Here is a 57,671-nt window from a genome sequence, read left to right as displayed (position 1 = left end):
CACGCTTAGCATGGCGCAAGTTTCCACAACCCAAATATAAAAATGAAGATTTAAATCAACAAAACCGAGCTGCAATTGTGCGTATTTATGCAGATGAAACCGGCAAAATCAGTCAAGCCACTATTCAAGAAAGTACAGGGCTGAAAAAATTAGATGATGCCTTATTACAAGCGGTTCGCACTGCTGAAATTCAACCGACCTATGTAGAAGATACTGCCGTACCGACCATTGGTTTTCAAAGCTTTAATTTAAGATTTCAGGATAACCAGCACGAAGATTGCCAGTTTGATTTTCAATCTAAACAATGGTTAGCACAGCAACAACAGCAAAAAGTTCAATTTAAGTATCGTAGTCAACCACAATTAAACTTAAGTGCGGAAGATTTAAAAAATCACTCACGTAAGTTAAAGTTTCAATTCAAAGTAAATAAGCATGGCGAAGTGAAACGTGTGAAATTGACACAAGGTTCGGGACAATACGCACTTGATCAACAAGTTTTAGCTGCAGTGAAAGCTGCTCAAGTAGATGTACCGCGTCAATTTTGGCTGTATAAAAAGTCAAAATTAAAAGATGAAATTTATTTTGATTTAAACACGTGTGATGCTCAAGAACAGTCATAAGTGTCTATAGATAATAGGGGTTTCTTGCTTAAACCCATGTATAAACAAAATAAATAAACAGATAACGCCCGATTTTGGCTAGACTCACCATCAACACAAAACGGGCAAAATGTTCTTTCATTAAACCTGCAATCAGCGTAATTGGATCACCAATAATCGGCACCCAACTGAGCAGTAAAGACCAAAACCCATATTTGGCGTAGGTGTGCTGTGCTTTTTCTAATTGTGTAGCCGAAACAGGAAACCACTTTTTATCTTTATAATGTTCGATCTTGAGTCCCAAATACCAGTTCACACAAGAACCTAAAATATTGCCTAGACTGGCAATGCTAATCAGCCAAATGGGTGCATAGCTGCCTTCATATAACAGCCCCAACAACACAGCTTCGGACTGTAAAGGCAATAAAGTTGCCGCACCACATGCAGATAAAAATAAACCAAACAGCGTCCAAAGCATAGACGATTTAAAGCCCTAAAGCCTGCTTGGTTTTACGATATTCCCAGTTCGCCCAAACAATACTAAGCAAAATAAGTGCCGCACGTGCCCATGCATAACGCTGAGTAACAGGCTCAATCGCAGCACGTAAAACCTGTTGATCTGTGCTATTTAAAGCCACAATCATATTCTGCACATGAAATGCTTCGATCACAAATAAGATCAAGCAAGACACAATGCCCAAAATAATGCTCCAATACACTTTGGCATTTTGCTCAACAATCTTGGTAAAGTTTAAAAAAAATTCTTGCATAGCTCATCCAATAAAAAAGCCACCTGAAAAAGTGAGGTATCAGGTGGCTGGCATCTTAGCATAAAAGTAGATTTAAACTTGAATCGCGAGTGCTTTCTGCACTGCAGGGCGCGCAGTCAGCCGTGTAATATAGTCTTGTACATACGGATAATCTTCCAGCGAAATATTTTGCCAGTCATGACGTAACGCCCACGGCAAAATAGCCATATCAGCAATTGAATATTCGCCCGCCACGTACTTTTGCCCCATCAACTGCTTATTTAACACGCCATACAAACGCTTGGATTCATTGATATAGCGTTCAATCGCATAAGGAATTTTCTCTGGTGCATAACGGCTAAAATGATGATTCTGTCCTAACATTGGACCAAAACCACCCATTTGCCACATGAGCCACTGCTCTACTTCAACACGCTCCTGTTCATCGGTAGGATAAAACATGCCAGTTTTGCGCCCTAGATATTGCAAAATTGCACCCGACTCAAACACAGAGATTGGCTCACCACGCGGACCGTTCTGATCGACAATTGCAGGAATTTTATTATTGGGCGAAATTTTTAAAAAATCTGGCTGAAATTGATCATCTTCTGAAATATTGATGGGGAAAATTTGATATTCCAAACCCATTTCTTCAAGTGCAATACTAATTTTATGACCGTTGGGGGTGCCCCAATAATAAAGATCAATCATGTTTTATCCTTCATTACTTTTTTTGCTTTTTGACCAGCATTCTTCTACTGCGGTTTTAGTTATAGCATGTTTTTAAGCGTTTGTTGCGTGTCGCTGCGTAGAGTTTTTTTATCGAATGGCATATCTCATAAACATGAAACATAGATGCTCACTTTCATCACGCAAAAAAAAGCACCGCCAAGGTGCAGTGCTTCTTTTGTTCAGGATGGGATTACTTTTTCTTTTTAGGACCAAGCAACATACCCATTTGACGACCTTCCATTTTTGGTGCTTGTTCAACTACACCATATTCAATTACATCTGCTTCAACTTTTTTCAATTGAGCCAAACCTAACTGTTGGTGAGCCATTTCACGACCACGGAAGCGTAAAGTGATTTTTACCTTGTTCCCTTCTTCAAGGAATTTGATAATTGCACGTAATTTTACGTTGTAATCACCAACATCAGTCGCAGGGCGGAGCTTGATTTCTTTCACCTGTACTTGATGTTGTTTTTTCTTCGCTTCTTTCTGCTTTTGCTTTAGATCAAACAAATGCTTGTTAAAGTCCATGATTTTGCACACCGGTGGTTCGGCATTTGCCACAATTTCCACCAAGTCAAGGTCAACGCTTTCTGCTGCGCGTAATGCATCAGCCAAGCTTACAATACCTTTTTGCTCACCATTTTCGTCTACAAGACGGACTTCTTTTGCACGAATTTCATCATTCAAAGCAGGACGGTTAGATTTTCCGCCCTGTTGATTACGGTCAGGCTGTTTAATCGCTGTTACTCCACAATATACCGGCCGCGTTCTGCGACGGCTGTTTTCACTAGGTCAATGAAAGCATCAATTGACATAGTACCCAAATTTGTTCCTGAGCGAGTACGGACGTTTACCGTTCCTTCTTCCACTTCACGGTCCCCAAGTACCAGTAAGTATGGAATACGCTCTAATGTACGCTCACGAATCTTAAAGCCGATTTTCTCATTTCTCAAGTCAGAAATAGCACGAATACCGTTTTCTTTAAGTTTTGCGACGACCTGTTCACTTGCAGCAGCTTGTGAATCTGTAATATTCATGACACAAGCTTGCACTGGCGCTAACCATGGTGGCATAAAGCCTGCATAGTGCTCAATAAGTATACCAATAAATCGTTCAAAGCTGCCAAGAATTGCGCGGTGCAACATTACAGGCTGATCACGATCATTGTCTTCAGTGACATAAGATGCCTCTAAACGCTCAGGCAAGTTAAAGTCACACTGAATTGTACCACATTGCCACACACGACCTAAGCAGTCTTTCAGTGAGAATTCAATTTTCGGGCCGTAGAACGCACCTTCACCCGGTTGTAACTCCCATTCCAGACCTGCAGCATCCAAGGCATCAGCCAAAGATTTTTCTGCCATATCCCAAAGTGCATCATCTCCCACACGTTTTTCAGGACGTGTAGACAGTTTCATTTGCACCTCTTCAAAACCGAAATCTTTATAAACATCTAAAGTCAGTTTGATGAAGTCTGCAACTTCTGGCCCAATTTGTTCTTTGGTACAGAAAATGTGGGCATCGTCTTGAGTAAAGCCACGTACGCGCATAATGCCGTGCAGTGAACCTGATGGCTCGTTACGGTGACATGAACCAAATTCTGCCAGACGAATTGGCAAATCACGATATGACTTTAGCCCTTGGTTAAAGACTTGTACGTGACATGGGCAGTTCATTGGTTTTACTGCATAGTTACGGTTTTCAGAATGGGTGGTAAACATATTGTCTGCGTAGTTGGCAGCATGTCCTGATTTTTCCCATAGCGTGAAATCGACCACTTGCGGGGTACGAATTTCTAGGTAACCGTTGTCTTGTTGTACTTTACGCATGTATTGCTCAAGTACTTGGTAAATCGTCCAACCATTTGGATGCCAGAACACCATGCCTGGTGCTTCTTCTTGCATATGGAACAAGTCCAAAGCTTTACCAATTTTACGGTGGTCACGCTTTTCTGCTTCTTCAATACGTTTGATATACGCTGCGAGCTGTTTTTTGTCCGCCCAAGCCGTACCATAAATACGTTGTAACTGTTCGTTTTTCGCATCACCGCGCCAATAAGCGCCTGAAATTTTGGTGAGTTTGAACGACTTTAAGAATTTAGTGTTTGGAACGTGTGGACCACGACACATATCCAAATAGTCTTGATGATAGTACAAGCCCATTTGGGTTTCGTTTGGCATGTCTGCAATCAAACGTAATTTATATTCTTCGCCACGCGCTGTGAATTCTGCAATTACTTCATCACGCGGGGTCATTTTTTTCACAACATCATAATCTTGGTCGATGAGCTTTTTCATACGCTCTTCGATTGCTGCCAAATCATCTAACGTAAATGGACGAGGCATCCAGATGTCATAGTAGAAACCTTCTTCAATGACAGGGCCAATCACCATTTTCGCTTCAGGAAAAAGCTGTTTTACCGCATGCCCCACCAAGTGCGCACATGAGTGACGGATAATCTCTACGCCTTCTTCATCTTTAGGCGTAATAATTTGTAGGGTTGCGTCTTCGGTAATTAAATCGCAGGCATCGACCAAACGATCATTCACACGTCCAGCAACTGTATTTTTGGCAAGACCCGGACCGATGCTTTGAGCAACTTCCATCACAGATACGGCTTGATCAAACTGTTTTTGATCGCCATTTGGCAAAGTGATAATAGGCATAGATAAAAATCCTTAAGGAGTGATGCCCCGTACCATGGAGCATATCACCGCGAGATTATGATTAAGGGAGACCCTCAAAAGATAAAAACGGTGTATAAATAAAAAGCGCCTTAAATTTTACACGGCTTGCGTACAGGTTTAAACCTTTGTGTACTAAAAAAGCCAAAGAATCGGCATTTCAGCTGTTTTTATTCCCTAAAGGTTGCCCACGGCGTGAATTGTCCATGTTGATAGGCATACACCGCTTCAAACTGTGGCAACACCGCCTCACTCTGTTGCGGGCGTAAAAATACATAATCATCTATTTGGATGCGATGCTGTTTGGGTACTTGAATCAACTCTTGATTGCTACTGCGTCCGTATAAAGCATGTGGATGACTGCTCTCAGGATAAACATAATCTGCCATCCAATAGCCACCATAAACAAAAACGGCTTGATTGGATTGTGGCAAATAGGACTGCAAACGATCTAAGCCTGGCACTTGTACCGCAGCCAATACCTTTAAAACAGGTGTTGCAATCCACAAAGCCGATTGCAAATCTGACAAGATTTTTAAATCAAAATCACTGGGTTTAAGCAACATCGAACCAAAAGCCAGATCATTACATTCACTGTGCTGACAATGCTGCATAAATGTCAGGCTACCACCACCGTTAAAACACAAGTCATCCTGCCACAACTTTGGAAAATGATGCTGAATCAGTTGTTTATAATTTCTATATTGCTGCTGTGAGTGTTGATAGGCTTTGGCTTGTGCATGAAATACATTTGGTAATTTCACCACATGCGCATCGTACCCCATCAAACCTGACAGTTTTAAATGTTGTGGATGCTGCTGAATCAATTCCAGCATTTGCATAAATCCAGCATGATCTTGCGCCCCACCACGATGCAAACCGATATCAATTTCAAGATTAATATTCAAACAAAGCTGGCGTTGTTGTGCCAAATGTAAATACTGTTGTAAACGTGCAGGTTGATCAACCAACCATTGTAAATGCAATTGGATATTCTCAGCAGACGCCATCACCTGCTGATAAAAAGCATCTACCGCACGTATTGGCATTGGCTTGCCAAACAGTACATCTGCTTGTGGAAAGTGCTGCATCACTTCATACAAATGTGGCAGATGAAACAACATAAAACGCTGCGTATTCAGACTTTGGCTTGCGTGTTGCAATATCTCCAAACACGCTAGCGATTTCACCACCAGTCGTGGTTGCAACCGTGCAGGCAAATGGGCTGCAACATAATCCAAGTTATGCTGAAAACGTGCCATATCCACAATCAGTTGCGGTGTTCCTGTACCCTGTTGCTGCAAACTGTGGGTGAGTTGCTGAAAATAATCACTTTGCATGTCACGCTCCCTAATTGAATGCTCTTATTTTGCGATTGCTTGAGTTGTTTATTGAACATCACGCTGCACTCAAACTTGGAATCGTGAAAATTTGTCTTAAATATGGATTAATCCATTTTTGCTGTGGATCAAGCTGCTCACGAAGTTGCATAAAATCATCCCATTTTGGATATAACTCACGTAATTGATCCGCTTGCATACTGTGCAATTTGCCCCAATGTGGACGTCCCTGATATTTTTGTAAAATCGGTTCAACCCATTTAAAAATATGTTGGCAATCTTGTTTATAAAATTGGTGGATTGAAATAGACACCGAATCCCGTCCATAAAAAGGACTCAGCCAAATATCATCGCCTTTGACATAGCGAAACTCGATTGGGAAAAACATGGCGACACGCTGTTGTTTCAAAACCGCCAATAATTCTTCTAAACACGCCAAACCTTGCTCGGCAGGCAATTGGTATTCCATTTCGTTAAATTTGGTATTGCGTGGCGTTGGGAAAATTTGACTCGACCAATCGACATGAGTACTCGGTTTGATAAACACGCCCAACAAAGATTGTAAATACGGATTTAACTGTGGAAAAACACGGGTTATTTCCGAACAAAAATTTAATAAACGGTCTTCTGATAACCAATATTGCGGACGAGGATCCGTCAATCCTCGGCTCTCATCTAAGGTTTTTAAAATCACCTGATCACTGTGTAAAAATGCCCAAAACTCAATATGGCGATGTTGATGCTTCCAACGGTCTATATATTGATAAATATCACTCAAGGCACATAAACGTAGCTGCTCTTTGAGTTTATAGCGCGAACGGTTTTGTAAAGTGATTTTGGTCATCACCCCAAAACTGCCCAGCGCGACCCGACCTGCCTGAAAAATTTCAGCATTGTGTTCAGGTGAACATTGCAACACCTCACCCTCTGCTGTGAGCAGTTCAAAATCAGTCACCAAAGCCGATAGACAAGGTAAATCCACACCTGTGCCATGTGTTCCTGTTGCAACCACACCTGCCAAACTCTGATGATCAATATCGCCCTGATTTTGCAGCGCCTGATGAATCGGAGCTAGACATTCACCCAGTTTGTACAGCCGAGTCCCTGCATGTAAGGTGCATTGCTGCTTTTGTGCATTAAATTGATGCACCCCCTGAATATGATCTAAATTCACCATCACATCATCGGTTGTGGCTAAGGGGCTAAAGGAATGCCCTGCTCCGACCATTCTAATTTTGTCGTGCTTTCGCACAATTTTTTTCAGTTCATCTACATTTTTCGGCTGTAAAAAGTCTGGATAGGCTGTTTGCTTTCCAGACCAGTTACTCCAACGCTGTTTCATAATCCTTCCTTTTTCTGCGTGGCATTTATTTTTATTGCAGTTTGTTTTGCGTTACTTTTTAAAGTACCGCATTAAAAAAATAGAGACACATGGATGAGATAAATGACCTCTCTATCCATATTGATTTAGATTAACCTCCTGACTAGTACATGATTTAGAATATGTTTCACATGGAACAATGTATAAAAAAACTACAATTCATTTAGCGCATTAGCTTTCAAACTGTCACGATATGTTCTTTTTTCTAATTCATCCAAAGGTACAGCGGGCGGTAATAACGATGCTGTATCGCGTTGTGGAATAGGCAAATTCAATTGCTCTGCGAAATATTGAAATTTAGTTTGCAACGCTGCCAAAGTCCACTGTCCATATAAAGTGTGACCACCTTCATAGGCTTGTTGTTGATATTCCTCGAAGGTGGTCACATAGCCCATATAATCATTGCAATATGAAGCCAACCATACTTTTTGAGTCGATTCCAATTCTTGTTGTACGGTTACTTTGAGCCGCTTAGCTGCAACAGTAGTAATTTCCCCAGGACAGCACAGCAAGGTTAAGTCGCCAATTTTAATTAATTGTAATGGCACTACATTCGGTACCAACAAGCTATGATCAATTGCGCCTACACTGGCCTGCTTGTTCATTTCTGCAATCAGTTTGTCTAAAAATTTAGGATAATGATTCAGTGGCTTGCCAAAAATGGTTTTAGAACCACATTCCAGCACAATATCTTTGGGGCCTTGTGAGGCATATAGCTGTTGATAATAGGTATAATCTGCGGCTTGAGGATTACTCAACTTTTTCTTTTTCACTCGCTGCGCTAACCATTGCATACCTTTAAAAATCGGTTGTGCCACACCTGCACCATCTACAGGTGTTCCTGCAAAAAATGCTGCACCATGACAGGCTGCACTGGTTTTTGCATCTGTTTGCCCCATCGCAAATTCAACTGGAATTTCAATATTGCTTAAATCGACATAATGGCACACAGCATCTAAAGCTCCCATTAACGGCGTACCTCTATGTGCCAAAGCTTTCAGTGCCAATTCACTTTGATAGCGACCATTTTGCTGTGTATATTCGTATTCTTTTTCATCGCGCATTGCAGCACGTACCTGTGACTGCTCAGGGCCATGATAATGTGGAGAAACATCACCCGCTGCGGCTTGGGCAAAAATTGCCACAGGATTTTTGACCCCACGTTGTTGCAGTGCACGCTCGGTACAAAGTGCGGCATAACCTTTGTTATCACCATCATGAGCGCTTAAACGACTGCTTAAACAGGTAGCATGCACCCCAAATAAAGAAAAAACTGCCTGTAAATTACCTTCGCGATAAAAACCAAGCAATTGCATATCACGATCTAAGGCCAAATGTGCCTGTTCCAGCGTTCTACGAGATACATCAGGATTACGGTTATACGCTGTTAAAGAGCGATTCCATGCCACTGGCGTTTCTTCTGCAAAACGACCATTGCTCATATAAATATCGGTTTTTTCTGGGTCGCCAAAGCTTTGAGCACACTGCCCACAATCGCATCGACCACTGCATTTAAATGTTCAGGCACAAAACCAGGTGTGGGCATATTGTACAACGCTTCATGTGCACAACCGCCAGGTGCAGAATGAGTATGCGTTGCCATCAATACCAAACGCTGCGGCTGAAAACGCTCCCCCAGTTTACGCTGTAAACGCTGTATCGCTAAATGACGCATGGCATAGGTCACACACCCCATATCCAGACAGCAAAAAATTAATAAGTCATTGTCTAAGGTTCGAATACAAATACTGCGGGCAAATAAAGCTGTTCGTTGTTCATAGGCACGATGTTTCCAGTTGCCATAACCAAACATGGCAAGCCCTTTTGGCTGAATATGAATTTCCTGTTTATCCCAACCCACCAAATACATTGCAATCGTATTCCTTTTCATCTATACAATCAGTCATGACGCTGATCAACGCCATTAAACAAAATTGCATCACGGCAAATAAGGGTCAAAGCGACAATGGTATGGGGGGATAATCGGACTTATGTCAGCAACTTCAAACTACTTGCTGCAGCACGTGCCGCCTGCCTTATTGTCAGGTCTGATTCATTACGCCAAAGAACAACAGATCCCCTATCAACCATGGTTTCAGGGAATTTCTCAAGATCTTGATCAAATCGTCCAAGGCAATGGTTTTGTTTCATTTCAAGATATTTGCAAAGTGGTGACACGCGCCCTGCAAGACACTCAATGTGCACATTTAGGCTTAGAAATTGGACGTGACAAGGGGCTGATTTCCATGGGCATGCTCGGTTTTGCCATGGTGTCCAGTCAAAATGTTGTAGAAGCCTTACAGACAGGACTGCAGTACCATCCCATTTCAGGCAGTGTGATGGATTTGGAGTACGATTTTTCCTCGACCTCTCCTACACTGGTGATGAAAGAGCGTTATCCCACGGGGAACTTACTGCGCTTTTTTTGCGATGAAGTCCTCTCCAGTATTGTTAGCTGCTTAGACGTCATGCTTGGCAATCATCAAGATTTGGTCGAAGTGCATTTTAGTTTTGCCCAACCCGACTATTTAGAGGCTTATCAGGTGCATTATCAATGTCCTCTGCACTTTTCATCATACATGAATGCTTTGGTGTTCCGACCAGAGATTTTAGGACGCCAAATTAAAACCTCTAGTGCCGCCAATTACAGCACCGCCCTGCGTGTCTGCCAACAAGCGTATCAGGATATGCAGGCGATTAATCAACAGCAATATGCACACGTGTTGAGTTATCTAATCGAACAGCATTTACCTCAGCACTTTGATATGCACCAAGCGGCACAACATTTTCAAATGAGCGAAAGACATTTACGCAGACAATTACTTGCCGAAGGCTGCAACTTCCAAAACCTGCGCCAACACGTTTTGGAAAATAAAGCCAAACAACTGCTACAACAGCCTTTGAGCATGACTGAAATTAGCCAACAACTTGGCTTTAGTGAATTACGCGAATTTCGACGTGCATTTAAGCGTTGGACAGGTCTCAGCCCATCACTCTATAAAAGCCAAATGACAGAATAAGTTAATATTTTCCAATAAGCTACTATTTTTATTGAATAAAAAATAGCTGCTAAATTTTACTTAAACTATTTTTTAAATGTACTTACAAGCGATTCAAAACAAAAACAACAGATTTTAGACTAAAGCATAACTGCAAAGCTGCCATAAAATCCCTATCTTTTTAAGTTGGATAAAATAACGACACATATTATGGAGAATAACAATGGTCAGCGCATACGATGAATTACCGCGTACCCCTGCGAACTTTGTCGCCTTGTCCCCGTTACGTTACTTAGAACGGGCAGCTTATATTTACCCGCACCAAAACGCGATTATTCACGGTTCACGTCAAATTACCTGGCGCGAAACTTATTTGCGCTGCTGCCAATTTGCACATCAACTTCAAAATTTAGGCATCAGCAAAAATGACACTGTTTCGGTGCTGCTTCCGAATGTTCCTGCCATGCTAGAAGCACACTTTGCTGTGCCAATGGCGGGTGCAGTGCTGAACACACTAAACACTCGTTTAGATGCCAAAACACTGGCGTTTATGCTCGATCATGCAGAATCCAAAGTGCTTTTGGTTGACCCAGAATTTGCGGCTTTGGCACAAGAAGCCTTAGCGATGGTCAATCATGAAATTTACGTGATTGATGTCAACGATGCAGAATATGAGCATGCTGCCAATGCCCTTAGCATCGGACAGATTGAATACGAAACTTGGCTGGCTGCAGGTGACCCAAATTTTGAATGGCATTTGCCACAAGATGAATGGGATGCAATTAGCCTGAACTATACGTCTGGCACGACAGGCAACCCGAAAGGCGTGGTCTATCATCATCGCGGTGCCTACATTAATGCAGCCAGTAATATTATTGCCTGCGGGATGACCCCACGTGCAACCTACCTATGGACACTGCCCCTATTCCACTGTAATGGCTGGTGCTTTGCATGGACGATGGCAGCCAACGGTGGCACCAATATCTGCTTACGTAAAGTCGACCCTGAACTGATTTTTAAATTAATCGCAGAGCACAAAGTCGATTATTTCTGCGGTGCGCCAATTGTCTTGTCAATGCTCATCAACACCCCAGAACAGAAAAAGACACAGTTTAATCACCGTGTCGAAGTGATGGTTGCGGGTGCTGCGCCGCCAGCAGCAATTATTGAGGGCATGCGCAATATTGGCATTAATGTGACTCACGTTTATGGCTTAACTGAAACCTATGGCCCATCTGCGTTGTGTGCTTCTCAAGCAGGATGGAGCGACCTATCCATTCAGGAACAGGCACAGTTACATTCGCGCCAAGGCGTGCCTTATCCGTTGCAAGATGGCATGAAGGTTTTAGACCCTGAAACCATGCAACCCGTACCAAAAGACGGCAAAACCATGGGCGAAATTATGTTCCGTGGCAATATCGTGATGAAAGGCTATTTGAAAAACCCAGAAGCTACCGCAGAAGCATTTGCAGGCGGCTGGTTCCATACGGGCGATTTAGCTGTCTGCCAACCTGATGGCTACGCCAAAATTACTGACCGTTCTAAAGATGTGATTATTTCAGGTGGTGAAAATATTTCTTCACTCGAGGTGGAAGAAGTGTTGTATCAGCATCCTGCAGTTTTGACCGCCGCAGTGGTGGCAAAACCAGATCCACGTTGGCAAGAAGTCCCGTGTGCCTTTATTGAACTAAAAGAAGGTAAACAGGTCAGCCCTGAAGAAATCATTGCCTATTGCAGTCAACATTTGGCGCGTTTTAAAGTGCCAAAGGAGGTGGTGATTACTGAAATTCCCAAAACGTCGACAGGTAAATTACAAAAATTTGTACTGCGTGAATGGGCCAAAGAGCGTTCAGTCGGTGAGTTCGGCTAAAATTTGAAAATCTCTATATTAAGACCAAATAAAAACGACTCGTCATGAGTCGTTTTTTTGTGCAATCATCAGCTCACGCTATCTATCTTCTTAGATAAGGTACGCTAATCTAGCTTTCTGACAATAAAGCCACTTGCTGCACATAGTTAAACAACTTGAGCTTAGATGCTTCAAGTTCTTCCGCAGACACTTCCTGTTTCATATCACGGTGGATACGCAACACATGCTGACGCAGCGTATGACGCTCAGCTGCTTTATAGGTTTTACTAAAATCATTAATCACAGGGTCGCCGTCTTTAATAATTCGCTCTACCCAACGCTGTAACTGTGCGGTTTTTTTCGCACCTTGCTGCGGCGTCAAATAAGACAAAATTACGCTTTCATCTTCATTACGCAACAATTTACCAATACGCTGACACTGACGACGACGTGCTTCATGTGAAGTAATACTTTGCAATTCCAGTAAAGCATCAATTAAACGCTCTTCTACTGGAAGTTTTTGAATTTGTTTAGTACTTAACTGCGCCAATTGTTCGCCAAGCGCGGCCATACGTTGTACGGCTTTTTTCTGTTCGGTTTTACTTGCACGCCCTTCTAAAGATTCAAAGTCATCTTCGGTAAAACGTTGCGGTCGACGTGCCACGATTAATCTGCCTCGTAAAATTTTGCTGCAAACAGTGCTTGAATATCAGATAAAGCTTTTTCTTCATCTGCACCATCAATCACCAAGCGTAAAGTAGTTCCCTTGCCTGCACCTAACATGAGCAAGGACATAATATTTTTGGCATCAACCAATTTGTCGCCTTTACCAATTTGGATTGACGAACGGAATTTGGTGGTCACTTCAATCAGTTTCCCAGATGCCCGTGCATGTAAACCTAGTTTATTAATTACGTCAACAGTTGTGTCAATCATGACCAGTGCTTCATTTCTCGGTGTAAGACTTGAATAGACCATTTTGCCTCAAGTGCTTTTTTTAGTCTATCAACGATATAGACAGAACGGTGTTGCCCACCCGTACAGCCAATTGAAATGGTAATGTAGTGTCGATGCCCTTCGGCAAAGGCTGGCAACCATTTTTCTAAAAACTGCTGAATGTCGTGAAACATTTCATGGGTTTGTGAACTTTGTTGCAAAAATTCCTGCACAGGGGCATCTAAGCCTGAATATTTCCTGAGCTCCAAATCCCAATGTGGATTAGGCAAATGGCGCACATCAAACACATAATCGGCATCTAAAGGAATTCCGTGCTTATAGCCAAAGGATTGTAAAATTACAATCAATTTGTCAGTTTGTCCAAGCTTAGACAACAATACGTGTTTTAGATCATGCACACTTTTGTCAGTGGTATCAATATGAACCGTAGAGCGGAACTGAATCGGCATCAACAAGTTTTTTTCTTCTTGAATACATTCATTCAAGCTTTTAAAACGACTAGAGAGTGGATGCGGACGGCGTGATGCGCTAAAACGGGCAATCAATTCCTGATCTTGCGTGGTCAGATAAATAATATCGACTGAACCATGCTTTTGCAGTTGCTCAAATACCAAATCAAACTCTTGCAAGTCGGCACGGGTGCTGCGTACATCTACCCCCAATGCCAACTGCTCCAAGTTATTTTCCTGATCCAGTTTATCCACAATTTCGGGGAGCAATGCCAAAGGTAAATTATCAATACAGTAATAACCCAAATCTTCCAACACTTGTAATGCCGAAGATTTTCCTGAACCCGATTGACCTGTCACGATCAAAATACGTTTCATGGCATGCAACCCTTCTATTGCCAGCTATGCAGAATGTTTGACCTGCAAATTATCAATTAAACGTGTATTGCCCAATTTTGCTGCAACGAACAACACCAGATCTTCACTAAATGCTTCAATTTTCTGCAATTCTGTTGTACGCGCCTCTACATAGTCCACAACAAAGCCTGCTGCTGTCAATGTTGCTTTAATATTCGCTAACACTTGTGACAAAGTTTCACCTTGCTGTAATGCTTGTGCAGCAGCCTTTAAACTTTGATAGATTGTCGGTGCAATTTGACGCTGTTCAGCGCTCAAATACCCATTGCGTGAACTAAGTGCCAAACCATCTGCTGCACGTACAATTGGCACACCAATCACTTCTAGCGGAATATTCAAGTCACGTACAAACTGACGAATGACTGCCAGTTGTTGATAGTCTTTTTCACCAAAGAAAGCATAGTTTGGCTGTACCATATTGAATAACTTGGTCACGACCACCGCAACACCATCAAAGTGTCCAAGACGCTGCAAGCCACACAAGTCTGCCGTAATCTCACTCACTGAAATATTGGTCAAACGTGGTTTGTTACCATACATTTGCTCAACTGAAGGCGCAAAAATAATGTCGCAACCGACCTCTGCCAACAATTGGCTGTCTTGGTCTAAAGTTCGCGGATAACTGTCAAAGTCTTCATTAGGGCCAAATTGAATTGGATTGACAAAAATACTGACCACCACCACATCACATATTTTTTTCGCTTCGCGCACCAAGGTCAAATGCCCTTCGTGCAAATTGCCCATGGTCGGAACAAAACCAATGGTTTTACGCGCAGCGCGTGCAGGCTGTAATGAAGCCGCTAAGCCTTGAATTGTGGTTTCAGTTTTCATATTACAACTCGACTTGGAAAGTTTGTTCACGTGCTGGGAAAGAACCATCTTGAACTGCAGCATGATAGGCTTTAAACGCATCCAAAATGGCAGTTTCACCCGCTTGTTCTTTCATGAAATTACGCACGAATTTTGCGACACGACCAAAAGTCAGCCCCAGCATGTCTTGTACCACTAGTACCTGACCGTCAGTGTCTGCACCTGCACCAATCCCAATCACTGGAATTTCAGGGAACAAGGCAGAAATTTCTTGACCTAGCTGTGCTGGCACACATTCTAGTAACAGAATCGCCGCGCCTGCTTCTACCACAGCTTTACAGTCAGCAATCAGTTTATCTGCAGCTTCGCGGGTACGTGCCTGTAATTTATAACCGCCAAATACATGCACCGATTGTGGCGTTAAACCTAAATGTACACAGACAGGAATACCATTACGGGTCAGTGTTGCAACGGTTTCGCTGAGCCATGCACCACCTTCCATTTTGACCATTTGTGCACCCGCTTGCATCACCTCTTTCGAGCTTTGCAATGCATCATTTAAGGTGGCATAACTCATAAATGGCAAGTCAGTCAAAATAAAAGCATGTTGATTACCACGACGCACCGCCGCAGTATGATAAGCCATATCCGCCACGCTGACAGGCAAGGTTGAGTCACGCCCCTGAATGGACATCCCCAAAGAATCGCCAATTAAAATCGTATCAATTTCAGCAATTTCCATTGCTTTCGCCATGCTTGCATCATAGCAAGTCAGGCAGGAGAATTTTCGACCTTCCGCTTTAAATTTTCTTAGGTCACTTAAACTAATCATGAAAATATTCCTCTATGGAAAAAGCATCACGCATGCTTAATTTAAAACTTTATAGCCCTGCCCAATTGCTGGCATCTACAACAGTTAAGCTCGGATGTTCAAGCAATGGCGAGTGTTTTAATAATTGTCCCTTAACGCTTAAGTTAGCATCCAAATCTAACAACGGGATGACGACAAAATCACGTTCTAACACCCCCACATGCGGTACAGTCAGACGTTCATTTTGAATGTTGGCATCAGCATAAATCAACAAGTCTAAATCTAGCGTACGCTCACCCCAATGACGTAAACGCACCCGACCCGACTCTTGTTCAAAACGCTGTAATTCATCTAACAATGCCAAGGCTTCAAGTTCGGTATCTAAACGTACCACAGCATTCAAATAATTAGGCTGATCTTGTGGCCCCATTGGTGGGCTTTGATACAGTTTAGAAGTCTGCACTTGCCCCAAAGTTGCCAGTTTTTGCACCGCTTCAGTCAAAATTTGACGCGAATCGCCCAAATTACTGCCTAAACCAATATAGGTGATGTTGCTCATTGTGTTGGCCCAAAAATCACTTGGCTTAAATCACGTTGCACACGTTTACGTTTTAAAATCGGATGATCTGCACCAATACCTGAACCGTTTGCTGTAGCAGTCAATTGCGCCCGATTTTCTTCATACTGTTTGGCTTTACGCGCACGTCGACTACGAGGCTCAGGCTCATTCACCAAGGGTTCAATCTGCATATCGGCAGCATGTGTTGCTGGTGCCACATCAACAGGTTCTTGCGCTGTTTTACGGCGGCTCTTGGCACGTAATCGGTTATATTGGGCAATCGCACGTTCTTTTTCATCGGTGCTCATAAGCTGGTAGGCATCCCACCACTGACCCATTCCTAAAGTCGAGCTATCGCCTGCTTTTTCACGCAGTAATAAAAAGTCAAAACCTGCACGGAAACGCGCATGCCCAGACAATGCTTCAATTTGCTGTGGTTTCGGTTGCAATAAACGGGTTTGCATTTCCCAAACTTCACGAATAAAAGTTTCAGCAAAACGAGGAATAATGGTACGTGTCGCCTGACGTTTCAGTACATCTAAACCTGCTTGGGCTCGCGCTTCGGCTGCCACCACACCTTTAGAAAGATAAAAGTCACAACGCTCTAAAAACGGTTGCCACAACAGCACCGCATAGAAAAATGCAGGGTTGATGGTTTTACCAATCGCAATCCGTTGATCGGTATTTTTTGCTGCACGTTCAATAAATGAGTTGATGTCTGGCTTGATGTCGGCAAATAACTGACGCCAAATACCAAACTCAATCAACATCGGCAGGACTTTATTTAAATGTCCCATCGTAAAGAGTTTTTGCGACTCATCATATAAACGGTGTGGCGATACATCACGCAATAACTGCGTCATTTCAGGCGTAAAAATTTTAAGAATTTTTGGATCAATATTGAAATTTAATTTGGCAGCAAAACGCAAAGTACGCAGCATACGCACTGGGTCTTCTTCAAAACGTAAAGTTGGATCGCCCAATAAACGCAAGTTTCTGTGCTTTATATCATCTACGGCATTGCAAAAATCTAACACGATGCCTTTGCGTGGCTGGTAATACAACGCATTGATTGAAAAGTCACGACGGGCAAAATCTTGCTCGATTGTGCCCCAGTTATTATCGCGCAGAATCATCCCCGCCGCAGAAGTCACAGCTTTTTTCGGTGGCGCACGGAAAGTGGCCACTTCAATTAGTTCACGCCCTGCATAGACATGCGCCAGCTCAAAACGTCGTCCAATAATTCGGCAACGTCGTCCGAAAACTTCTTTCACTTGTGAGGGTGTGGCATTGGTTACGGCATCAAAATCCTTCGGATTTAGCCCTAACATTAAGTCACGAACTCCACCACCGACGATATAAGCTTCATAGCCTGCTTTGGTTAAAGCATCTAGAACATCTAAAATGGAAGAAGGTAATTGAGCGGTAGATAAACCACATTTTGACGCGCGCAAAGTTTGCAAAAGACGCTGTCTCCTACGTCTGAACGTAAAACAGATAAGATGTCGCTAATCATATCTCTAACACAATCAAAGGGCAATTTGATTCACATGCTAATTTTGCAATGTGCAGTGCTAAAATTCTGCTTGCAGCTACAATGCCAACTTGTGTTTATTCTTGGCAAATAAGGCAGACCCAATCCCTTTGACTTGCTGAAGTTCTTCAATACTTTGGAATTTTCCATTTTGTTTTCGGTATTCCACAATCGCTTGTGCTTTTTTCATGCCCACCCCAGACAATTGCTGCAATTGTTCTAGTGAAGCGCTATTTAAACGCACTTGATTTGTATGCGCACTTTGCTGAGTAGGACGTGCTAAATAATGTTCTGCGCTTGATGATGTGGTTTGAGCCGCACTTAAACGCTGATCTTGCGCGGCTTGCTGCGCTTTCCATTTTAAATAGTTTTGATCATAGCTGTGCCCACCCACCTGCGCAGGCTTAGATTGCACATTTTGTGCTGTAGTCCATACACTGATACTGCATAACAGCAATGCAAGCCAGTACTGCCATCCGAAAGAAAAAAAGCGAAAAGAAACTTTTAATTGCTGCGATATATTCATGTTGCCGCAAAACCTGTCATTTTAATTGTTGTTTTGCCTGCTCCCAAAGTTGATCCATTTCTTCTAAAGTCATATCTTCTATTGTTTTTTGTTGTAATTCGGCCTGATCTTCAATGTAAGCAAAGCGTGTTCTAAATTTATGAATTGTGCCCAATAATGCCAACTCACTGGACACGCCAAGTTTACGCCCAACATTGATTAAAGAAAACAAACAATCCCCTAACTCATCCTGTATTTCATCGGATTGTTGCTGTTGAATCGCCTGTTGTAATTCTTGCAATTCTTCTTCTAACTTGCCATACGCATCTTGCACGGTATGAAAGTCAAAGCCCAATTGTGCCGCATGCTGCTGAATTTGCTGTGCCTGCACCAAAGCGGGTGCATGTTTCACCTCATCTAAACGTGACTTTGCTTTACCCTGTTTTTCTTGTTGTTTGATGGTTTTCCATAAGGCAGCGACATCTTCTGCGCTAAGCTGCGCAAACTGTTCTGCCTGAAACACATGTGGATGCCGACGAATTAATTTATCGCAAATGGCTTGTACCACATCTTGAAAATCAAATGCACCTTGCTCGCTATACATTTGTGCCTGAAACACCACTTGCAACAACAAATCACCCAGCTCATCACGTACATCATCTACCTTGCCTGAACGCACTGCCGCTTCAACTTCATAAGCTTCTTCAATCGCGTATTTAGTCAAACTTTCTGGGGTTTGTTTTTGATCCCACGGGCATTGTTGACGTAACTGTTGCATGATTGAAAGCAATTGCTGCATGGGTTGTTCCTTATTTCAATTTATTGCACGAATGCACCATTTTTTTGTTATGCTCAGATGGCAAGGACGATATGCACAACAAAAATAACATCAGGGAGCAAGTTCAAATGCACAGTATCTTGATTAGTGGCGCTGCACAAGGCATTGGTGCCGCAATCGCACAATTGTTTTATCAACAAGGTTACCGTGTCGGTATTTATGATATTCATCTCGCACAAGCACAGCAATTAGCAGAACAATTGGGTGAGCGTGCACATGCAGGTTTGCTTGATGTAGCAGACTATGCCAGTTGGCAAGCTGCGTTATCCGATTTTTGCCAATGGGCAGGTGAATTTAATATTTTGGTGAATAATGCAGGAATTCTCTACTCAGGCGCATTTGAAGACACACCCATAGAAGCGCATCATCGGACTATGGCAGTGAATGTGAATGGTGTATTAAACGGTTGTCATGCGGCTTTGCCTTATTTAAAACAAGCAAGTTTTGCACGGGTGATTAACCTGTCTTCGGCATCTGCGATTTATGGACAAGCCGATTTAATTTCTTATTCTGCTTCCAAATTTGCAGTACGTGGCATTACGGAAGGTTTAGATATAGAGTGGCAAAAATACGGCATTCGGGTCTTAGATGTCATGCCGCTATTTGTACAAACTGCAATGGTGAAAGATATGGATGCAGCCACCATTCAAAACATGGGCGTGCATTTATCGACAGAAGATGTCGCCCAGGTGGTGTATCAACAAGCGACGGTTAAAGATTCGATCCTGACCAATACGCATCGTGCGGTCGGTTTAAAAGCCAAAACCCTAATGCAGCTTTCGAGTATTAGCCCACAATGGTTAAATCGTCTGTCAAATAGCTTGTTGGCGAAGCGTCATTAATTCTACATCTATCATATTTAAATTAAGTCGCTCAAAAAAAATCCCGAATTCACATTCGGGATTTTTTATCAAACTCATCAAAGTTTAAGCCTTAACCTCGTTTAAACTTCTTCTCAGCTTTCTTAAACTTCTGCACATAACGACGACGACGTGCCGCTGTGCGTTCATCCACTTGTGACTTACGCCCTTCAAATGGGTTTTCAGAAGTTTTAAATTCAATTTTTACAGGTGTGCCTTCTAGCTTATACACTTTACGGAACACGTTTTCTAAATAGCGACGGTAATCTGCAGGAGTTTTATCGACCTTATTACCATGAATCACGATGGTTGGCGGGTTCTGTCCACCCATGTGTGCATAACGCATTTTAATAGCACGACCTTGCACTTTAGGTGGATGGTGTGCATCTGTTGCATCATTCAAGATTTGAGTCAGTTTCGCAGGTGACACTTTTAAGTGTGATGATTCATAAGCACGATGAATAGAAGGATATAAATCGCCCACGCCTGTACCATGCAAGGCAGAAATCAGGTGGATTTTTGCCCATGGAATAAAGTCAAAACGACGCTCAACATCTAACTTACATTGTTTGCGATCATATTCGGACATATTGTCCCATTTGTTAATCGCAATCACCATGGCACGCCCTGCTTCAAGTGCGTAACCAATTAAGTGCAAATCTTGCTCGACAATACCATCACGTGCATCGACCACAATCACCACCACGTGTGCATCTTTCATGGCTTGCAAGGTTTTCACAATCGAGAATTTCTCGATCATTTCATCGACCTTACCTTTACGACGCACACCTGCAGTATCAATCAAGGTGTATTTACGTTCGTTGCGCTCAAACGGAATATAGACTGAGTCACGTGTCGTACCTGGCTGATCGTATGCCACTACACGTTCTTCACCCAATAAACGGTTAACCAGTGTCGATTTACCCACGTTTGGACGTCCAATAATGGCTAAACGCAAACCTGTGTCTTGATCATGTGCATCTGGGTTTTCATCTTCAGGAACATCTGCCAAAACGTCTTCCAGCATTTGCTGAACGCCTCGACCATGGCTGGCAGCCACTTGCAATGGCTCGCCCATACCCAGTTTAAAGAACTCAACCAAAGCGGCTTCGGCATGTACGCCATCTACTTTGTTCGCCACCAAGAATACTTTTTTGCCCAAAGTACGCAATTCACGCGCAATTTGCTCATCCGATGCCAACAAGCCTGCACGTGCATCGACCACAAAAATGATCATATCGGCTTCATGGATGGCTGTTTTAGATTGTTCAGCCATGTAAGAGTCGATGCCACCTTCACTTTCGCCAATACCGCCAGTATCGACCACAATGAAAGATTTATTTTGATAGGTTGCATCACCATATTTGCGGTCACGTGTCAGACCTGCAAAGTCAGCAACAAGTGCATCACGGCTCTTGGTAATCTGGTTAAACAGCGTTGATTTTCCGACGTTCGGACGACCAATGAGCGCAATTACGGGTTTCATAGATTAACCTTTATTCAAGATCAGTCAGTTTCAATGGTCTGTACATCCGAAACTGTGGAAGAAAGAACAGAGTATGGATGTTGGGTTCAGCGTTGCGACCACGCAAACGACAGAGAGAACATCGACCACTCTATTAAATAAAAACACGGGGCATTGATGATTCAATTACCCCGCGTAAAAATACGGACAACTATTTTAGCATAAAAGTCAGAACAAAATTAGCGGTTCTGCCAAACGCTTAATGCGCCCTTTTGCGTTGCGACATAGAGTTGATTGTCAATTACACGCAATGAACGGACTTCGCCATTGGTTTTTGAACGTCCAACCAGTTGCCCTGAGCTTGGATCAATGAGGTGTAAAACACCATCTAAATCACCGACCACTAAATATTGTCCAAACAACACAGGATTAGATAAACGACGGTTGAGCAAACTGTCATTTTCCCAAAGTGCTTGTCCTGATGTGATTTCGTAAGCTGCAATTTTACCATCTGCAGTGCTGACAAATACACCATTCCCCGCAACTTCTGGACGTTTGGTACTGCTTGCATCTTCACTCCAAATCACTTGTTGTGAAGCCAAGTCCAATACGGTGACCTGACCTTGGTAGCTTGTGGTCACCAAGAATTGACCAGCAACCACTGGGTCGCCATCAATGTCATTTAAGCGTTGAATGTCTGAACGGCCTTCACTAATGGCAACGCGGCGCTGCATACGTGGTACGCCTGTAACAATATCCAGTGCATAGACATAGGCATTTGCAGAAGCAATCAGTACAGTACGTGAATCGAGCGCCACAGGTGCAGCCATACCACGCAAACTAAATTGCACGTTTGGCAAGTTGTAAGTCCACACCAACTGACCTGTTTCGGCATTGTGTGCATATACCGTGCCGTCATTACTTACAGTCACCACACGACCCGCCTGAATTAACGATGGCGCAAGAATTGCACCTGTTAACTGTGCAACCCACTTTTGCTCACCTGTTTGCTGATCTAAAGCAAACAATTGTCCTTTACTGTTTCCTGCAACCACAATGCCATCAGCAGCATTGACACCTGCAGTTAAGCCTTGCTTAGACACTTGTTTTTGCCAAAGACGTTGCTTGCCTTGATAGGCTGCCATCTCACCTTTAGGATCAACAGTATAAATTACCCCGTTTTCGGCATCTAATTGCAGGCGTAGTGGATCGGCTGATGTAGTCGATGCAACGCTTTGTGAAAATACAGGAACTAGACTTTGTGCTTGCTCAAGTTTTGGCAGTGGATTTGGCTTAACTTCTGCAACTTTAATTTTATTGGTAGAACACCCCACTAAAGCGAGGGTTAAAACGGTCAGTGCAAACGGTATTTTATACTTTCTATTCATTAGCTCTCATCCACTTGTGTTTCTAATACTGGGCGTTCAATTTCAGGATCATCCACCAAAACACCAACACTTTCGAGTTTTATTTGTAAAATTTGACGTTCTTGTTTACGTTCCACCAAAGTATCCCATGCACTTTGATACGCTTTTTGGGCATTTTCACGGTCATTTTTCGCGACATAAACATCGCCACGCGCTTCATCTGCAGTCGCTTTAAATGCAGGATCAGTCACCGCGGCCAAACTTTGAATAGCTTCATCGTATTTCTTTTGCGCCAACTGTGCATAAGCCAAACGCAACTTAACCAATTGCACTAAGCCTTGGTCTTTTACTTTAGAGTTTTCAACTTTCTTTAAGGCTTTTTCTGCGGCAGCAAAATCTTGCTGATCGTAAGCGAGTTTAGCCATTAAGAATTGAGTTTGAATAGCTTGCGCAGAATCAGGGGCTTCTTTCACAATTTTATCGGCAGTTGCAGACAATTGACTGAAGGCATCTGGATTGCCTTCTGCTGTACGTGCATCATCCATCAGTTGTTGCACTTTAGCAGTATTCATTTGCTGCTCTGCCAAGGTTTTTTTCTGCCAATATTGCCATCCGAAAAAGGCAATCAACGCAATTAAAATCCCGCTAATCATGGCTGAACCATATTTTTTCGCAAACGATTTTAAACTATCAAGTTGTTCGTCATCACTCAATGCGCTCATTGGATTACCCTTTTCCTTATGTTATTTGGCTTATTGTGAAGAAAATTTTTCAATGATGAAAGGCACAATTTTGGTCACTGCAACAGTCGTTTGCTCAGCAGTTGCCAAGGTTTTCACTGCCAATTGCTGTGCTTCCGCTTCGCGCTCACCAAAAATCAAGGCATAGATTGCACCTGATTGATCGGCTTTTTTCATTTGGCTTTTCATTGAGCCTTGTGAACCAACTTTTAAGCGAATCTGGCTGCCCGCTTGTTCGAATTGGTCACGAATTTGCTCAGCTAAAACCAACGCCTTGCCTTGAGTTGTTGGATCTGCCAACAAGAATACTTCACAATCACGTACAGGCGTATTGTCTTCGACTTGCTCAAGCAACAACAATAAACGCTCAATGCCCATGGCGAAGCCCACAGCAGGTACGGACTGATCTGCCTTACCCTTCAACTGCCCAACCAAACCATCATAGCGCCCGCCTGCACAAACTGTGCCTTGCGAACCTAAATGCGTGGTTGTCCATTCAAAAACGGTTTTATTGTAATAATCTAAACCGCGTACCAGTTTTTGATTAATCACAAACTCAATGCCTGCATCGGTTAAATACTGCTGTAATTGAGCAAAGTGATTCAGCGTATCTTCACCCATAAAATCATGCAATTTTGGAGCATTTTCTAGGATGCTTTGCGTTTTAGCATCTTTCGAGTCCAAAATACGCAGTGGGTTAGTACTTAAACGACGCTGTGAATCTTCATCTAAATCGGCTTTGTGCGCTTCCAAAAACTCAACCAAAGCGGCACGATACGCTGCGCGCTCATCCGACTCACCCAGCGTATTCAACTCTAAGCGAACTTTATCGGCAACGCCCATACGTTTCCATAAACGCGCAGTCATTAAAATAAGTTCGGCATCCATATCTGGTGTTGCAACGCCAAAAGTTTCTACACCAAATTGGTGGAATTGACGATAACGACCTTTTTGCGGTTTTTCATAACGAAACATTGGGCCGATATACCACACGCGCGGTGTCGCACCACGTAGCAAATTGTGCTCTAACATGGCACGTACACAACCCGCAGTTCCTTCAGGACGCAAAGTCAAAGACTCAGGCGGATTACCCTTGTCTAAGAATGTGTACATTTCTTTTTCAACAATATCGGTCGCATCACCAATTGAACGCTTAAACAAATTGGTTTGCTCAACCATTGGCAAACGAATTTGTTGATAACCATAAGCATCCATTAAAGATGCTAAATGTTGCTCTAGACGTCTCCACGCAGGTGTTTGCGTTGGAAGAATGTCATTAAAACCTTTAATTGCAACAATTGAACTCATGACTTACTCAGAAAAATTTGTACGAATAATCTCTTTAGATTTAGCTTGTTCAAGCTCTGTAACACGCTGACGAACCATGCTTTCGATTTCATCAACGAGTTGATTGGTATCAATTAAATGGCTCTTTTCACCATTACGATAAACCAATGAACGCGGACTTGCGCCCACCACACCAATATCAGCTTCTTTAGCTTCGCCCGGGCCATTCACTTTACAACCAATGACCGATACATCCATTGGAGTACGAATATCTTCTAAACGCTCCTCCAATGCCTGCATTACAGAAATGACGTTAAATTCCTGACGTGAACAGCTTGGGCAGGCAATAAAGTTAATCCCGTTAGAGCGTAAACCTAAAGATTTTAGAATATCAAAACCGATTTTGACTTCATCTTCAGGTTCTGCCGCAAGCGAAATACGCATAGTATCGCCAATACCTTCCATGAGCAGACCGCCCAAGGCAATTGCAGATTTTACGGTGCCTGTACGGTAAATACCTGCTTCAGTTACGCCTAAATGTAATGGATTATCAATTTGTTGTGATAACAAACGATAAGCATCCATGGTTAAAAACACATTCGATGCTTTGACTGAAACTTTAAATTCCTGAAAATCTAAACGGTCTAAAATATCAATATGACGCATAGCAGATTCCAGCAATGCTGCACCTGTCGGCTCGCCATATTTTTTCTGAATATCTTTTTCCAGCGATCCTGCATTCACACCAATTCGCATAGAAATATCATGATGTTTGGCAGCAGCCACCACTTCACGAATCTTGGCTTCCGAACCAATATTACCCGGGTTAATCCGCAAACAGTCTGCACCCGCATCGGCAACTGCCAATGCAATTTTATAGTCAAAGTGAATGTCTGCCACCAACGGCACAGATACTTGCTTACGAATTTCGCCAAATGCAGCTGCGGCTTCCATGGTTGGTACAGAAACACGCATGATGTCTACGCCCGCATCTACACAACGCTGAATTTGCGCCACAGTTGCAGCAACATCACAGGTTTCCGTATTGGTCATACTTTGGATGCTGATGGGCGCATCACCACCCACATAGACAGAACCCACACGAATTTTACGGGTCGGACGGCGTTGAATTGGATTCACAATCATGATATCGCTCTACCTTGCTGCATTATCGAGATAAACGGAATTCTGCTTTTCCGTTCACAGTATATGGCGATAATGAAATCGACTCATTGTTCAAACTTAATGACACAGCAGTCGCATCATCTAAGCGAATTTGAAATGGGGCTTCGCCTTGTAAATTTAAAGTAGAGGCTTGACGTCCTGTCGCTAAAACATTGCCAGCAGAGTCAACAATATGCACTGAAGTTGGACGAGCAAATTGCAAATTCAGCTGATCGCCCGAAGCAAGTGCAGGCGTGCTGCCTGTCGCATTGTCAGAAATGATTTGCACATCGGATTGCAGTACTGCAATTTCAGGTTCTGCACCCTCTTGACCAGACGACATCCAGTTTTGAATTAGCGCGACCAATGCCCACAACAACAGCAATACCGCCACAATCACAGCGATACGTGTGAGCCACTTTTTATTGCGATCGCGGTTAGAGCCTGGCAGTTTTCCCATAATTTTGATGGGTGAATTGTTCAAGGCGTGATTTGGCAACAACCCTGTATCGTTGGCATAAATTTCATCAAAACGCTGAATAATGGCTGAAGCATCGACCTGTAAATATTTGGCATAGGTACGATAATAACCTTTAATAAAGGTCGCTTCAGGCAAAGCGGTATATTCGTCTTGCTCTAGCGCCATCAGCGTTTTTAATGGAATTTTCAAATCTTTTGAAACATCATCCAGTTCGCGTTTTTGATTGACGCGAATTTGACGAAGGTACTCACCTGGACGTTGAACATTTCCTAATGCATGGGGTACAGGCGTTGTCCCCTGTGTGGGTTGCGGTGAATTAGGATTTACTTCCATACGGCCTCAGTACTGTACTGTAATTGCAAATAACGTTGGTATTCTTGGCTATTGGGAAATAATGCACGCAGCTGGTTCACTAAAACCTGAGTTCCCAATTGATCGCCATTGGCACGTGCTAAACGAATCCCAATCCATAAGGCACGCGCACCCTGATTTTTTTGCCCCACAGCACGTACAAATTGTTCATACAATTGTCGCGCGGGTGCAAATTGTTGTCTTAAATATAAAATTTCCGACAACTCTAACATTGAAACATAAGAATCGCGATTGGCTTGCAAGGCTTGTTTGAATGACTTTTCGGCATTCTCTATATCGCCTAATTTCAAGTAAATACGACCTACATTTTCCAATGCTCTAAAGCGTTGATCATAACCCAGTGTTGCACCTGCAATACTGAGCTGCTCAATCGCATCATTATAGCGTTCTACTTGATATAAATACGTACCATAGTTGTTACGCGCTTGTGCATTTTTTGGGTCAGCGGCAATGGCACGCTTAAAATACGCATCGGCTTTTTCTAAATTCAGCTTGCTGCCTTCTTGTTGCAGCAACACGCCCATCATCATATTAGCGGTGGAATCACGTGAATCGCTTTCCAAAGCTTGATCAAGTGCGCGTTTGGCTGAGTCTAAATCGCCATTTTTTAAGTATTCTGCTGCCAACTGCGTACGTACTTGCACCGCTTTTTCAGGGTCTTTTTGCCCTAAGGTTGGAGCTGTGGTTTGACAAGCTGCAGCAAAAATTGCCGAAATACAAACAGTTGTAATTTGTGCGATTTTAAATACAGGCTTATTCAATGGACATCCCCTTTGCGTCTTCGTTCGATGCAAGTTAGTTATCTATACAAGTCATTATCCTTGCGAGCGTATGATTTCATTTTGCGCTGCAACTTTCTTTTTCCACTGTTCGGCACGGCGGGTGCGGTCTGCCACTTGTCCGACCAATTGCCCACACGCAGCATCAATATCATCACCACGTGTCTGACGAATCGTACACACAAAACCTGCATCAGACAAAGTTTTTTGGAAAGAAATAATTCGATTTCGGCTTGAACGTCCATACGGCGCGTGCGGAAATGGGTTAAATGGAATCAAATTAATCTTGCTTGGCAGGTTCTTGAGTAGCTTAATCATTTGCTGCGCATGTTCAGGATGGTCATTTACACCATCTAACATGACATATTCAATGGTCACGTGTTTACGCGCACTTTCGTTGCCATCTTTGCCAATATAACGCTGACAAGCTGCGATTAATTGTTCCAATGGATATTTTTTATTGATTGGAACAAGTTCATCACGCAGTTCGTTATTGGTGGCGTGCAAAGAAATTGCCAAAGCCACATCAATATCTTGTGCCAATTGGTCAATTTTAGGTACAACACCCGAAGTCGATAAAGTCACACGACGCTTAGACATGCCATAAGCAAAGTCATCTAGCATAATGCGCATGGCGTTCAAGACGGCATCGTAATTCAACAACGGTTCGCCCATACCCATCATCACCACGTTGGTCACAGAACGCTCACGTTCAATCACAGGCACATCTTCCATATAGGAATAGTTTGCCATCCACAACTGACCAATAATTTCGGCTTGGGTTAAGTCACGCTGAAAACCTTGTTTACCCGTAGAACAAAATGAACAGTCCAGTGCACAACCTACTTGCGATGAAATACACAGGGTTTTACGTGAGCCAGTTTTGTCTTCGGCAGGAATCAGAACGGTTTCGACCAATGAGCCTTCACCATCACCGACACGGAATACCCACTTACGAGTACCGTCTTTAGAATAATTTTTATGCACCACTTCAGGCGCTTTAATTTCACAAATCTTTTCCAGTTTTTCACGTAACTTGCCTGAAATATTGGTCATTTCGGCAAAATCTGTGACAAAAAACTGGTGAATCCATTTCATCACCTGCCCTGCACGGAATTTCTTCTCGCCTAAATCTTCAAAGAATTTTTCCATTTGTGGACGTGACATGCCAAGGAGATTCACTTTCTCTGCAGTCGCAGACTGTGCAGGAGCGGACGCAGATGCTTGCTGAACATCTGTCGCAGATGCAGCGAGGACTTCTGTACTCATGTGTGTATACCTAAACCATGTCTAAAGATGAAAGGAGAAGCTCAAGAGGTGAGCAAAGGTTTATTCAGAAAATAAAAATCGGAGAATAAAAAACCAGATAAGCATAATAACACTTATCTGGTTTGAATACTGCGTATTAACGAGTACGTGGGCAAACTTCAGTTTGAGCAAAGAAGTAGTTTACTTCACGCTCTGCAGATGCAACTGAGTCTGAACCGTGAGCAGCGTTTTCGTCGATGCTTACAGCGAAATCTGCACGGATTGTACCAGGTGCAGCTTCTTTAGGGTTTGTTGCACCTAAAATTTCACGGTGAGCAAGAACTGCGTTTTCACCTTCAAGAACTGAAACAACGACTGGACCAGAAGTCATGAACGCAACTAGGTCACCAAAGAAACCACGTTCTTTGTGCTCAGCGTAGAAGCCTTCAGCTTCAGCTTGAGAAAGGTGTTTCATTTTAGTCGCAACGATTTTAAGACCAGCTTTTTCGAAACGAGCAAAGATGTCACCGATGTGGTTTTTAGCAACTGCATCTGGTTTTACGATAGATAAAGTACGTTCAATAGCCATGATTGGCTCCTTAAGTCAATGTTGACGCGAAAATTTTGCCGCATTATACCGAATAATGGGCTATTTTCTGCTTTTGATGTGTAAAAAAATTGCTTTTTTCGATATGAAGCGCATTGTGCAGGACCTTGATCGGCAAATCAATCTTGCTTCACACCGCTAGATTAACGTGCTTCGTCAATCCACGCCATTTGAATGGCTTCTAAGATGCCTTCAGTCGATTTTTCGGGATCATCTTGAAACTCTGGCAAAGCACAGACCCAAGCGTGCAAATCGGTAAAACGAATCCATTGCGGATCGACATCGGGATGCGCCTCATATAACTCAATGGCAATGTCGATGCTGTCCGTCCAACGTAAACCCATGTGTATTCCCTATTCTAGTCAAGACAGCGACTACTTTAACAAATTTCGCATGGGCTGCCTGCCATTACTGCACTGAATTTTCGATTTGGTTTTATCCAGACTTATAAAACAATATTTACATAAGGTGCAGCCAAAATAATCGCACTCGCCACTGAACCGCCAATCATCGCCCCGACTGCCACATCACTCGGATAGTGCAAGCCTAAAATCATACGGGAAACGGCCACCAAAATCGTAAAGGGCAACATCAACATCAACAATACTGGCTGGATATAACCCAAAACCGTTGTGGTCATGACTGCATGCAAAGTGTGACCTGATGGGAAGCTAAAATGATCTAAGGGACGTTCACCCAAACGGATCACTTGGTGTACCTGATACGGACGTGGACGGACGGTTTTTTGTTTTAAATATTTATAAATACCTGTGCCGACAGATCCGCCTAACAACAGATAAATAATTTGTAAACTATAACCAATGCCCTGCATCATCCATGCACTTGCGAGCATGACATACCAGAACACACCATCGCCCAAACGGCTAATAACTTTAAAAAATTGTGCCACCCGCTGAGAGTGGGAAAAATGGTTAAGATACAAACAGCCTTTTAAGTCGAGATCCAGCATTCTTATTTTTGCATTTTTAAACTTCATCAGTTCTCTCCTCTTTGGCGTATAGCTAAGATGGCATGTGTAGCTCCTTCGCCACCAGATATAACGCCTGCTCAAATTGTTGGACTGGATACTGCCAGCCAATATTTAAAGTCGCTTTGCGGGCGTGTTCGCCCATCTGTCTAAGGGTTGTAAGATCGGGAAGTCGGTGGATATGACCGACCAAATCTTCTGGCTGACCGAGTGGACTCAACCAGCCTGTTTCATTCGGTTTTAGATGTAAACGTGCGCAAGCATAGTCATAAGCAATGACAGGCAAGCCACTGGCCATAGCTTCTAACACGACATTGCCAAAGGTTTCGACCTGACTGGCAAAAGCAAACACATCGGCACTGGCATAGGCTTGTGCAAGTGCTGTGCCACTTAAACTACCTGTAAAAATGATATCTCCCTGAGCGTTCATGGCTTCTAAACGTTCACGGTCTGGCCCATCTCCAACAATCACCAATTTCACAGGCTGTTCGGTATTTTTTGGCATACGCTGATAGGCATTAATAATAAGATTGACTTCTTTTTCAGGTGATAAACGCCCTACATACAACATCACCCGCGTATTTTCACTCGCACCCCAGCTTGCTCGCAGTTGGGTAGAACGAAAATCTGGTGAAAAATATTCAACATCGACACCACGCCCAACCACCACCAAAGGCCCTTGCACACCAAACTGACGCAATGATTTTTCAGTATGGCTACTTGGCACACACGTCAGCGAGGTATTGTTATGAAACCATTTTAGATAGTGCTGAATTGGCTTGAGTAAAAATGCCAAATCGAAAAAACGGCTAAAATCTTGAAATGCGGAGTGAAAACCACTTGATACTGGAATATTTTTTGATTTTGCAATATGTAAACTGGCAAGCCCTAAAGGGCCTTCAGTGACGATATGCACCACATCAGGTTGAAACTCATCTAAAGCCTGCGAAAGTTTAGACCACTGCGGCCAGCCAAATTGTAAATTATGATATTTAGGAATGGCTTGTGCTTTTACCAGACATTCTTGATACGGTTGGAATTGAGTGCAGGCTTGTTTTTGTTCAGGGCGAATCAATAAAATTTTGTGTCCAAGTTCCTGCAATCCTTTGCAAAGCTGCAACAGTGAACGTGCCACACCATTAATTTCAGGTGGCCAAGTTTCTGTTACAAGGGCAATTTTTAAACGTGGGCGGACAAGGTCTGAGAGTTCAGAGGTAGGCTGGCTGCTTTTTTGTTTTTGATCTTGTTTGAAATGAAATTTAAATGCATCGCTGTAACGCTCTAATTTACTGCTCTGCTTTGCCAATACATTGCTCATCGCCTTTTTGCTCAATTCTTATTTTATGCTTGCTAGCATAGAGCAGCTGCATTGCAGTAATATGATGCTTTGGTGACACATTTGTCATTTTTTTAACAACTCGATGATCGCCTATACCTAGTTTTGCACACATAGTTTTATGTATAAATTTAATGTAAATCGTTTGCTGTCATTCACCCTAAATAGATAAAAAAAGCAGATATTGGATACCTGCCTGCTGAATATCTTGTTTGCTGAATACCTGATCTGCTGCACATCGAAGCCCTCTAAAAAAGTAAATTAATATACAACTCATCGGTATAACGACCTGCTGGCGTTGTCAAACTCGGTTGTTCATCCAAGCGTACCGCGACACTGTATTTATGTCCTGTCGTAGAAACATGCCCTGCGATGGGCGTGTTCCACAGATTTGTTTTTGCTCCCATAATACTCATACTGGTGCGTAAACGGTGTGTGCCATTATTCACAAAACTGCTGCCATGTTTGTCACGTAAATTACGACTACTGAACTGAATGCTATAACCTCGATCACAGCGCACATTAAAACTGGTTGCAGTCTGGCTACGGTATTGTGAGCTCATTTGCAATAAAGATTCACTGACCGAACCAATGGTGCAAGCCTGTGCAGGAAAACAAATCCAGCATCCACACAGCACTAGACTTAATTTTTTTACCATCCCTAATTTTTTCATGTTCTCATCCTCAATCATCCTGCTGATATACTTACTGACAAATCAAATCTAACTGTCTGGTTTGTGGAACAGTGCCTGCTTTAATTTGAGGGACTTCAAGTGAACTATGGCAAACTTTTCCACCTTTGGTTTTAACCTTCAGCGTATAACTGCCTGCTTTCACACCATATAAATGCACTTTTCCATCGCTGCCCACAGGTACAAATTCGGTTGCATCATCACTTAAATACACTTCACTGCCCTGCACAAAGGTCTGCTGATCGGGCGTGAGTAAACGCAATATGATCAATCCTGTACGCTGAACAGGGAAATTCACTTTATAGCCGCGTTGATTCATACCAATCACTTTTTGGCTTGAATATTCAAAGCTGTCATACAAATCTAACTGGTCTTGATCAAAAGACACGTCGTAATTGACGTAAGGCACAATGTCGTGCACAAACACATAACCGTGTTGATTGGTTTTACCAACAGGTGTTAAGGCACGTTGTACTTCCACATTTGGAATATCACCAACATTCACCAAAGCAAAAGCATTGTCTACATATTTGGTCATGGCCCATTTACGGTCTAACCACACTACTGCACCCTGATAATTGGCTTGACTGTAGCTAAAGCGTTCACTTTCATCGTGGCTTAAATATAAATTACCCATCGGCATTTTCAGGGCGGTATAGGCATTTACCCCAATATCCCCTTCTGTTTGTTGGTGACGCACAGCAAGAGTGTAATCCACACCATTTTGCGTCAGGCTGCTCTGTGCATAACGCAACTGGGTTTGCTCATCAAAATTATGCGAAAGCTGCGCACTGCGGCGTTGGTCAAATTGATAATTCAGTGTTAAATATGCCCCGTCACTATCCTGCACTTTCAAATCTTTATAATAAGAAAACGACAGTGAAGTTTGACGCCCAAACATACGAGAAAAACCAACTGTAAGCATTTGGCTATCTGCAAAGCTATTATTTGCATTGGGATGATAACGGCGCTCTAGATAGTTCACATTTAAGGTATTAATGAAAGGAATATTGAAAATACTGACATAAGCTAAGTTGTCGTATTCCACTGTTTGTGTCATATCGCTATAACCCAAACCACGATATTCAGGACTGTAGTATTTATGACTTGCACCAAGTGCAACCCGACTTCCATTACGGCTTAACGAAGCGCCAAAGGTATAACCATCGCCCCAATCACTGTGGCTAGACGCAGCATGCGTATCTAACAAGGCATATTTGCTGAGAGATTGCGTCCATAGCAACCCGACATTCTGCACATCTTTGCTATAACTTAAATTGGTTCCTAAAGTCGTGCTGTCTGTAATTCCACGTCTGAAATAAAGGTTGCCAAAAAACTCCCGATAATCATCCGACACGTAGTCGTAGTCATAACGCAGCTTTCCTGCAGAAAAGTTGTATTCGTTCAGTCCTGGTTTGAGTAGTTGCGTGGTGACATAAACTGGAAAAGATTGCACGGTACGATTTCCCAATACATCTTCCACCACCACTTGCGCCTCGCCCGACTGCTGAATATTTGCACCCGTATTTAAGGTATAGTGCCCAGGCGTCACTTGTTGCTGATATAGATTGATGCCATTAATGTATAAATCGACGGTGGATGGCAGTACAGCACTGCCTCTTAAGGTGGGTACATTCCAATAAATAAAGTCTGGATAACTACTAAAATTTGAACCAAAAGACACACCACCAAATCTGAATGTATCTAATAAAGGATTGTAAACGCTGGTGTTATCACCCAAAGTTAAACGCTGATAACGTGATGGAAATTCAATTTCAAAACTGGTATTCAAACGCAGTAGCTTATCTTGATCCTGTTCTGCCTCTTTGCGATACATCATGCCATTTTTAAAAATCCAGTAATCTTTAAAAATACCAAGCTCCGCCAAACCATTTAATTCATTGTAATTATCATAACGTGCATACAGCACATCATAATTTAAAAAACCGCCCAACTCTGCTTTAGACGGAATCGCATGGGTTTGGCTCAATTGTGCATCTATAAAATAGCTGGCAGGTACAGTTAATTTAATCGCTTGCAGCGCAAAATCTTGCTCAGACTGAATTTCATTGGTGGTTACAGAACAGAACTGAGTTTGTGCGCTGTGTTTTTGTAAACGGTCTTGCTGTAAACCGAGTTGTTGCAAAACCTCGCATTCCATATAGCGTTGCCCATCCTGCTGCAACACTAGACTTTCAATGACACGATCTACGCCATTTAGCCAGACACTATTCAATGCCATTTCAGTATTGGCAGCATTGGCGGGTAATGGTATCCCCCACAGGACACATTGCAGCGCAAAAAACAGTCGAGTTCTATGCATGATTTAGCCCTTCATTTTTAACTCAATGGCTTGCTCACTTTTATCTGTTTCAAGTTTGAGTATGTAATTTTTCAAATCACTAAGTTTGATTTGCCCCATATCAAAGCTGTGTTTTTGTTGATTTAACAAATATTTCATTTCACGTGTGGTTGCAATGGGTTGTTTTTGTTGATTTAAAATGCTGATTGAAGAAATTTGCACATGCGATGCAGCATGATTTTCTATCTCTAAAAATAAGTGGTCGTTCTGGTAACGCGGGGTTGCAGTCACCTGAATGGCATCTTGCTTACCAACAAACAACGGTACAGAAATCGTAAATAAAAATTGTAAGGCGTCTTCTTCCACCACAGGGGCAATTTCTTTAAAAACAATACGCCAAGTTTTTTCTTGCGCCATTTCTTCCTTAGAAAGTGGTCGGCTAAAACCTACGCGTATCACTTGTTGTGCATTCGGTTGTAAAACAAAGTTTTTAGGATTAATTAAGATGTCTTGTTCTGGTTCTAGCACATCTTCACCCTGTGCATTTTGCGACCATTTATAGGCAGACATTTCAAAGCTTTTCGGTTCAGTAAGATCGGTGGCTTCCATGACTACTGTTGCACTGCGTTGTCGTGCTTTATCGCCCAAATACATTTGCGTAGGTGAAATGACCAAGTTTGCATAAACAGCTTCTACACATAAGCAACCTGCAACCAGCATATATTTCAATAATCGTTTCATACTTCCCCCAGCAATGTCTTATTTTGTATTTCTTTAGACTAAAAAGTTGACTCCACCCTGTCGGTAAAGCCAACTGATTTAGATTGAGTTCAAGCGAATTAGAATGACACTCGAATGTTGTATTTATCGGTGTAAGTACCCGCTGGTTTAGAAATACCTACGCCCTCACTTTTAACCAAGACATTGTAAGAATTCCAGCCATTGCTACCTGGCGCAATGTTGGTTTGCTGATCATTTAACTGAATCACAGACGATGAACCCGTAAGCTTGGTTTCAACTGTTAAGCCCACTGCATGGCTACCTGATTTGGCTGCAGATTTGGTTGTTTTGCCTCCACCAACACGGTTGTCGGTATCGACCAATAAGTTGTACTTTGCATTCGCCCCAACCATAAATTGACCAGAAGCTTCTGCACCATCTTTTAATGAGATACTTGGTGTTTTCACTTTCAGCTCACAGCGCTTAGGCACAATCACTTGAATTGGAATACTTCCTGTACATGGCCCTTCGTTACATACTGGGGTTGGCTTAGGGTCTGGTTTAGGATGATGATTACCACCCGCCATTGTTACCGTTGAAAAAGCTCCGAAAACCATCAAAGCAGCAGCAGTTTTAATAAATTTAGACATGTCACTTCTCCATAACTCTTATAAAAAACCATTTTTTAATCATTCACTCACTTGAGATATCGTTAGAATTATTGAAACTCAATCCTTAGCGAGCTTCTTCATTTTAGGTATTTCTCACAAAAAGCCATCTATACGCCCTAATTCACACAATATTAAATAAACCTTGGAATTCAGCTAATTAGGAGATTAAAGTACTGTTTTATATGACATCGCAAAAAACTAGGGAGCAGCCCACTCCCTAAAACTTGTGATACCAATTCTAGGGATACCCAAAAAATATATTTATTTACATTTAAACCAACACATTGTTTTTATTTAACTTTAACAACATTTTTATTTTAACTTTTGTTACATTTTAAGTAGGTTTATTTTTGAAAGAATGGTCAAAATTCAGTTTTTAGCCTAATTTTTACTACACTTTTCACGTATTTAATTCACTATCTCCTATCACATTCAACAGACTGAGCGTTTTTTAACATCAAATCTCACCAATTACAGGGATTGCCTCTCGCTATAAAAAAGCCATGTTTTGGGCGGCTGAATCTATCCAAAAGATCAAATTTGCACACCACCAACTCAACGAAGAAACAGTTGATCATTCATCTATATCTGTAACGTGAGAGATAAACCTCGCAAGATGTTTAGCTAACTCATAACGCAATAGCAGACAAAATAAAACCCCATTCAAACTATTGCCTGAACGGGGTCATCACACCTGAGTCAATCATGTTGACTCAGGTACACACGCGTGACTTATTTAACGTAAGTCAACCAATGTGCATATTTGTCATTCTTGCCTTGAACTGCGTCAAAGAAAGTTTTTTGAATTTCAGTAGTAATTGGGCCACGTGAACCACAGCCAATTACACGGTCATCGTATTCACGAATTGGGGTAACTTCTGCTGCTGTACCTGTAAAGAAGGCTTCATCGGCAATGTAGAATTCATCACGCGTAATACGGCGTTCAACTACCTCATATCCCAAGTCTTTAGCAATGGTGATCACCGTTTGACGCGTAATACCATCTAAAGCACCGCCTGCGATGTCTGGTGTATGTAAAACGCCATCTTTAATTAAGAATACGTTTTCGCCAGAACCTTGACATACATAACCTTGTGGATCCATCAACATCGCTTCGTCATAGCCTGCTTGCGCTACTTCTTGGTGTGCAAGAATAGACAAAGTGTAGTTACCAGAAGCTTTAGCTTTACACATGGTCACGTTTGGATGATGATGCGTAAACGATGAAGTTTTAACGCGAATACCTTTAGCCATCGCTTCTTCACCCAAGTATGCACCCCAACCCCAAGCCGCAACAGCAGCATGAATGGTGTTATTGGTTGCAGCAATACCCAGTTTTTCAGAACCAATCCAAATTAATGGACGTAAATAGCACGATGAAAGTTTGTTTTCACGTACCACATCAATTTGCGCCTGTTCTAAAGCTGCTTGATCAAATGGTACTTTCATTTGATAGATTTTTGCAGAGTTTAACAAACGCTTAGTATGGTCCTGAAGACGGAAAATCGCAGTTCCGTTTGGCGTTTCATAAGCGCGGACACCCTCAAACACACCCATACTGTAGTGTAAGGTATGTGTTAAGACGTGAATTTTTGCATCACGCCAGTCAACCAATTGTCCATCTTGCCAAATAAAACCATCACGATCAGCCAAATTCATGGCACACACTCCAAATGTTTATACAATAGTCATTTTAATCCAACGCAGACATTGCAGTCGGATCAATTAATCTTTGCCATAACTTGCAAACGACCTCACGGGTATCGTACCAGTCCGCAGTATTGACTTGCATGGATTGATTTGCAAGGGCTAAGCGGTGGCTTTCGGCTCGTTCACGGAGATAAGCTTGAATCAATGCTGTCGCATCGTCGCTGGATAAGCAACCTGTTCTTGCGGCATCTTCAAGGATTCTTACGTTGTCGGAATAATGGGCGAGATCAGGATTCGACCCACTCCAGGCTAATACCGCATACTGTGCCATAAATTCGATATCAACGATACCACCTGCATCCTGTTTTAAATGAAAAATTCCATCTTTTTTTTGCTCTTTAGATGAACCCAAATGATCTTTCATTTTTTGACGCATTTTCAGCACTTCACTGCGGACATAAGCTTCATCTCGCGGCTGGGTTAAAATCTGACAACGCAACACTTCAAACTTGTCACGTAAGCATTGCTCACCTGCAATACTGCGCGCACGCACCAAAGCCTGATGCTCCCACAGCCATGCGCTTTTCAGTTGATATTGCTCAAAGGCCCGTAAACTGGTCACCAATAAACCCGCATCTCCCGAAGGACGTAAACGGGTATCGACATCATAAACTCGACCATCTAAAGTTTGCGTGGTCATTAAAGATACAAATTTACGTGCCACCCGCATAGCAAATTCAAAGCCACTGATCGGTTTAATGCCATCAGTATCGGCTTGTTCATCCATGTTGTGAATAAAAACCACGTCTAAATCTGAGCCGTAACCAAGTTCGATGCCACCTACTTTGCCATAACCAATAATGGCAAAAGCGTTATGCTCCAAACCACAGCGCTGTCCTTCACTGTCTAGCGGATAACCATGTTTTTTGACAATCATTTGATAGGCCAGTTGCAGGGCTGCATTTGCAGTCACTTCGGCAATATCAGTTAACGCATCTGACACTTTCATTAAGTGGCTTTCTGCCAGTACATCGCTGGCCGCAACTGTTAATACGTTGGATTTTTTGAATAAACGTAGCACCCGCATGAGGTCTTCAACTTCATCCAGTTCAATGCGCAGCAATTGTTGGCGCAAAGAATCTTCCAAATCGCTGCGTTTTGGCAATTCAAAATCCATAGATAAAAATTCATCCAACAACACAGGATATTGCGTCAATTCTTCACAAATCCACGGGCTGACTGTGGCCATTTTTACCAAGCGTTGCAGTGCCCCCTTGCTTTCAATCAGCATGACCAAATACACGGTACGACGCAGAACAGATTCGACCAGTGGCATTAAACGCATCAATGCCATTTGTGGATTTTCTGACTGCAACACTGCTTCAATCAAGTGTGGCCAAAAGGTTTTTAAACGCTGTAAAGCTTTGGCGGTGAGTTTTTTAATGGCATGTCCATACCAGAACTCATGCACTAAATTTTTCGCTTGATCGTCTAGTACCGCATCGAGCTGTTTTTCTAGCTGACTGTAATTTTCCAGCAAAGAATCGGGTTCATTTTCTTTAATTAAATGCTCAAACTGATAAATGACTTTGACACGCTTTTCATTTAGGGTCTGCATAAAGCTGTCCCAATCGGCAAAGCCCAAAGTATCGCTAATGCGTGCGCGTAACTCAGGTTCAGTCGGTAAAGCTTGGCTTTGCTGATCATTCAAGGCTTGAATGGCATGTTCTACTCGACGCAGGAATAAATAGGCATCTTCCAAATCCAGTACGGCTTGTGGCTCTAGCAATTCAGCTTCGCCCAAATGGCGCAAACTCACCAAACACTGGCGGTCTTGTAATTCTAGTTTTGAACCACCGTAAATCAGCTGAAAAACCTGCACAATAAATTCAACTTCACGAATACCGCCCGCGCCCAATTTAATATTGTCTTCAATATTACGACGCTGCACTTCGCGCTCAATCATGGCTTTCATTTCGCGCATGGCTTCAAAGGCGGTGTAATCGACATATTTGCGGAATACGAAAGGTCGGGTCATTTCCAGCAGTTCATAACCTTCTTGCCCACCTGTGATAATACGTGCCTTAATCCAAGCATAGCGTTCCCATTCGCGTCCATGCTGGCTTAAATATTTTTCCAGTGCGACATGGCTAATCGCCAAAGCAGAACCATCGCCCCACGGGCGTAAACGCATATCGACGCGGAAAACAAAACCATCGGCGGTGATATGATCTAATAGATAGATCAGTTTTTGTCCCCATAAGATGCAGAATTGCTGCACTTCAATGCACTTACGTCCATTGGTTTCACCTTGTTCATCAAAGGCAAAAATCAAGTCGATGTCACTGGATAAATTCAATTCCTGCGCACCATGCTTGCCCATGGCGACCACAATCAGGTCTTGGACTTTGCCGTTATATCCCATCGGTTCGCCATGCTTGGCAACCAACGGAATCCGCGCAAAATCTTTGGCAACTTGCACACAAATATCGGCAAAGTCTGAAAGTTCCTGTGTCAACGTCACCACATCGGTGAGCTGGTTGGCATCTTGCCAAATCCAGCGAAACATTAAACGGGCGCGTAAAATCCGCAGAGTTTTCATCCACAAGGTTTCATCTTGAATGTCTTGTAAAGTGGAAATCACCAATTGATGAATATAGTCTGCGCTCAGCGGTTTTAGAAATTGGTCAATTGCATAATCCTGCTGTAACAGGCTTTCGTGATTTGCCAAGACTTGTTCTGCATATTGACTGGCATGTAACGTTTTTTGCAATTGTTCCGCATTCATTTTTAAGACCTAAAACCCAGTTTTATTTTGAAATATTGTCAACTCATCTATTTATAGCAGCAGATGCGCCAAAGAAGAAAATAAAATTACAGCAATCTGCAAAATACCTCTTGCTTAAAATGCAGCGATAAAAAAACCGAAGCCTAAACTTCGGTTTTATCTGCTTGATGCAATGCTTATTCAGCATCTAGCATTAATTCTGCGCTCATACCAACCGTGTTAAAACCTGCATCGACATACAGAATTTCACCAGTAATACCATTCGCCCATGGTGAGCAAAGGAATAATGCCGCATTACCAACATCTTCAATGGTCACGTTGCGTTTTAAAGGTGCAACTTTTTCATTGAGGTCTAACATTTTACGGAATGATTTAATGCCTGATGCGGCAAGCGTACGAATTGGGCCTGCAGAAATTGCATTCACGCGAATACCGTCAGCACCCAAGCTTGAAGCCAAGTAGCGTACACCTGCTTCTAAAGATGCTTTCGCCATACCCATGACGTTGTAGTTTGGCATCACACGCTCAGAACCTTGATAAGTCAAAGTCAATAAGCAACCTTGGCGTGCTTGTAATAATGGTTTTGCAGCACGTGCCATCGCAATAAAGCTATAAGCACTAATGTCATGCGCAACTTTAAAACCATCACGATCTGTAACATCGGTAAAGTCACCATCTAAAGTATGCGCAGGCGCAAAACCAATCGAGTGAACCAAACCATCCAAACCATCCCAGTGCTTTGCCAAGTCAGCAAAAGCTTGCTCAATTTCTGCATCTACGCCTACATCGCAAGGCAATACAATGCTTGAGCCAAATTGTGCAGCGAAGTCATCAACACGTTTTTTGAGTTTTTCATTCGGATAAGTAAATGCTAATTCTGCACCTTCACGATGCAATGCTTCTGCAATACCAAATGCGATAGATAATTTACTTGCAATACCAGCAATTAAAAAACGCTTACCCGCCAAAAGACCTTGTGCCATGTGAAACTCACCTTGATATATTTCGCAATATCATGCCAATTCTGAACGCATAGTGAAATTGCATAATGCGCCTTTTTTTGCCGTTTATGTAAAAACTCAATGGCGATTCAAGTGAGTGATAGATGACGTCACATGATAATCTGCAAGTGGTGACGTACAATCTTGGTTAAAAACTTGCCCTACCACTTGGCATAATGCTGTTCAAGCAAGCCGTATTCGTTTAACAAAATAATTTCGGTATCGTCTTGTTGAATAGTACCACTAATTTTAGCTTGCCATTGGCTGAACTGACTGCCGACTAGACGCAAATTCAGGTTTTCATAACGGCGCCAACCTGTGCTGACAGTTAAATTCAAACGATGATCCAGTGAGCGAATGCTCCACGAGCCATCATCCTCAGGTTGGAACAACACATCTGTTAAGGGATACAGCACGCCATTAATCCACAAACAGTTTTCGTTGCCAAAACTTTCATTCACACCAGAAGCCAGATTCAAGCCTACACGACGGTCTTCGGTATCCCAAAAGTTGCACGACAACCAAAACCATGCTGTTTCAGGGCGTAAAAAACCGCAGGTATCATCTAAAGAAGCAAAGGTGCGTTCATGGAATTGAATGGTTTGTCCTGTTTTATTAACAAAATAGCCTTCACAGCCGAGTGTGGTCAGTTTTTGGGTGTAAGTCCAACCATTAATACCTGTTGGGCTACACATACTTAGCGGGTCTGTGCCTGCACAAAATATCCGCGCACTGAGTTTAATTTCACCATATTTGGTCACGCGGATATAACGCACACCATTGGCATGTTGAATTTCAATTTGAAATGGCGATTTTTCAAAAAAACTTTGATTAAATAACGGTTGCTCATCTAAAACCGTATTACGCGATAAAAAATTAATCGCATTCCATTCCTGCACTTCGCCCGTCATGTGATTATAAATATAGACAAAACCGTGCCCTGCCCAAGCAATATCGGCAATCGCAAGCCCAATGGTATAGTGTTCGTGCTGAATACTACAAAATTTAAACTTTTTATATTTTAAGCGTTTACGCCAACCCGACAATACTTCACCATACGGTGATTTATATTGATAAGCCTGATAATCAATTTTTTTGGGAAGTTCACTAAAACGTCCATAATGCGGTTGTCCATTCGCCTGAATTAAATCCATTGAAGACATTCCCTATTGTCTAAAAACAATTCATCTTTGGTCGTATTATGCCTACAAATGCATGTACAAAAAACCCGCAGCTTATGATTTTGTTCAAAAAATTATAAAAGCATAGATTGTTTTACTATTTTAAGGCTTGAGCGTTCACTAAATATACAAAATATAAATTAATAGATATCTTCCCCTCAATATTCTGAAGGTATTTAAGCATCAGCATTCAAAGTCAGATAGGTATTTTCCCAACGATTGCCTGAAAATGAGCCTTCAACCAATTGCACATAGCGACCATGCACCTGATCTATCGCAATACAATCATCTACCTCTAAGACCCGATCGGTATGTTGTTTTTGCCAGTGCTGGGCAAAATAGGCTTTACCACGCTGTTTTGCCACCATTGGATTTTGCGCCACCACCAGTACATAACGATGTAACTCGCCAAACTCACGCGAATCATATCCACCTAAATTAATTAAATACAGTCGGTTTTCTGCCTGGTTCGGCTGCGCATCGGTAAATTTTAAATAGTAGGATTTACCTTCAAACTCAACACCATTAATTTGCGCCCATGCGTCAATATGCAAACCTTTCGGTTCTGCAAACCAAGCCTGCTTGAGTTGCGGATAGGTCTGTTCTAAAGAATCACCTACCGCAAGTACCACATCATGCACTTCGGTATTGGCTCGCGCATGACGCCCGCCTAACATCACGATAAATAAACTGGGCATATCCGACTCCTGCGCAAATATCCTAAGCTTGATGGCTTTTATAGTTGATGATTTTTAAGCATGATTGTTTAAAGTAGCGAGAATTTTTCAATCCTCCAAATAAAAAATCGTGCCGAATTGCTTCAGCACGATTGAATTGAAATGTAGCATACTTTATTTCAAGCAGTTTACGATTTACATATCCACCATTTCCACGCCATCAATGCGGGCAACAGTCATTAAGTCTTTATCGCCACGACCTGAAACAGTCGCAATAATGATTTGGTCTTTATCCATCGTTGGTGCAAGCTTGCTCACATAAGCCATAGCATGCGAGCTTTCTAAAGCAGGAATAATCCCTTCGATACGGGTTAAATCACGGAAACCTTGCAAGGCTTCTTGGTCATTGATTGGCACGTAATCGACACGGTGCATATCTTTCAGGAAGCTGTGCTCTGGCCCTACACCTGGATAATCCAGACCTGCAGAAATAGAGTGGGTTTCAATGATCTGACCTTGTGCATCAGACATTAAATAAGTACGGTTACCGTGTAATACGCCCACGTGTCCTGCATTCAATGGTGCAGAGTGTTTGCCTGTTTCAATGCCTAAACCTGCAGCTTCGACACCGTACATTTTCACTTCGGCATCGTTCAAGAATGGATAAAACAAGCCCATGGCATTAGAACCACCGCCTACACAAGCTACTAATGCATCAGGTAAACGACCTGCCTGCTCTTGAATTTGGCGACGCGCTTCACGACCAATAATCGACTGGAAATCACGCACCAATTGTGGATATGGGTGTGGGCCAGCGACCGTACCAATCACGTAATATGTAGAGTCAACATTGGTGACCCAGTCACGCATGGCTTCGTTCATGGCATCTTTTAAGGTTTTTGAGCCACTTTCTACAGGTACAACAGTTGCACCAAGTAAACGCATACGGTACACGTTCATGGCCTGACGCTTCACGTCTTCTGCACCCATGAACACCACACATTCCAAGCCTAAACGAGCGGCAATGGTCGCGGTTGCTACACCGTGTTGACCTGCACCTGTTTCGGCAATAATGCGTTTTTTTCCAGACAGTTTTGCCAACAGTGCCTGACCAATGGTGTTGTTCACTTTATGTGAGCCAGTATGGTTCAAATCTTCACGTTTTAAGTAAATTTGCGCACCACCCAACTCTTTTGACCATCGCTCAGCATAATACAAAGGACTAGGACGACCTACATAGTAGGCGAGATCGCGGTCGAATTCTGCCAAAAACTGCGGATCATCTTTCATGCGGAAATACAATTTTTCTAAATCTTGTAAAGCCGCCATCAGCGTTTCTGACACAAAACGTCCGCCATGGATACCAAAATGCCCTTTTGCATCTGGGAATTGGGTATAGTCAATCACTGGGTTATTGTGATTTGTACTTTGCTGATCCACGTTGGACTCCTTGCATGAAGTTTTCTATGAGTTGTTGGTCTTTAATACCTTTTGCAGACTCAACTCCGCCACTGACATCAACAGCATAGGCTTGAGTCGTCTGAATTGCATCTTCAATATTTTCAGGGTTTAAACCACCCGCCAATATTAAAGGAATATCGAGTTTGGGGAATTTTGACCAGTCAAAACTGTGTCCTGTTCCACCTTTCAGCTCAGGATGCCACGCATCTAATAATACTGCGCTTGCACCTGCTTGTTGATAGCTTTTTATCGCATCCAACACATTTAAATCGGGTTTGACCTGTATGGCTTTGTACCATCTGCGTCCGACTTGCTGAGCAATCTGCTGACATTGTAACGGTGTTTCATCACCATGAAATTGCAGAATGTCTAAAGACACTTGTTTTAGTACAGCGGCTATGTCATCTGCACTGGCATTTACAAACAAGCCAACTACTTGCACATAAGCGGGTATGTGTTGCACAAGATTTTCTGCTTCTGCAATGCTGACATTACGAGGACTCGGTGGATAAAACACCAAGCCAATCGCATCTGCACCCGCATGCACCACACTGTTTATATCTTGAATTCGCGTGATTCCGCAAATTTTGGCACGGGTACGCATCGTTTTGGACTCTAATCCTGATTTTCAATTTTCATTTTGCTGATCTTGCTGTGCGTGACTTTTAAATTGTCTGTTCACACTAACAAAATCAGATATTGGGGCGAATCATTGTAATGCAATTTTAAGGGGTTGAGTGAAGTTCAGGCGGATTATTCTGCATTTCCGTTGTTTAAATGGCATACAGACTTTATACTTCGCGCAAATGCAACGAGTTCTAGCTTTGAGCTTTAGGGAAGTTGGTGAAAGTCCAACACTGCCCCCGCAACGGTAACCATGAAACGTATATCAATTTAAATCTTATGATTTACACCACTGTATGAACAATATGGGAAGGTGGATATATAGCGAAGCAATCATAAATTAGAAGATGCTTGGCACATTGAAGTCCGGAGACCTGCTTGTTGTGCCCTTAACTCAATCATTCACGTGGGGTGAATGTATGGAGCAAAGTCATGTCTACTCTTTTTCAGCCTACTGCTTTAGTGGGCGCAATTGCGCTTGCAATGGGTTTTTCAACTTCAGTTTTTGCTGCAGAATCGCAAGATCAGCGTGTGGTGAATGCTGCTTTAGATACGCTTGTTGTTACTGCTTCACGTAGTGAACAAAATATTAAAGATGTGCCTGCACGGATTAATGTAATTGATCAAAATAGTATTGAGCGTAATCCTATTCTAAATTTGTCAGATGAAGTACAAAAAGACCCTAGTGTTTTTATGAAACAATATGGTGGCATGGGACAAACTACAGAAATTTCAATTCGTGGTACAAAATCCAACCATACCCTTGTTCTTAAAGATGGTGCCCGTTTAAATAGCCAAAACCACTTTAGTGCTCTTTTCCCGACATTTATCGATACCTCTGACCTAAAACAAATTGAAATTCTAAAGGGTCCAGCATCAGTACAATATGGTACTGATGCCATTGGTGGTGTTGTACAAATGATAACAACAACTCCAACCCAAAATTCTGGATTTATTACTGGTATTTATGCAGAAAATAAAACATATAAAACTATTATTGGTAGTGATCTTGTACAGGATAATTTTTATGCACAGATTAGAGGCCAACGTCTAGAAACGGATGGAACAAAAATTCTCGACTATCAAAATAAAAGCCAAAAAGCGAGTTATGATCAAAAAGGATACAGTGCAAAGGTCGGATACGATAATAAAGATAATATAAAAGCGAATATTGCTATTAGCCAAAATGAAGGAACGAACCAGTTCTATGATTGGGCAACTAGTCAAAATAAAGCTAAACGTTTTTTTGAAAATCGTTTAATCAACGTAAATACTGAATTTGATCTTCAAGACAACCTAACACTTTCTGCAAGACTTTCTAACTTTATAGATAATCAATATGTCTTAGACAGCGAACCTGGTCATTTTGACACAGAAAACAAAGAAGGGGATTTAAATCTTCGATGGTCATTAACACCGCAGCAAAGTATTTTATTAGGTAGCACTTATCTAAAGTCCAACTTTGAAAGCAAATCTATAAAAAATGAAAAACAGGATATAGATTCAGTTGGTTATTATTTACAACATCAACATAAATCTGAAAAATTAAATACACAAGTAGGCATTCGCACCGAAGATAATGAATTGTTTGGAACACATACTGTTGGACAAGGCGCTATTCGCTATCAAATTTTACCAGCCACAAGCATTTATGCAAATATTGGCTCTGCATTTAAAACGCCATCTTTGACAGAGTTATATTATTTTGTAGAGGGTTCTTATCCAACTTATGGTAATCCCAATTTAAAACCAGAAAAAAGTATGGCCTATGAAATTGGGGTAGATCAAAAAATAAATAACCAATTAACAGCATATTTTTCTACCTATCACACTCGCATTAAAAATCTTATTGTTACCAACTATCTTGGGCAAAACAAATCAAGCTTTGCCAATATAGAAAAATCTGAAGTCAATGGTGGTGAAATTGGCTTTAAATGGAAAGAGCAAGATATCTTCTTAACCACTGAATATGCCTATGCAGATTCAAAAAATAAGAAAACCAACAATAATATTGCATACCGACCAAAACAGACCTTTACTCTATCCACCGGTCTAGAAAATGCCTCTTATGGAGTGAGTGCTTCTGTAATTGCACGTTCAGACATTTATGCCGATCATGCAAACAAAGTTAAAGTACCTGGTTATGCTACAGTTGATTTAAATATGTACTGGAATATTAACCCGAATATTAAGGTTTTTAGCAATATTCAAAATATCGGAGATGTTGAATACAAAATTGCAGATAACTTTGGTGATGGTTGGTACATCAACGGCGGTCGCCTCGCTTCTGCTGGTGTAACTTTCCGCTACTAAAACCCGCATAACAACAAAAACTTTAAAACAGCGCAGTTTATGGATAATGTAATGACCGACATTATCCTTTTTTATTGCGCCAGCTTTTATTTCTTACGACCACACAAACGCAACTTTCATTTTCAGACAAGGAACGACCATGGGCCACCGTTTAAGCAAAATCTACACCCGCACAGGCGACTCAGGCACAACAGGACTGGGCGATGGCTCACGTGTCGCCAAAGACGACTTACGCATTCATGCACTGGGCGATGTAGATGAACTCAATGCCTGCATTGGCGTATTGCGCTCACAAATTACACATAGCAGCATTCAAGACAAAAACACTTGGGAGAAATCGCTTAGCCTGATTCAGCACTGGTTGTTCGATTTAGGCGGTGAAGTCTGTATCCCCAATTACCATCTCGTACAACCACTTGCGATTGAGTTCCTAGAACAAGACATTGACCGCATGAATGAAAGCCTGCCAATGCTCAAAGAGTTTATTTTGCCTGCAGGTACATTGGCGTGTAGTTATGCACATCAAGCTCGTGCCGTATGCCGTCGTGCAGAACGTAGTTTAATGACCGTACACAACCGTGATCAAAATATTCAGGCACCGTCTTTGCAATTACTGAACCGACTGTCTGACTGGCTATTTGTCGCATCTCGCAGCTTGCAACGTGCCGAAGGAGGCAGCGAAGTGTTATGGCAAAAGAACATCAATGACAGTATTGGTAACTGACATCACACTCTAGAATCGGAAACTAAAATAAAGCCCTGATTTTGCATCTAAAAAATCACGTCGGATGCTGCTTGAAATTTCACACCATCCGACCAAAATAAGAAATGTCATCTCTTTGTCACGTCGTACTTGCAAAATGAAAGCAAACTTTCAATTCATGGGCACATTATGCGCATAATTGGTCATCGTGGTGCGCGTGGCGAAGCGCCTGAAAACACGCTTGGTGGTTTTGAATACATTCAAAATATTGGCATTCGTGCGGTTGAGTTTGATGTGCGTCAACTCAAAGACAATGCCTTGGTGGTTATGCATGATGATCAATTCATCCGCACCACAGGACAAGACAAAGCGTTGTATGAATGTAGTCTGGAAGATTTAAACCATTATAACCATGCGGTGATGTGGTCGGACTGGAATAAAGTCGAAACCACCCCCCTACTCAATCAAACCATGACCATTATTCAAAATTTTGATCATATTGAAGTTGAAGTCAAAGCGGTCAACTCGCATGCCGATGCCGAAAAAATTACCCAAAGTTTAGAGCAACATTTACAGGGTTTTGAGCACAACGCCATCATCACCAGTTTTGATCCGAAAATCCATTGGGCCTTGCAACAACAAAAATCACGCTTCAAACGTGGTTTATTGGTTGAAGATGATCTGCAATATCAAGCCATTGATCAGGCTTTAGAATTAGGCTGTTGCCAAATTGGCTGGATGAATGAACTGGCAACCGATGCGCTCATTCAGGCCACACAACAGGCCAAACTGAATATCAGCGTTTGGACAGTCAACCAGATTGAACGCGCCAAACAGCTTAAAGATTTAGGGATTCAGGGTTTAATTACCGATTATCCTAAACTGATGATGCAACACTTGTAAGCGGTAACCTTAAGCATATTGATGAATAAATAAATGATTTATCGTGCTTGTTTGGCTACCGTATATCATATTTCCGTAAAATCTCGCAGATACCATTATATTCTGTTACCACCCAGTACAATACAACTGTACAATAATGCTGTGATCGTGAATACGCTCATGCTAATATGCGAAAAAATTAATCCCTAAAAAATTTAATACTATGATTTCAATCTATAGATCGGTCATAGCGTTATAACGGATTAAGCGTCCATTTATACCTCCCAAGGTTCTAGGAGTGCTGTTGGAGATGAATGCTCCCTTACCCAAAGCCCCAATCAACTGGATTGCCATCTTTGCACTGGTTTTCTTACCTATTGTTGCAGTGATCGCGATTCCTTGGTATGCCTATCACCATGATTTTAGCTTAGCCGCTTGGATCAGCATGTTTGTATTACTTGGCGTAAGTAGCTTGGGTATTACAGCAGGTTATCACCGTTTATGGGCACACCGTGCTTATGAAGCTACTCTTCCCTTGAAAATCATTTTAATGATTATGGGAACATTTGCCGTTCAGAACAGTATTTTGTTCTGGGGTTCAGGTCACCGCACCCATCACCGCCATGTTGATGATGTCGAAAAAGACCCATATTCAATTAATAATGGTTTTTGGTTTGCGCACATGGGCTGGATGCTACGTGACTACCCTGCCGCAGAGCCAAACTTTAAAAATGCGCCAGATTTGTTAAATGACAAACTGGTGATGTTCCAACACAAATACTATATTCCGCTCGTAATTGCAGTTCACGTTGGCATTTTGGTGCCAATTGGTTGGGCTGTGGGCGATATGTGGGGCGTGTTGTTATTGGGCGGTTTAATGCGTCTGATTTTAAGCCACCATGTTACCTTCTTTATTAACTCGCTGTGCCACATGTGGGGTTCGCGTCCTTATACTGACGAAAATACCGCGCGTGATAACTTCTGGTTAGCAATTGCCACTTGGGGCGAGGGTTATCATAACTATCACCACATTTTCCAGTATGATTATCGTAATGGCGTAAAATGGTGGCAATATGACCCAACTAAATGGTTAATTTGGTCATGCTCGAAGTTGGGCTTAGCGAAAAACTTACGCCGTATTCCAAGCTTTAATATTAAAAAAGCAGAATTGGCGATGCGTTTTAAATATGCAGAGCAAGACTTGGCGGTCTATGGACACAATGTAAATGATGACATTGGCCAAGTTAAAAGCCGTATTTCGCAAGAATATGATGCCTTTACCCAAACCCTGAACGATTGGGCAAAGTTAAAAGAGCAAGAAATTCAGGCGAAAAAAGCTTCTGTAGCAGAAAAAATTCACCAAATGGATGACAAATTGAAAGTTGAATTCCAGTTGGTTGAACAGCGTCTTTCACACCATCGTGAAACCTTGAACTTGCTGATGCGCAACCTGAAAAAGAATCCTGTATCTGAATAAACCTCTGTTCTGATGCACTGCGAAAGCCCTGACCTGTTCAGGGCTTTCTGCATTTTTAGACTACAGTTTTTAAAGTCTAAGTTTGCTATAGTGAAACTCACTTTGTGCCAAGCGCTTCATCATCATGCAATTTAATCCACGTTATCCGACCCTGCCCGCCCGTCTTTATCACATGCAGCAGCCTTTACCTTTAAAAGGTACAAAAGCAGGACACTTTAATGCAGCCTTGGCAAAAGAACTGCAATGGACAGCCGAAGAACAACAGCAATGGGTGGAAATTTGCAGTGGTCAAAAGACGTTTAAAGAATTTCCTGCTTTGGCAATGGTCTATGCAGGACATCAATTTGGTCAGTGGGCAGGTCAATTGGGAGATGGACGCGGTTTACTCATTGCGCAAGTTTTGGACACACATCAACGTACAATCGACCTGCATTTAAAAGGTGCGGGGGAAACGCCTTATTCACGTATGGGGGATGGACGTGCCGTGTTACGTTCAGTGATTCGTGAATATTTGGCAGGTCATGCTTTAAATGCGCTGGGTGTGCCATCAAGCAATGCTGTTGGATTTACCTCATCCACTCAAGGTGTACAACGTGAAAAATTAGAACTTGGTGCAATGCTATTACGCACATCAGACTGTCATATTCGTTTGGGACATTTTGAATGGATCAATCAGTATCAACCTGAATTACTGCCTGAATTTGTGCAAAAGTGTATTGAATGGCACTACCCAGAATGCTTGGCAACCGAACAGCCAATACTCGCTTTTGCTACGAAAGTCATTCAACGTACCGCTGTCATGATTGCAAAGTGGCAACTGGTCGGTTTTGCGCATGGCGTGATGAACACCGACAATTTAAATATCACAGGTTCAACACTCGATTTCGGTCCTTATGGCTTTATGGAGCGTTTTCGTCCTAACTGGATCAACAATCATTCGGACTATCAAGGACGTTATACGTACCAACAACAACCGAGCGTGGCACACTGGAATTTATGGGTCTGGTTAAATAATTTAATTCCGCTTGAGCAAAGCCCTGATCAAAAAGAACACTGGAAACAAGCACTGGCAGCATGCTTAGAACATTTTGAACCCACTTTTTTGGAGCATTATAAACTCGGTTTATGTGAAAAAATGGGACTGCCAAGCTTCCATAAAGACAGTTTTGACTGCGCAACCAACTTCTTACGTATTTTGCAAAGTGAGCAACTGGATTACACCCAGAGCTTTATCCGCCTACAAAATAAACAATATACTGAAATACTGGATGATTGTTTGGATCGTCGTCAGTGGGAAAGCTTTTTGGCGCAGTATTTACAAATTCGTGAACATCAGTATACCGATGCCTTAGATACTGCTATGCAACAGGTGAACCCTCAGTATATTTTGCGCAATCACATGGCACAAAAGGCGATTGAGCAAGCAGAGCGTGATGATTTTTCAGAAGTTGAGCGTTTATTTAACTTGCTCAGCCAACCCTATATTCAGCAAACAGCATTGGAAAAACCTGAAGATTTAGCGCCTTTGCCAAGTGATATGCCAGAAGTGATGGTAAGTTGTTCATCTTAATACGGATGCACTCGCCAAAGGGCGTTTAGAATTCCAACAAAGTTATACACATTTTCTGTGGAAAAAGCTGTGGTTATCCACAGGATAAACTTTTCGGGGAAAATAAGTGGCACAAACACCGTCATCTATGCATCAAATCGCAGCAAGGGTTGCAACACAATTGCCTGCGGTTAGCCTGAGCGAACCTTTTGGTGATGGCTGCTTGGTGCATAAAATTTTCGATAAAGTATTTATGCTGAGTCTGTATTTAAATGGTCATGCCATCATCAATCTAAAAGTTAAACCTGAGCATGGTGCGATGTTACGTGATTTTTATCCTTATATTCGTGCGGGCTGGCACATGAATAAACAACATTGGATTTCAATTTTTGCAGATGACAATTTAGATGAGCAATTGGTGCAAGATTTGGTCTTAAACTCCTATGAACTGGTAGTCGCAAAATTAAGGAAAGCGGAAAGACAACGGGTTGAGCTTTTAAGAAGTGCAATGCCCTTCAACCAATAAAATCTGTGATTTTTTTTAAGGATATTCACCGATTCATTTTTAACCTTCCAAAATGGAAAGGAAACAGCCAAAGCGAACCCTCCCTGATTCGCTTTTTTCTACAGCTAAGGCTTAATCTTCAGGATACTCAAAACGATAACCCACACCATACACCGCCTGAATCCATTCATGACGATTACCTGTTTCGGCAGCTTCAGTAATTTTACGGCGCAAGTTTTTAATGTGGCTATCGATCACCCGATCTGCCACTTCAAAACTGTCAGGGTTAATATGATCTAACAATTGCGCACGTGAATACACCTGCCCAACATGCTCTAAAAACAATTCCAATAAACGGAATTCGGTTGGGGTCAAATTCAAGGTTTTTTGCTGATACCAAATACGCTGCTGCGCTCTATCCATACGGAACAAAGACTGATCTTCGGACTCAGCCTTACGTTCCAAACGGCGCAACACCGCTTGCACGCGCGCGACCAATTCTTTCGGGCTAAAAGGCTTACACACATAGTCATCTGCGCCCATGTTTAGACCTAGTACCCGATCAATTTCTTCAGTACGTGCCGTGACCATAATAATAGGCACATCGGACTGTTCACGCACTTTGCGGCAAATGGTCAAACCATCCATACGCGGTACCATTAAATCTAAAATCATCAAGCTCGGTTTACGCTGCAAAAAGCTGTCATAGGCCTCTTGTCCATCATGAAACATACTGACTTCAAATCCAGCAGCTTCTAAATAATCTCGCACCAACTGGGCAAGTTCAATTTCATCTTCAACCAGCAAGATATGTTTCATGCACGATTCCTTAAAGTCCTTCAAGATTTGATTGTTTTGGGAAAGCTTAATTTGCAGCGTAAACCACCCAACGGTGAATGTGCAAAACTTAACTCTCCGCCCAATGCTTTGGCAATTTTGACCGATAAAGCCAGACCTAAACCTGTCCCGCCTGTGGCACGTGTACGCGAATCATCGACACGATAAAAACGCTCACCCAAGCGTGCCAATTGTTCATCACTTAAACCAAACGGGCTATCATCTACATATACTGTCCATTCTGTTGCGCTTTGACTGGTGTGAATATGCACCTGCCCACCTGCTTCAGTATAGCGAATACTATTACTGAGCAAGTTGAGCATAATTTGTTTAAAGCGGTCTATATCCAATTGTAATTGCGTGCCTTCACCCGACACGATCAAGTCCAACTGAGCCTGCTCAAATTTCGGTTTAAAGCTTTCGATTTCCTGCTCAATCACTTGCCATGGATCAATGCTCGAGAAATAGCATTTCAGCTGCATGGCTTCGGCTTGCGCCAAGTCCGATAAATCCTGTGTGAGTTTTTTCAGATTATTGACCTGATGCATCATCGCAGCCAAATGCTCTGGTGTGGCTTTGCGAATACCATCTTGCATAGCTTCAATTTGCGCCTGCAACACGGCCAACGGGGTTTTCAACTCATGCGAAGTATCTGCCACCCACTGACGACGCGAGGTTTCATGTTGATCTAAAATCACCGCCAAATGATTCAACTCGGTAGATAAATCACCCAATTCATCATTACGATTGACCGTGACCTGATGCTGATAATGCCCTTTGGTCAATTCGCGCGTCCCATTCAACAAACGCTGAATCGGCTTTTTAAAATAGGTCGCCAACAACAATGCAGCAATCAAGCTCGCCAAAATACTTAAAGCATAAACCAATAATAAATAACGAGTTTGTTTACTAAAAAAGTTAATACTTAAAGCATCTTCCTGATCTAACACAGGTTTTAAGCCCAAATAGCCCACGACTTTTTCATTGACCATAATTGGACGATAGGAAATTTGAGTTTCAGCAGGCTCTCCCACTACAAATTGCCGCTGTGCATCATATAAAGATAGACGCGAACTCAAACCCAAACGGTCAGGCATCGAAATAAATTGTTTTTTCCCTGAAGATTCTGTCGTGTTGTTTTGCCCTTCATTTTTACGATCTGAACGGAAAGCATTTTGATTGGCACTTAAAGGAAAGACCAAACCTTCAAATGGCTGAAACTGTGAAGGTAAATTCAGTTCTAACCAGCGAAGTTCTGCGGCATTGGCTTGTCGTTTAGCTAGATCAGGCTCGACCACACTTGGGTTTACATTGGCTAAGGTATGTTCCTGAAAATAACGCTGCTGCAAGGCAATGTCATATTGACGGCGCAACCACCACCGCGATAAACGGTCATAATCATCGGGTGCAGCCTCACCTTCAATTTGGAGAATTTGCGCCTGAATGGCGTTGCCCCAATCGTGATATACCGCATAGACTTCTGCCAAGTTTTGAATGACTAAGTCCAGCTTTTGCATTTCGACATCAGCCACGTATTTACTGAAATTACGCTGCATATTGACATGCAATACCCCCAAACTGACCGTGGTGATCAGTAAGGTCGTCAGCAGCACTGTGAGAAACAGGCGTAATGCGATGGGAATACGGCGAATTTTCAAAAGCGCAATCTCAGCTTTTCTTATTGATTTTGAGCATTGTAACCAACAGTGCTAGAAAAAACTCTCCATTGTTTCTTCATCTTTATTATTTAATCTTAACTGAGTGAAGTTAAAAGCAGGTTGGGGAGTTTGAAGATGAAACAGATGACGAAAATCGCATTACTTGGGGCAAGTGTTTTGGGCATGGGGATTTTAACTGCATGCCAAACCAGTAATGATCTGACCGAACAACAACAAACACGTATGTTTAAACAACATTATGCTCAAGATGGACAACGCTTCAGTCCTGAACAACGCGAGCAATATCGTGCCATGCGTGCAGAACACCGCGCATTTCGTGGGCAGATGCAACAGGCTTGTGACAACAAAGCAGTAGGTACAAATCTACAATTAAAAGTAGGTGATCAAACACTCGCAGGTACCTGTACGATGCGTTTCCAGCCTGATCGCCAGTCATTTAAACAACATCGCCAATATGCGATGCAACAACACCAAGCCATGCGTGCAAAAATGCCGCGTATGCAACAACGTGGTGAAGTGCTGACCGATGCGCAACGTGCTGAAATGACCAAACAGTACGATCAACGATTAGCACAACATCAAGCGCATCAAAAGGCCATGCGTGCTGCCTGTGAAGGAAAAATGCATGGACAACACGTTCAAGTGAAACTGGGCGAACTACAACTCAAGGGACAATGCTTGGTTCGTTTTCAGCCGAATCAACCTATGCAACAAATGAGAATATCACCTACTTCGCGCTAATGCATTCAGGTGAGCACACACTTACACGACTCTAAGGCACTCGATTGAGTGCCTTTTTATTTACCTTTTTATCCACTTCACTTAGACATATCTCTTTACGCTTTTTGACTATTTGTATCATTTCAAATTCAGCAAAACTATTTACACTCAAACAACTTAGCCATTTCAAGGTAAAAATCTTTGACTTTACAGTCACCAAGAAATGCTATGCAGATGCTTGTACCGAATTAGAAGATGTTGCACGATTACAACCATTCCAACATGGCATGTCTGAGAAGGCATGCGCTGAAATCCATTTAAAATATAACGCTGGTCAAACCAGTATTGAGGAAACCGATATGCCACAATACAAAGCGCCTTTACGTGATATGCAATTCGTTTTGCATGAATTATTAAATGCCGAAGATCACTATGCAAAATTACCTGCATTCCAAGAAAACGTAAGCCGTGAATTGGTTGACCAATATTTGGAAGCTGCAGCAGATTTCTGTGAAAACGAATTATCTCCGTTAAACCAAGTGGGTGACCGTGAAGGTTGTACTTGGAATGATGGCGTGGTGACTACACCAACGGGCTTTAAAGAAGCGTATCAAAAATATATCGAACTTGGCTTCCCGTCTCTTTCTGCTGAAGAACAATACGGCGGTCAAGGTCTACCTGTTTCTCTAGGAAACGTGATTTCAGAAATGGTCGGTACAGCAAACTGGGCATGGGGCATGTACCCAGGTCTTTCTCATGGTGCTGTACGTACTTTAGAACACCACGGTTCAGATGAACAAAAAGCAACCTATCTGCCAAAGCTTGTTTCAGGTGAGTGGACAGGTACCATGTGTTTAACCGAATCTCATGCAGGTTCTGACTTGGGTATTATCCGTACTAAAGCTGAACCTCAGGCCGACGGAAGCTATGCAATCTCGGGCGAGAAAATCTTTATCTCTGCTGGTGAACATGACATGGCAGAGAATATCGTGCACATCGTATTGGCACGTTTACCTGGTGCACCTAAAGGAACTAAAGGTATTTCTCTGTTCATCGTTCCTAAGTTCAACCTGAATGCAGATGGTTCTTTAGGGGAGCGTAATGGTGTACGTTGTGGTTCAATCGAACACAAAATGGGTATTCATGGCAATGCAACTTGCGTCATCAACTTTGATAATGCGAAAGGTTTCTTGATTGGCCCTGAAAACCGTGGTCTAAACTGCATGTTCACGTTCATGAACACTGCACGTATCGGTACAGCGGTACAAGGTCTTGCAGCATCTGAAGGTTCTTTCCAAGGTGCGTTGACTTATGCCAAAGACCGTTTAGCA

General features: G+C 42.4%; 53 protein-coding genes, 1 pseudogene and 1 riboswitch (2 of these 55 cut by a window edge). Of the genes and pseudogenes, 12 read left to right on the top strand and 42 right to left on the bottom strand.

Translation table 11 applies throughout. The features are described 5' to 3' along the window. Positions 1 to 620, top strand: partial view of an energy transducer TonB gene (locus FTT74_RS05690; protein ID WP_026438356.1) — the 3' portion only. 139 nt of this gene lie to the left of the window's left edge; the window shows 620 of its 759 coding nt (coding positions 140-759); the start codon falls outside the window, past its left edge; its stop codon occupies positions 618 to 620. 28 nt (positions 621 to 648) lie between these two features. Here the strand turns inward: FTT74_RS05690 and FTT74_RS05685 are convergent, their stop codons facing one another. The 8 genes and pseudogenes from FTT74_RS05685 to FTT74_RS05650 all read right to left on the bottom strand — a co-directional run bounded on the left by FTT74_RS05685 (position 649) and on the right by FTT74_RS05650 (position 9,356). Then, the gene (locus FTT74_RS05685; RefSeq protein ID WP_167846243.1) at positions 649 to 1,077 is read right to left on the bottom strand and encodes a YqaA family protein; all 429 of its coding nucleotides are present in this window, start codon (positions 1,075 to 1,077) and stop codon (positions 649 to 651) included. 7 nt (positions 1,078 to 1,084) lie between these two features. Next, positions 1,085 to 1,369 (bottom strand): hypothetical protein, encoded by a 285-nt coding sequence (locus FTT74_RS05680; protein WP_167846244.1) that lies wholly within the window; start codon positions 1,367 to 1,369, stop codon positions 1,085 to 1,087. 72 nt (positions 1,370 to 1,441) lie between these two features. Next, positions 1,442 to 2,059 carry a glutathione S-transferase N-terminal domain-containing protein gene (locus tag FTT74_RS05675; protein ID WP_004975146.1) on the bottom strand — a complete coding sequence of 206 codons (618 nt, stop codon included), beginning with the start codon at positions 2,057 to 2,059 and terminating at the stop codon, positions 1,442 to 1,444. 211 nt (positions 2,060 to 2,270) lie between these two features. After that, positions 2,271 to 2,819 (bottom strand): translation initiation factor IF-3, encoded by a 549-nt coding sequence (gene infC / locus FTT74_RS05670; protein WP_081402479.1) that lies wholly within the window; start codon positions 2,817 to 2,819, stop codon positions 2,271 to 2,273. Positions 2,820 to 2,824: 5 nt separating this feature from the next. Beyond that, a complete protein-coding gene (gene thrS / locus FTT74_RS05665; RefSeq protein WP_004975142.1) occupies positions 2,825 to 4,747 on the bottom strand; it encodes a threonine--tRNA ligase in 1,923 nt (640 codons plus the stop codon). 188 nt (positions 4,748 to 4,935) lie between these two features. Next, positions 4,936 to 6,105 (bottom strand): alanine racemase, encoded by a 1,170-nt coding sequence (locus tag FTT74_RS05660; RefSeq protein ID WP_178318757.1) that lies wholly within the window; start codon positions 6,103 to 6,105, stop codon positions 4,936 to 4,938. A gap of 58 nt (positions 6,106 to 6,163) precedes the next feature. Continuing rightward, the gene (locus FTT74_RS05655) at positions 6,164 to 7,447 is read right to left on the bottom strand and encodes a D-arabinono-1,4-lactone oxidase (protein ID WP_167846245.1); all 1,284 of its coding nucleotides are present in this window, start codon (positions 7,445 to 7,447) and stop codon (positions 6,164 to 6,166) included. A 191-nt stretch (positions 7,448 to 7,638) separates the two neighbouring features. After that, positions 7,639 to 9,356: pseudogene (locus FTT74_RS05650) on the bottom strand (neutral/alkaline non-lysosomal ceramidase N-terminal domain-containing protein). A 121-nt stretch (positions 9,357 to 9,477) separates the two neighbouring features. Between FTT74_RS05650 and FTT74_RS05645 the strand changes: the two are divergent. Further along, positions 9,478 to 10,506 carry an AraC family transcriptional regulator gene (locus FTT74_RS05645; RefSeq protein WP_004975134.1) on the top strand — a complete coding sequence of 343 codons (1,029 nt, stop codon included), beginning with the start codon at positions 9,478 to 9,480 and terminating at the stop codon, positions 10,504 to 10,506. Positions 10,507 to 10,708: 202 nt separating this feature from the next. Beyond that, positions 10,709 to 12,355: an acyl-CoA synthetase gene (locus FTT74_RS05640; protein ID WP_179988664.1), complete on the top strand. Its 1,647-nt coding sequence runs from the start codon at positions 10,709 to 10,711 to the stop codon at positions 12,353 to 12,355. A 109-nt stretch (positions 12,356 to 12,464) separates the two neighbouring features. Here FTT74_RS05640 and yjgA read toward each other — a convergent pair whose 3' ends face one another. From yjgA to mazG, 9 genes are all read right to left on the bottom strand, one after another. Further along, positions 12,465 to 12,998 (bottom strand): ribosome biogenesis factor YjgA, encoded by a 534-nt coding sequence (gene yjgA, locus FTT74_RS05635; RefSeq protein ID WP_154320379.1) that lies wholly within the window; start codon positions 12,996 to 12,998, stop codon positions 12,465 to 12,467. Positions 12,999 to 13,000: 2 nt separating this feature from the next. Further along, positions 13,001 to 13,270, bottom strand: a complete 270-nt coding sequence (locus FTT74_RS05630; RefSeq protein WP_026438354.1) for an HPr family phosphocarrier protein — start codon at positions 13,268 to 13,270, stop codon at positions 13,001 to 13,003. After that, positions 13,267 to 14,118 carry an RNase adapter RapZ gene (rapZ, locus tag FTT74_RS05625; protein WP_179988665.1) on the bottom strand — a complete coding sequence of 284 codons (852 nt, stop codon included), beginning with the start codon at positions 14,116 to 14,118 and terminating at the stop codon, positions 13,267 to 13,269. The genes FTT74_RS05630 and rapZ overlap by 4 nt, the downstream gene beginning before the upstream one ends. A 24-nt stretch (positions 14,119 to 14,142) precedes the next feature. Beyond that, a complete protein-coding gene (panC, locus tag FTT74_RS05620) occupies positions 14,143 to 14,988 on the bottom strand; it encodes a pantoate--beta-alanine ligase (protein ID WP_131260754.1) in 846 nt (281 codons plus the stop codon). A gap of 1 nt (position 14,989) precedes the next feature. Next, complete coding sequence (gene panB / locus FTT74_RS05615) at positions 14,990 to 15,799, bottom strand: 3-methyl-2-oxobutanoate hydroxymethyltransferase (protein WP_004975120.1); 810 nt, start codon at positions 15,797 to 15,799, stop codon at positions 14,990 to 14,992. 49 nt (positions 15,800 to 15,848) lie between these two features. Beyond that, positions 15,849 to 16,337, bottom strand: a complete 489-nt coding sequence (gene folK, locus FTT74_RS05610) for a 2-amino-4-hydroxy-6-hydroxymethyldihydropteridine diphosphokinase (protein ID WP_004975118.1) — start codon at positions 16,335 to 16,337, stop codon at positions 15,849 to 15,851. Then, positions 16,334 to 17,800, bottom strand: a complete 1,467-nt coding sequence (gene pcnB, locus FTT74_RS05605; RefSeq protein ID WP_096901516.1) for a polynucleotide adenylyltransferase PcnB — start codon at positions 17,798 to 17,800, stop codon at positions 16,334 to 16,336. The genes folK and pcnB overlap by 4 nt, the downstream gene beginning before the upstream one ends. Positions 17,801 to 17,929: 129 nt before the next feature. Beyond that, positions 17,930 to 18,397: a ComEA family DNA-binding protein gene (locus FTT74_RS05600; protein WP_096901517.1), complete on the bottom strand. Its 468-nt coding sequence runs from the start codon at positions 18,395 to 18,397 to the stop codon at positions 17,930 to 17,932. A 16-nt stretch (positions 18,398 to 18,413) separates the two neighbouring features. Then, positions 18,414 to 19,175, bottom strand: a complete 762-nt coding sequence (gene mazG / locus FTT74_RS05595; protein WP_179988666.1) for a nucleoside triphosphate pyrophosphohydrolase — start codon at positions 19,173 to 19,175, stop codon at positions 18,414 to 18,416. A gap of 107 nt (positions 19,176 to 19,282) precedes the next feature. On the opposite strand from mazG, the gene FTT74_RS05590 reads away from it, so the two are divergent. After that, on the top strand, positions 19,283 to 20,056 hold the full coding sequence (locus tag FTT74_RS05590) for an SDR family oxidoreductase (protein ID WP_179988667.1): 774 nt from the start codon (positions 19,283 to 19,285) through the stop codon (positions 20,054 to 20,056). Positions 20,057 to 20,147: 91 nt separating this feature from the next. Here the strand turns inward: FTT74_RS05590 and der are convergent, their stop codons facing one another. The 23 genes from der to FTT74_RS05475 all read right to left on the bottom strand — a co-directional run bounded on the left by der (position 20,148) and on the right by FTT74_RS05475 (position 45,655). Continuing rightward, positions 20,148 to 21,560 carry a ribosome biogenesis GTPase Der gene (gene der, locus FTT74_RS05585; RefSeq protein ID WP_004975107.1) on the bottom strand — a complete coding sequence of 471 codons (1,413 nt, stop codon included), beginning with the start codon at positions 21,558 to 21,560 and terminating at the stop codon, positions 20,148 to 20,150. Between the two features lie 218 nt (positions 21,561 to 21,778). Continuing rightward, positions 21,779 to 22,927, bottom strand: a complete 1,149-nt coding sequence (gene bamB / locus FTT74_RS05580) for an outer membrane protein assembly factor BamB (protein ID WP_096901518.1) — start codon at positions 22,925 to 22,927, stop codon at positions 21,779 to 21,781. Next, positions 22,927 to 23,628, bottom strand: coding sequence for a tetratricopeptide repeat protein (locus FTT74_RS05575; protein WP_096901519.1), 702 nt, complete (start codon positions 23,626 to 23,628; stop codon positions 22,927 to 22,929). The genes bamB and FTT74_RS05575 overlap by 1 nt, the downstream gene beginning before the upstream one ends. A gap of 30 nt (positions 23,629 to 23,658) precedes the next feature. Continuing rightward, on the bottom strand, positions 23,659 to 24,954 hold the full coding sequence (gene hisS, locus FTT74_RS05570; RefSeq protein ID WP_004975101.1) for a histidine--tRNA ligase: 1,296 nt from the start codon (positions 24,952 to 24,954) through the stop codon (positions 23,659 to 23,661). A gap of 3 nt (positions 24,955 to 24,957) precedes the next feature. After that, the gene (gene ispG / locus FTT74_RS05565) at positions 24,958 to 26,079 is read right to left on the bottom strand and encodes a flavodoxin-dependent (E)-4-hydroxy-3-methylbut-2-enyl-diphosphate synthase (RefSeq protein ID WP_004975100.1); all 1,122 of its coding nucleotides are present in this window, start codon (positions 26,077 to 26,079) and stop codon (positions 24,958 to 24,960) included. 22 nt (positions 26,080 to 26,101) lie between these two features. Then, positions 26,102 to 26,911: a RodZ domain-containing protein gene (locus FTT74_RS05560; RefSeq protein WP_004975098.1), complete on the bottom strand. Its 810-nt coding sequence runs from the start codon at positions 26,909 to 26,911 to the stop codon at positions 26,102 to 26,104. Continuing rightward, the gene (pilW, locus tag FTT74_RS05555; RefSeq protein WP_371971077.1) at positions 26,902 to 27,690 is read right to left on the bottom strand and encodes a type IV pilus biogenesis/stability protein PilW; all 789 of its coding nucleotides are present in this window, start codon (positions 27,688 to 27,690) and stop codon (positions 26,902 to 26,904) included. The genes FTT74_RS05560 and pilW overlap by 10 nt, the downstream gene beginning before the upstream one ends. Positions 27,691 to 27,765: 75 nt before the next feature. After that, the gene (rlmN, locus tag FTT74_RS05550) at positions 27,766 to 28,998 is read right to left on the bottom strand and encodes a 23S rRNA (adenine(2503)-C(2))-methyltransferase RlmN (protein WP_004975094.1); all 1,233 of its coding nucleotides are present in this window, start codon (positions 28,996 to 28,998) and stop codon (positions 27,766 to 27,768) included. A gap of 136 nt (positions 28,999 to 29,134) precedes the next feature. After that, positions 29,135 to 29,566: a nucleoside-diphosphate kinase gene (gene ndk / locus FTT74_RS05545; protein WP_004975092.1), complete on the bottom strand. Its 432-nt coding sequence runs from the start codon at positions 29,564 to 29,566 to the stop codon at positions 29,135 to 29,137. Positions 29,567 to 29,727: 161 nt separating this feature from the next. Continuing rightward, the gene (gene iscX / locus FTT74_RS05540) at positions 29,728 to 29,928 is read right to left on the bottom strand and encodes a Fe-S cluster assembly protein IscX (protein ID WP_004975089.1); all 201 of its coding nucleotides are present in this window, start codon (positions 29,926 to 29,928) and stop codon (positions 29,728 to 29,730) included. 101 nt (positions 29,929 to 30,029) lie between these two features. After that, positions 30,030 to 30,581, bottom strand: coding sequence for a phosphatase PAP2 family protein (locus FTT74_RS05535; RefSeq protein WP_004975087.1), 552 nt, complete (start codon positions 30,579 to 30,581; stop codon positions 30,030 to 30,032). A gap of 25 nt (positions 30,582 to 30,606) precedes the next feature. Beyond that, positions 30,607 to 31,890: a glycosyltransferase family 1 protein gene (locus FTT74_RS05530; RefSeq protein WP_179988668.1), complete on the bottom strand. Its 1,284-nt coding sequence runs from the start codon at positions 31,888 to 31,890 to the stop codon at positions 30,607 to 30,609. Positions 31,891 to 32,156: 266 nt separating this feature from the next. After that, entirely contained in the window at positions 32,157 to 32,582 is a 426-nt protein-coding gene (locus FTT74_RS05525) for a hypothetical protein (protein WP_004975083.1), read from the bottom strand. Positions 32,583 to 32,613: 31 nt separating this feature from the next. Then, positions 32,614 to 34,923: a fimbria/pilus outer membrane usher protein gene (locus FTT74_RS05520; RefSeq protein ID WP_179988669.1), complete on the bottom strand. Its 2,310-nt coding sequence runs from the start codon at positions 34,921 to 34,923 to the stop codon at positions 32,614 to 32,616. Positions 34,924 to 34,926: 3 nt separating this feature from the next. Continuing rightward, positions 34,927 to 35,643, bottom strand: a complete 717-nt coding sequence (locus tag FTT74_RS05515) for a molecular chaperone (protein WP_004975079.1) — start codon at positions 35,641 to 35,643, stop codon at positions 34,927 to 34,929. A gap of 98 nt (positions 35,644 to 35,741) precedes the next feature. Further along, positions 35,742 to 36,272, bottom strand: coding sequence for a hypothetical protein (locus tag FTT74_RS05510; RefSeq protein ID WP_004975075.1), 531 nt, complete (start codon positions 36,270 to 36,272; stop codon positions 35,742 to 35,744). A 753-nt stretch (positions 36,273 to 37,025) separates the two neighbouring features. After that, positions 37,026 to 37,952, bottom strand: a complete 927-nt coding sequence (locus tag FTT74_RS05505; protein ID WP_004975074.1) for a branched-chain amino acid transaminase — start codon at positions 37,950 to 37,952, stop codon at positions 37,026 to 37,028. Between the two features lie 34 nt (positions 37,953 to 37,986). After that, positions 37,987 to 40,731, bottom strand: coding sequence for a bifunctional [glutamate--ammonia ligase]-adenylyl-L-tyrosine phosphorylase/[glutamate--ammonia-ligase] adenylyltransferase (gene glnE, locus FTT74_RS05500; protein ID WP_179988670.1), 2,745 nt, complete (start codon positions 40,729 to 40,731; stop codon positions 37,987 to 37,989). A gap of 176 nt (positions 40,732 to 40,907) precedes the next feature. Then, positions 40,908 to 41,714, bottom strand: coding sequence for an enoyl-ACP reductase (locus FTT74_RS05495; protein WP_004975071.1), 807 nt, complete (start codon positions 41,712 to 41,714; stop codon positions 40,908 to 40,910). Positions 41,715 to 41,893: 179 nt separating this feature from the next. Further along, positions 41,894 to 42,886, bottom strand: coding sequence for a DUF2804 domain-containing protein (locus FTT74_RS05490; RefSeq protein WP_004975070.1), 993 nt, complete (start codon positions 42,884 to 42,886; stop codon positions 41,894 to 41,896). A gap of 203 nt (positions 42,887 to 43,089) precedes the next feature. Then, positions 43,090 to 43,611 (bottom strand): DUF1543 domain-containing protein, encoded by a 522-nt coding sequence (locus FTT74_RS05485; protein WP_179988671.1) that lies wholly within the window; start codon positions 43,609 to 43,611, stop codon positions 43,090 to 43,092. A gap of 174 nt (positions 43,612 to 43,785) precedes the next feature. Then, the gene (trpB, locus tag FTT74_RS05480) at positions 43,786 to 45,030 is read right to left on the bottom strand and encodes a tryptophan synthase subunit beta (RefSeq protein ID WP_096901527.1); all 1,245 of its coding nucleotides are present in this window, start codon (positions 45,028 to 45,030) and stop codon (positions 43,786 to 43,788) included. Beyond that, the gene (locus tag FTT74_RS05475; RefSeq protein WP_179988672.1) at positions 45,002 to 45,655 is read right to left on the bottom strand and encodes a phosphoribosylanthranilate isomerase; all 654 of its coding nucleotides are present in this window, start codon (positions 45,653 to 45,655) and stop codon (positions 45,002 to 45,004) included. The genes trpB and FTT74_RS05475 overlap by 29 nt, the downstream gene beginning before the upstream one ends. A 192-nt stretch (positions 45,656 to 45,847) precedes the next feature. Then, positions 45,848 to 46,072, top strand: a riboswitch (cobalamin riboswitch). Between the two features lie 35 nt (positions 46,073 to 46,107). Here FTT74_RS05475 and FTT74_RS05470 point away from each other — a divergent pair. From FTT74_RS05470 to FTT74_RS05445, 6 genes are all read left to right on the top strand, one after another. After that, a complete protein-coding gene (locus FTT74_RS05470) occupies positions 46,108 to 47,988 on the top strand; it encodes a TonB-dependent siderophore receptor (RefSeq protein WP_131260768.1) in 1,881 nt (626 codons plus the stop codon). A 139-nt stretch (positions 47,989 to 48,127) separates the two neighbouring features. Next, positions 48,128 to 48,712, top strand: coding sequence for a cob(I)yrinic acid a,c-diamide adenosyltransferase (locus FTT74_RS05465; RefSeq protein ID WP_179988673.1), 585 nt, complete (start codon positions 48,128 to 48,130; stop codon positions 48,710 to 48,712). Between the two features lie 168 nt (positions 48,713 to 48,880). Continuing rightward, the gene (locus FTT74_RS05460; RefSeq protein WP_179988674.1) at positions 48,881 to 49,594 is read left to right on the top strand and encodes a glycerophosphodiester phosphodiesterase; all 714 of its coding nucleotides are present in this window, start codon (positions 48,881 to 48,883) and stop codon (positions 49,592 to 49,594) included. Positions 49,595 to 49,883: 289 nt separating this feature from the next. After that, positions 49,884 to 51,050 carry an acyl-CoA desaturase gene (locus tag FTT74_RS05455; RefSeq protein ID WP_096901530.1) on the top strand — a complete coding sequence of 389 codons (1,167 nt, stop codon included), beginning with the start codon at positions 49,884 to 49,886 and terminating at the stop codon, positions 51,048 to 51,050. Between the two features lie 124 nt (positions 51,051 to 51,174). Then, positions 51,175 to 52,620: a YdiU family protein gene (locus FTT74_RS05450; RefSeq protein WP_179988675.1), complete on the top strand. Its 1,446-nt coding sequence runs from the start codon at positions 51,175 to 51,177 to the stop codon at positions 52,618 to 52,620. Positions 52,621 to 52,747: 127 nt separating this feature from the next. Next, positions 52,748 to 53,125: an MmcQ/YjbR family DNA-binding protein gene (locus FTT74_RS05445; protein WP_179988698.1), complete on the top strand. Its 378-nt coding sequence runs from the start codon at positions 52,748 to 52,750 to the stop codon at positions 53,123 to 53,125. A 111-nt stretch (positions 53,126 to 53,236) separates the two neighbouring features. Here the strand turns inward: FTT74_RS05445 and FTT74_RS05440 are convergent, their stop codons facing one another. Continuing rightward, a complete protein-coding gene (locus tag FTT74_RS05440) occupies positions 53,237 to 53,923 on the bottom strand; it encodes a response regulator (RefSeq protein WP_179988676.1) in 687 nt (228 codons plus the stop codon). Positions 53,924 to 53,943: 20 nt separating this feature from the next. Then, complete coding sequence (gene baeS / locus FTT74_RS05435; protein WP_179988677.1) at positions 53,944 to 55,599, bottom strand: sensor histidine kinase efflux regulator BaeS; 1,656 nt, start codon at positions 55,597 to 55,599, stop codon at positions 53,944 to 53,946. Between the two features lie 135 nt (positions 55,600 to 55,734). On the opposite strand from baeS, the gene FTT74_RS05430 reads away from it, so the two are divergent. Next, a complete protein-coding gene (locus FTT74_RS05430) occupies positions 55,735 to 56,361 on the top strand; it encodes a hypothetical protein (protein WP_179988678.1) in 627 nt (208 codons plus the stop codon). Between the two features lie 338 nt (positions 56,362 to 56,699). Beyond that, positions 56,700 to 57,671 carry the 5' portion of an acyl-CoA dehydrogenase C-terminal domain-containing protein gene (locus tag FTT74_RS05425; RefSeq protein ID WP_026438352.1) on the top strand. It continues 831 nt past the right edge of the window, so only the first 972 of its 1,803 coding nucleotides appear in the window; its start codon is at positions 56,700 to 56,702; the stop codon falls past the right edge of the window.

This window comes from Acinetobacter sp. YH01007 (assembly GCF_013420425.1).
Taxonomy (GTDB): domain Bacteria; phylum Pseudomonadota; class Gammaproteobacteria; order Pseudomonadales; family Moraxellaceae; genus Acinetobacter; species Acinetobacter towneri.
Note: the sequence above shows the minus strand (reverse complement) of the source record. Positions and strands in the feature narration are given on the sequence as shown.

Bases quoted from the DNA above. Each gene is read 5' to 3' on its own strand.
- FTT74_RS05445 (WP_179988698.1), top strand. From the start codon at position 52,748: ATGCATCAAATCGCAGCAAGGGTTGCAACACAATTGCCTGCGGTTAGC.
- FTT74_RS05430 (WP_179988678.1), top strand. From the start codon at position 55,735: ATGAAACAGATGACGAAAATCGCATTACTTGGGGCAAGTGTTTTGGGC.
- glnE (WP_179988670.1), bottom strand. From the start codon at position 40,731: ATGAATGCGGAACAATTGCAAAAAACGTTACATGCCAGTCAATATGCA.
- FTT74_RS05485 (WP_179988671.1), bottom strand. From the start codon at position 43,611: ATGCCCAGTTTATTTATCGTGATGTTAGGCGGGCGTCATGCGCGAGCC.
- FTT74_RS05455 (WP_096901530.1), top strand. From the start codon at position 49,884: ATGAATGCTCCCTTACCCAAAGCCCCAATCAACTGGATTGCCATCTTT.
- FTT74_RS05440 (WP_179988676.1), bottom strand. From the start codon at position 53,923: ATGAAACATATCTTGCTGGTTGAAGATGAAATTGAACTTGCCCAGTTG.
- FTT74_RS05530 (WP_179988668.1), bottom strand. From the start codon at position 31,890: ATGAGCAATGTATTGGCAAAGCAGAGCAGTAAATTAGAGCGTTACAGC.
- FTT74_RS05505 (WP_004975074.1), bottom strand. From the start codon at position 37,952: ATGAATTTGGCTGATCGTGATGGTTTTATTTGGCAAGATGGACAATTG.
- FTT74_RS05465 (WP_179988673.1), top strand. From the start codon at position 48,128: ATGGGCCACCGTTTAAGCAAAATCTACACCCGCACAGGCGACTCAGGC.
- thrS (WP_004975142.1), bottom strand. From the start codon at position 4,747: ATGCCTATTATCACTTTGCCAAATGGCGATCAAAAACAGTTTGATCAA.
- ndk (WP_004975092.1), bottom strand. From the start codon at position 29,566: ATGGCTATTGAACGTACTTTATCTATCGTAAAACCAGATGCAGTTGCT.
- bamB (WP_096901518.1), bottom strand. From the start codon at position 22,927: ATGAATAGAAAGTATAAAATACCGTTTGCACTGACCGTTTTAACCCTC.
- FTT74_RS05630 (WP_026438354.1), bottom strand. From the start codon at position 13,270: ATGATTGACACAACTGTTGACGTAATTAATAAACTAGGTTTACATGCA.
- mazG (WP_179988666.1), bottom strand. From the start codon at position 19,175: ATGCAGCAATTGCTTTCAATCATGCAACAGTTACGTCAACAATGCCCG.
- FTT74_RS05495 (WP_004975071.1), bottom strand. From the start codon at position 41,714: ATGGCACAAGGTCTTTTGGCGGGTAAGCGTTTTTTAATTGCTGGTATT.
- FTT74_RS05475 (WP_179988672.1), bottom strand. From the start codon at position 45,655: ATGCGTACCCGTGCCAAAATTTGCGGAATCACGCGAATTCAAGATATA.
- FTT74_RS05600 (WP_096901517.1), bottom strand. From the start codon at position 18,397: ATGAATATATCGCAGCAATTAAAAGTTTCTTTTCGCTTTTTTTCTTTC.
- FTT74_RS05450 (WP_179988675.1), top strand. From the start codon at position 51,175: ATGCAATTTAATCCACGTTATCCGACCCTGCCCGCCCGTCTTTATCAC.
- FTT74_RS05655 (WP_167846245.1), bottom strand. From the start codon at position 7,447: ATGAAACAGCGTTGGAGTAACTGGTCTGGAAAGCAAACAGCCTATCCA.
- rapZ (WP_179988665.1), bottom strand. From the start codon at position 14,118: ATGAAACGTATTTTGATCGTGACAGGTCAATCGGGTTCAGGAAAATCT.
- FTT74_RS05515 (WP_004975079.1), bottom strand. From the start codon at position 35,643: ATGAAACGATTATTGAAATATATGCTGGTTGCAGGTTGCTTATGTGTA.
- FTT74_RS05645 (WP_004975134.1), top strand. From the start codon at position 9,478: ATGTCAGCAACTTCAAACTACTTGCTGCAGCACGTGCCGCCTGCCTTA.
- panB (WP_004975120.1), bottom strand. From the start codon at position 15,799: ATGATTAGTTTAAGTGACCTAAGAAAATTTAAAGCGGAAGGTCGAAAA.
- folK (WP_004975118.1), bottom strand. From the start codon at position 16,337: ATGAGCAACATCACCTATATTGGTTTAGGCAGTAATTTGGGCGATTCG.
- panC (WP_131260754.1), bottom strand. From the start codon at position 14,988: ATGAAAACTGAAACCACAATTCAAGGCTTAGCGGCTTCATTACAGCCT.
- FTT74_RS05590 (WP_179988667.1), top strand. From the start codon at position 19,283: ATGCACAGTATCTTGATTAGTGGCGCTGCACAAGGCATTGGTGCCGCA.
- FTT74_RS05685 (WP_167846243.1), bottom strand. From the start codon at position 1,077: ATGCTTTGGACGCTGTTTGGTTTATTTTTATCTGCATGTGGTGCGGCA.
- FTT74_RS05640 (WP_179988664.1), top strand. From the start codon at position 10,709: ATGGTCAGCGCATACGATGAATTACCGCGTACCCCTGCGAACTTTGTC.
- FTT74_RS05675 (WP_004975146.1), bottom strand. From the start codon at position 2,059: ATGATTGATCTTTATTATTGGGGCACCCCCAACGGTCATAAAATTAGT.
- ispG (WP_004975100.1), bottom strand. From the start codon at position 26,079: ATGATTGTGAATCCAATTCAACGCCGTCCGACCCGTAAAATTCGTGTG.
- FTT74_RS05510 (WP_004975075.1), bottom strand. From the start codon at position 36,272: ATGTCTAAATTTATTAAAACTGCTGCTGCTTTGATGGTTTTCGGAGCT.
- der (WP_004975107.1), bottom strand. From the start codon at position 21,560: ATGAAACCCGTAATTGCGCTCATTGGTCGTCCGAACGTCGGAAAATCA.
- FTT74_RS05460 (WP_179988674.1), top strand. From the start codon at position 48,881: ATGCGCATAATTGGTCATCGTGGTGCGCGTGGCGAAGCGCCTGAAAAC.
- FTT74_RS05520 (WP_179988669.1), bottom strand. From the start codon at position 34,923: ATGCATAGAACTCGACTGTTTTTTGCGCTGCAATGTGTCCTGTGGGGG.
- FTT74_RS05575 (WP_096901519.1), bottom strand. From the start codon at position 23,628: ATGAGCGCATTGAGTGATGACGAACAACTTGATAGTTTAAAATCGTTT.
- FTT74_RS05660 (WP_178318757.1), bottom strand. From the start codon at position 6,105: ATGCAAAGTGATTATTTTCAGCAACTCACCCACAGTTTGCAGCAACAG.
- iscX (WP_004975089.1), bottom strand. From the start codon at position 29,928: ATGGGTTTACGTTGGACGGACAGCATCGACATTGCCATTGAGTTATAT.
- rlmN (WP_004975094.1), bottom strand. From the start codon at position 28,998: ATGAGTACAGAAGTCCTCGCTGCATCTGCGACAGATGTTCAGCAAGCA.
- hisS (WP_004975101.1), bottom strand. From the start codon at position 24,954: ATGAGTTCAATTGTTGCAATTAAAGGTTTTAATGACATTCTTCCAACG.
- FTT74_RS05470 (WP_131260768.1), top strand. From the start codon at position 46,108: ATGTCTACTCTTTTTCAGCCTACTGCTTTAGTGGGCGCAATTGCGCTT.
- FTT74_RS05525 (WP_004975083.1), bottom strand. From the start codon at position 32,582: ATGAAAAAATTAGGGATGGTAAAAAAATTAAGTCTAGTGCTGTGTGGA.
- FTT74_RS05680 (WP_167846244.1), bottom strand. From the start codon at position 1,369: ATGCAAGAATTTTTTTTAAACTTTACCAAGATTGTTGAGCAAAATGCC.
- FTT74_RS05535 (WP_004975087.1), bottom strand. From the start codon at position 30,581: ATGAAGTTTAAAAATGCAAAAATAAGAATGCTGGATCTCGACTTAAAA.
- FTT74_RS05490 (WP_004975070.1), bottom strand. From the start codon at position 42,886: ATGGATTTAATTCAGGCGAATGGACAACCGCATTATGGACGTTTTAGT.
- FTT74_RS05560 (WP_004975098.1), bottom strand. From the start codon at position 26,911: ATGGAAGTAAATCCTAATTCACCGCAACCCACACAGGGGACAACGCCT.